Origin of the sequence: Kribbella sp. NPDC051936, assembly GCF_040680955.1 — a bacterium.
GTDB lineage: Bacteria > Actinomycetota > Actinomycetes > Propionibacteriales > Kribbellaceae > Kribbella.
The window spans coordinates 228,402-284,981 of record NZ_JBFAXS010000004.1 but is presented as its reverse complement, the minus strand read 5'-3'; the positions used below and the strand labels follow the sequence as shown (position 1 = coordinate 284,981).

At 70.1% G+C, this 56,580-nt stretch carries 54 protein-coding genes and 1 riboswitch (2 of these 55 running past the window's edge); of the genes, 19 read left to right on the top strand and 35 right to left on the bottom strand.

What is annotated here, in order from left to right; all coding sequences use genetic code 11:
• Positions 1–367 carry the 3' portion of a YciI family protein gene (locus AB0L64_RS15325; protein WP_363710747.1) on the top strand. It extends 23 nt beyond the left edge of the window, so the window shows 367 of its 390 coding nt (coding positions 24–390); its start codon lies off the left edge, out of view; the stop codon is at positions 365–367.
• Positions 364–1,587, top strand: coding sequence for a sigma-70 family RNA polymerase sigma factor (locus AB0L64_RS15320; protein WP_363710746.1), 1,224 nt, complete (start codon positions 364–366; stop codon positions 1,585–1,587). The genes AB0L64_RS15325 and AB0L64_RS15320 overlap by 4 nt, the downstream gene beginning before the upstream one ends.
• Here AB0L64_RS15320 and AB0L64_RS15315 read toward each other — a convergent pair.
• From AB0L64_RS15315 to AB0L64_RS15285, 7 genes are all read right to left on the bottom strand, one after another.
• Complete coding sequence (locus AB0L64_RS15315) at positions 1,551–2,945, bottom strand: FAD-binding oxidoreductase (protein ID WP_363710745.1); 1,395 nt, start codon at positions 2,943–2,945, stop codon at positions 1,551–1,553. The two genes, AB0L64_RS15320 and AB0L64_RS15315, sit on opposite strands and share 37 nt — an antisense overlap.
• A 452-nt stretch (positions 2,946–3,397) precedes the next feature.
• A complete protein-coding gene (locus tag AB0L64_RS15310) occupies positions 3,398–5,161 on the bottom strand; it encodes a proline--tRNA ligase (RefSeq protein ID WP_363710744.1) in 1,764 nt (587 codons plus the stop codon).
• A gap of 88 nt (positions 5,162–5,249) precedes the next feature.
• Complete coding sequence (locus AB0L64_RS15305; protein ID WP_363710743.1) at positions 5,250–5,609, bottom strand: DoxX family protein; 360 nt, start codon at positions 5,607–5,609, stop codon at positions 5,250–5,252.
• A gap of 10 nt (positions 5,610–5,619) precedes the next feature.
• Positions 5,620–6,444, bottom strand: a complete 825-nt coding sequence (locus AB0L64_RS15300; RefSeq protein ID WP_363710742.1) for a GNAT family N-acetyltransferase — start codon at positions 6,442–6,444, stop codon at positions 5,620–5,622.
• 49 nt (positions 6,445–6,493) lie between these two features.
• A complete protein-coding gene (locus AB0L64_RS15295; protein WP_363710741.1) occupies positions 6,494–7,735 on the bottom strand; it encodes an MFS transporter in 1,242 nt (413 codons plus the stop codon).
• 92 nt (positions 7,736–7,827) lie between these two features.
• Positions 7,828–8,463 carry a VOC family protein gene (locus AB0L64_RS15290; protein WP_363710740.1) on the bottom strand — a complete coding sequence of 212 codons (636 nt, stop codon included), beginning with the start codon at positions 8,461–8,463 and terminating at the stop codon, positions 7,828–7,830.
• Positions 8,460–8,624, bottom strand: coding sequence for a CopG family transcriptional regulator (locus AB0L64_RS15285; RefSeq protein WP_359933669.1), 165 nt, complete (start codon positions 8,622–8,624; stop codon positions 8,460–8,462). The genes AB0L64_RS15290 and AB0L64_RS15285 overlap by 4 nt, the downstream gene beginning before the upstream one ends.
• 119 nt (positions 8,625–8,743) lie before the next feature.
• Between AB0L64_RS15285 and AB0L64_RS15280 the strand changes: the two genes are divergently transcribed.
• Positions 8,744–9,103 (top strand): nuclear transport factor 2 family protein, encoded by a 360-nt coding sequence (locus tag AB0L64_RS15280; RefSeq protein WP_363710739.1) that lies wholly within the window; start codon positions 8,744–8,746, stop codon positions 9,101–9,103.
• Positions 9,103–9,507, top strand: a complete 405-nt coding sequence (locus AB0L64_RS15275) for an SRPBCC domain-containing protein (protein ID WP_363710738.1) — start codon at positions 9,103–9,105, stop codon at positions 9,505–9,507. The genes AB0L64_RS15280 and AB0L64_RS15275 overlap by 1 nt, the downstream gene beginning before the upstream one ends.
• On the opposite strand, the gene trxA is transcribed toward AB0L64_RS15275, so the two are convergent.
• From trxA to AB0L64_RS15240, 7 genes are read right to left on the bottom strand one after another with little or no spacing between them, the layout of a single operon-like run.
• Positions 9,490–9,825 (bottom strand): thioredoxin, encoded by a 336-nt coding sequence (gene trxA, locus AB0L64_RS15270; protein ID WP_359933661.1) that lies wholly within the window; start codon positions 9,823–9,825, stop codon positions 9,490–9,492. The genes AB0L64_RS15275 and trxA overlap by 18 nt on opposite strands.
• A complete protein-coding gene (locus AB0L64_RS15265; RefSeq protein ID WP_359933659.1) occupies positions 9,822–10,184 on the bottom strand; it encodes a MerR family transcriptional regulator in 363 nt (120 codons plus the stop codon). Before AB0L64_RS15265 ends, trxA begins: the two co-directional genes overlap by 4 nt.
• 57 nt (positions 10,185–10,241) lie before the next feature.
• Entirely contained in the window at positions 10,242–10,790 is a 549-nt protein-coding gene (locus AB0L64_RS15260; RefSeq protein ID WP_363710737.1) for a nucleosidase, read from the bottom strand.
• Positions 10,791–10,830: 40 nt separating this feature from the next.
• Positions 10,831–11,979: a flavodoxin-dependent (E)-4-hydroxy-3-methylbut-2-enyl-diphosphate synthase gene (gene ispG, locus AB0L64_RS15255; RefSeq protein ID WP_363710736.1), complete on the bottom strand. Its 1,149-nt coding sequence runs from the start codon at positions 11,977–11,979 to the stop codon at positions 10,831–10,833.
• A gap of 6 nt (positions 11,980–11,985) precedes the next feature.
• Entirely contained in the window at positions 11,986–13,293 is a 1,308-nt protein-coding gene (locus AB0L64_RS15250; RefSeq protein WP_363710735.1) for a M50 family metallopeptidase, read from the bottom strand.
• Positions 13,290–14,501, bottom strand: a complete 1,212-nt coding sequence (gene dxr, locus AB0L64_RS15245; protein ID WP_363710734.1) for a 1-deoxy-D-xylulose-5-phosphate reductoisomerase — start codon at positions 14,499–14,501, stop codon at positions 13,290–13,292. The genes AB0L64_RS15250 and dxr overlap by 4 nt, the downstream gene beginning before the upstream one ends.
• Before the next feature lie 17 nt (positions 14,502–14,518).
• Positions 14,519–15,454, bottom strand: a complete 936-nt coding sequence (locus tag AB0L64_RS15240; RefSeq protein ID WP_363710733.1) for an FHA domain-containing protein — start codon at positions 15,452–15,454, stop codon at positions 14,519–14,521.
• Here AB0L64_RS15240 and AB0L64_RS15235 point away from each other — a divergent pair.
• The 5 genes from AB0L64_RS15235 (at position 15,435) to AB0L64_RS15215 (ending at position 19,282) form a co-directional block, all read left to right on the top strand.
• The gene (locus AB0L64_RS15235) at positions 15,435–16,127 is read left to right on the top strand and encodes a type 1 glutamine amidotransferase (protein WP_363710732.1); all 693 of its coding nucleotides are present in this window, start codon (positions 15,435–15,437) and stop codon (positions 16,125–16,127) included. The two genes, AB0L64_RS15240 and AB0L64_RS15235, sit on opposite strands and share 20 nt — an antisense overlap.
• A 21-nt stretch (positions 16,128–16,148) precedes the next feature.
• Positions 16,149–16,724 carry a DUF1707 domain-containing protein gene (locus tag AB0L64_RS15230; RefSeq protein WP_363710731.1) on the top strand — a complete coding sequence of 192 codons (576 nt, stop codon included), beginning with the start codon at positions 16,149–16,151 and terminating at the stop codon, positions 16,722–16,724.
• Between the two features lie 45 nt (positions 16,725–16,769).
• A complete protein-coding gene (locus AB0L64_RS15225; RefSeq protein WP_363710730.1) occupies positions 16,770–17,933 on the top strand; it encodes an acyl-CoA dehydrogenase family protein in 1,164 nt (387 codons plus the stop codon).
• Positions 17,934–18,001: 68 nt separating this feature from the next.
• Positions 18,002–18,292 (top strand): hypothetical protein, encoded by a 291-nt coding sequence (locus AB0L64_RS15220; protein ID WP_359933643.1) that lies wholly within the window; start codon positions 18,002–18,004, stop codon positions 18,290–18,292.
• Positions 18,293–18,319: 27 nt separating this feature from the next.
• On the top strand, positions 18,320–19,282 hold the full coding sequence (locus AB0L64_RS15215; protein ID WP_363710729.1) for a neutral zinc metallopeptidase: 963 nt from the start codon (positions 18,320–18,322) through the stop codon (positions 19,280–19,282).
• Here AB0L64_RS15215 and AB0L64_RS15210 read toward each other — a convergent pair.
• The 7 genes from AB0L64_RS15210 to recA form a co-directional block, all read right to left on the bottom strand.
• Positions 19,279–19,785, bottom strand: coding sequence for a GNAT family N-acetyltransferase (locus AB0L64_RS15210; RefSeq protein ID WP_363710728.1), 507 nt, complete (start codon positions 19,783–19,785; stop codon positions 19,279–19,281). The two genes, AB0L64_RS15215 and AB0L64_RS15210, sit on opposite strands and share 4 nt — an antisense overlap.
• Positions 19,785–21,425 carry a ribonuclease Y gene (gene rny / locus AB0L64_RS15205; protein WP_363710727.1) on the bottom strand — a complete coding sequence of 547 codons (1,641 nt, stop codon included), beginning with the start codon at positions 21,423–21,425 and terminating at the stop codon, positions 19,785–19,787. Before rny ends, AB0L64_RS15210 begins: the two co-directional genes overlap by 1 nt.
• Before the next feature lie 1,168 nt (positions 21,426–22,593).
• Positions 22,594–22,938 carry an antitoxin gene (locus AB0L64_RS15200; protein ID WP_363710726.1) on the bottom strand — a complete coding sequence of 115 codons (345 nt, stop codon included), beginning with the start codon at positions 22,936–22,938 and terminating at the stop codon, positions 22,594–22,596.
• A 194-nt stretch (positions 22,939–23,132) separates the two neighbouring features.
• Entirely contained in the window at positions 23,133–23,525 is a 393-nt protein-coding gene (locus AB0L64_RS15195; RefSeq protein ID WP_363710725.1) for an MmcQ/YjbR family DNA-binding protein, read from the bottom strand.
• Positions 23,526–23,536: 11 nt separating this feature from the next.
• Positions 23,537–23,851, bottom strand: coding sequence for a GNAT family N-acetyltransferase (locus AB0L64_RS15190; protein WP_363710724.1), 315 nt, complete (start codon positions 23,849–23,851; stop codon positions 23,537–23,539).
• A gap of 611 nt (positions 23,852–24,462) precedes the next feature.
• Positions 24,463–24,957 (bottom strand): regulatory protein RecX, encoded by a 495-nt coding sequence (locus tag AB0L64_RS15185; RefSeq protein ID WP_363710723.1) that lies wholly within the window; start codon positions 24,955–24,957, stop codon positions 24,463–24,465.
• A gap of 1,798 nt (positions 24,958–26,755) precedes the next feature.
• Positions 26,756–27,829 (bottom strand): recombinase RecA, encoded by a 1,074-nt coding sequence (gene recA, locus AB0L64_RS15180; RefSeq protein WP_359933627.1) that lies wholly within the window; start codon positions 27,827–27,829, stop codon positions 26,756–26,758.
• Positions 27,830–28,079: 250 nt separating this feature from the next.
• Here recA and AB0L64_RS15175 point away from each other — a divergent pair, with 250 nt between their 5' ends.
• Positions 28,080–28,871, top strand: coding sequence for a hypothetical protein (locus AB0L64_RS15175; RefSeq protein ID WP_363710722.1), 792 nt, complete (start codon positions 28,080–28,082; stop codon positions 28,869–28,871).
• Positions 28,872–28,910: 39 nt separating this feature from the next.
• Positions 28,911–29,471, top strand: a complete 561-nt coding sequence (locus AB0L64_RS15170; RefSeq protein WP_359933623.1) for a GrpB family protein — start codon at positions 28,911–28,913, stop codon at positions 29,469–29,471.
• 28 nt (positions 29,472–29,499) lie between these two features.
• Here the strand turns inward: AB0L64_RS15170 and AB0L64_RS15165 are convergent, their stop codons facing one another.
• Together AB0L64_RS15165 and AB0L64_RS15160 are read right to left on the bottom strand one after the other, a co-directional pair.
• The gene (locus tag AB0L64_RS15165) at positions 29,500–29,694 is read right to left on the bottom strand and encodes a DUF3046 domain-containing protein (protein ID WP_355690102.1); all 195 of its coding nucleotides are present in this window, start codon (positions 29,692–29,694) and stop codon (positions 29,500–29,502) included.
• Positions 29,691–30,863, bottom strand: a complete 1,173-nt coding sequence (locus tag AB0L64_RS15160; protein WP_363710721.1) for a hypothetical protein — start codon at positions 30,861–30,863, stop codon at positions 29,691–29,693. Before AB0L64_RS15160 ends, AB0L64_RS15165 begins: the two co-directional genes overlap by 4 nt.
• 109 nt (positions 30,864–30,972) lie before the next feature.
• On the opposite strand from AB0L64_RS15160, the gene AB0L64_RS15155 reads away from it, so the two are divergent.
• The 3 genes from AB0L64_RS15155 to AB0L64_RS15145 all read left to right on the top strand — a co-directional run bounded on the left by AB0L64_RS15155 (position 30,973) and on the right by AB0L64_RS15145 (position 36,973).
• Entirely contained in the window at positions 30,973–35,610 is a 4,638-nt protein-coding gene (locus AB0L64_RS15155) for an ATP-dependent helicase (RefSeq protein ID WP_363710720.1), read from the top strand.
• An 11-nt stretch (positions 35,611–35,621) separates the two neighbouring features.
• The gene (locus AB0L64_RS15150; RefSeq protein WP_363710719.1) at positions 35,622–36,407 is read left to right on the top strand and encodes a DNA-formamidopyrimidine glycosylase family protein; all 786 of its coding nucleotides are present in this window, start codon (positions 35,622–35,624) and stop codon (positions 36,405–36,407) included.
• Between the two features lie 104 nt (positions 36,408–36,511).
• A complete protein-coding gene (locus AB0L64_RS15145; protein WP_363710718.1) occupies positions 36,512–36,973 on the top strand; it encodes a DUF4262 domain-containing protein in 462 nt (153 codons plus the stop codon).
• A gap of 5 nt (positions 36,974–36,978) precedes the next feature.
• On the opposite strand, the gene AB0L64_RS15140 is transcribed toward AB0L64_RS15145, so the two are convergent.
• From AB0L64_RS15140 to AB0L64_RS15130, 3 genes are all read right to left on the bottom strand, one after another.
• Positions 36,979–37,269, bottom strand: a complete 291-nt coding sequence (locus AB0L64_RS15140) for a helix-turn-helix transcriptional regulator (protein WP_355690095.1) — start codon at positions 37,267–37,269, stop codon at positions 36,979–36,981.
• A gap of 163 nt (positions 37,270–37,432) precedes the next feature.
• On the bottom strand, positions 37,433–37,891 hold the full coding sequence (locus tag AB0L64_RS15135; protein ID WP_363711137.1) for a CinA family protein: 459 nt from the start codon (positions 37,889–37,891) through the stop codon (positions 37,433–37,435).
• Between the two features lie 161 nt (positions 37,892–38,052).
• Positions 38,053–38,913, bottom strand: a complete 861-nt coding sequence (locus AB0L64_RS15130) for a MarR family transcriptional regulator (protein WP_363710717.1) — start codon at positions 38,911–38,913, stop codon at positions 38,053–38,055.
• 184 nt (positions 38,914–39,097) lie between these two features.
• Between AB0L64_RS15130 and AB0L64_RS15125 the strand changes: the two genes are divergently transcribed.
• Positions 39,098–40,213, top strand: coding sequence for a DUF2332 domain-containing protein (locus AB0L64_RS15125; protein ID WP_363710716.1), 1,116 nt, complete (start codon positions 39,098–39,100; stop codon positions 40,211–40,213).
• A gap of 1,287 nt (positions 40,214–41,500) precedes the next feature.
• On the opposite strand, the gene pgsA is transcribed toward AB0L64_RS15125, so the two are convergent.
• From pgsA to AB0L64_RS15090, 7 genes are all read right to left on the bottom strand, one after another.
• Complete coding sequence (gene pgsA / locus AB0L64_RS15120; RefSeq protein WP_359933609.1) at positions 41,501–42,124, bottom strand: CDP-diacylglycerol--glycerol-3-phosphate 3-phosphatidyltransferase; 624 nt, start codon at positions 42,122–42,124, stop codon at positions 41,501–41,503.
• On the bottom strand, positions 42,121–43,995 hold the full coding sequence (locus tag AB0L64_RS15115) for a radical SAM protein (protein WP_363710715.1): 1,875 nt from the start codon (positions 43,993–43,995) through the stop codon (positions 42,121–42,123). Before AB0L64_RS15115 ends, pgsA begins: the two co-directional genes overlap by 4 nt.
• A 48-nt stretch (positions 43,996–44,043) precedes the next feature.
• Positions 44,044–44,811: a helix-turn-helix domain-containing protein gene (locus AB0L64_RS15110; protein ID WP_363710714.1), complete on the bottom strand. Its 768-nt coding sequence runs from the start codon at positions 44,809–44,811 to the stop codon at positions 44,044–44,046.
• Positions 44,812–44,923: 112 nt separating this feature from the next.
• A complete protein-coding gene (locus AB0L64_RS15105) occupies positions 44,924–45,490 on the bottom strand; it encodes a hypothetical protein (RefSeq protein WP_363710713.1) in 567 nt (188 codons plus the stop codon).
• Between the two features lie 4 nt (positions 45,491–45,494).
• Positions 45,495–48,113, bottom strand: a complete 2,619-nt coding sequence (locus AB0L64_RS15100) for a DNA translocase FtsK 4TM domain-containing protein (RefSeq protein ID WP_363710712.1) — start codon at positions 48,111–48,113, stop codon at positions 45,495–45,497.
• 73 nt (positions 48,114–48,186) lie between these two features.
• Positions 48,187–48,504: a DUF4184 family protein gene (locus AB0L64_RS15095; protein ID WP_363711136.1), complete on the bottom strand. Its 318-nt coding sequence runs from the start codon at positions 48,502–48,504 to the stop codon at positions 48,187–48,189.
• 30 nt (positions 48,505–48,534) lie between these two features.
• Positions 48,535–49,050 carry a DinB family protein gene (locus tag AB0L64_RS15090; RefSeq protein ID WP_363710711.1) on the bottom strand — a complete coding sequence of 172 codons (516 nt, stop codon included), beginning with the start codon at positions 49,048–49,050 and terminating at the stop codon, positions 48,535–48,537.
• Between the two features lie 96 nt (positions 49,051–49,146).
• A riboswitch (SAM riboswitch) is annotated at positions 49,147–49,260 on the top strand.
• A gap of 17 nt (positions 49,261–49,277) precedes the next feature.
• Between AB0L64_RS15090 and AB0L64_RS15085 the strand changes: the two genes are divergently transcribed.
• Positions 49,278–50,642 carry an aminotransferase class V-fold PLP-dependent enzyme gene (locus AB0L64_RS15085; protein WP_363710710.1) on the top strand — a complete coding sequence of 455 codons (1,365 nt, stop codon included), beginning with the start codon at positions 49,278–49,280 and terminating at the stop codon, positions 50,640–50,642.
• 15 nt (positions 50,643–50,657) lie between these two features.
• Here AB0L64_RS15085 and AB0L64_RS15080 read toward each other — a convergent pair whose 3' ends face one another.
• Positions 50,658–52,709, bottom strand: a complete 2,052-nt coding sequence (locus AB0L64_RS15080; protein ID WP_363710709.1) for a prolyl oligopeptidase family serine peptidase — start codon at positions 52,707–52,709, stop codon at positions 50,658–50,660.
• 48 nt (positions 52,710–52,757) lie between these two features.
• Between AB0L64_RS15080 and AB0L64_RS15075 the strand changes: the two genes are divergently transcribed.
• Genes AB0L64_RS15075 through AB0L64_RS15065 form a run of 3 tightly spaced genes read left to right on the top strand, consistent with a single transcriptional unit; the run spans position 52,758 to position 56,130 of the window.
• Positions 52,758–54,659: a helix-turn-helix transcriptional regulator gene (locus AB0L64_RS15075; protein WP_363710708.1), complete on the top strand. Its 1,902-nt coding sequence runs from the start codon at positions 52,758–52,760 to the stop codon at positions 54,657–54,659.
• Positions 54,660–54,679: 20 nt separating this feature from the next.
• Positions 54,680–55,492, top strand: a complete 813-nt coding sequence (locus tag AB0L64_RS15070; RefSeq protein ID WP_363710707.1) for a disulfide bond formation protein DsbA — start codon at positions 54,680–54,682, stop codon at positions 55,490–55,492.
• Positions 55,489–56,130 carry a maleylpyruvate isomerase family mycothiol-dependent enzyme gene (locus AB0L64_RS15065; protein WP_363710706.1) on the top strand — a complete coding sequence of 214 codons (642 nt, stop codon included), beginning with the start codon at positions 55,489–55,491 and terminating at the stop codon, positions 56,128–56,130. The genes AB0L64_RS15070 and AB0L64_RS15065 overlap by 4 nt, the downstream gene beginning before the upstream one ends.
• Positions 56,131–56,201: 71 nt before the next feature.
• Here AB0L64_RS15065 and AB0L64_RS15060 read toward each other — a convergent pair whose 3' ends face one another.
• A protein-coding gene (locus AB0L64_RS15060; RefSeq protein WP_363710705.1) for an alkaline phosphatase D family protein crosses the window boundary here: on the bottom strand, positions 56,202–56,580 show its final stretch. The gene runs 1,142 nt beyond the window's last position; 379 of the gene's 1,521 nt are visible here — the last part of the coding sequence; the start codon falls outside the window, past its right edge; its stop codon occupies positions 56,202–56,204.

Here is a 56,580-nt window from a genome sequence, read left to right as displayed (position 1 = left end):
CAACAACCTCGAGGCACTCGAGGGACTGACCGAAGACCAGTTGACCGAGCTGGCCGGTGGACGGGAGCAGGTCGCCACGCTCACGCGCGAGCTGCTGAAGAGCGGCGAGCTGGTGTCCGTGCTCGCGCTCAACGAGCCGGCCGAGACCAAGGACGTCCAGCTGGTCGCCGGTACGCCGGTGATCTCGGACCGCCCGTTGCTGGAGACGAAGGAGTTCCTGGCCGGCGCGTTGGTGGTGAACTGTGCGTCGCAGGAGCGGGCTTTGGAGCTCGCGGCGATGATCCCGCTGGCGCAGTTCCGGCGCGTCGAGCTCCGTGAGATCCGGATGGACCAGGACGACTTCCTCGTGGAGCTCGATCAGCTGTGAGGACGTCGGCGCCCGAGCTGGAGGCGGCGATCCGCGCCGCGGCCCCGCGGGCGCTGGCGACGCTGGTCCGGCGGTACGGCGTGTTCGACCAGTGCGAGGACGCGGTACAGGAGGGGCTGCTCGAAGCGTTCGTGCAATGGCGCGCGAACGGCGTACCGGAGCAGCCCGTCGGCTGGCTGATCAGCGTCGCGACCCGGCGGATGATGGACGGCTGGCGACGGGACAACGCCCGCAGGCAGCGCGAGCTCAACGACTTCCTGCGGGCCGCGGATCCTGACCCGGACGACTACCACGAGGACTCCGACGACACCGTGCGGCTGCTCGTGCTGTGCTGTCACCCGGCGCTGACCCCGGCCTCGCAGATCGCGCTCACGCTGCGCTCGGTCGGCGGTCTCACGACGGCCGAGGTGGCAGCCGCGCTGCTGGTCAGCGAGACGACGGTGGCACAGCGGATCAGCCGGGCCAAGAAGACGATCGCGGGCGCGCGCTTCGAGCTTCCGACCGCCGACGAGTACGACGAGCGGCTCCGCGCCGTACTGCAGGTTCTCTACCTGATCTTCAACGAAGGCCACACCGCCAGTGCCGGCGACTCGTTGCAACGCGTGGATCTCGCCGAGGAAGCCCTCCGGATCACGCGCCTGCTGCAACAGGCCGTCGGTGCTCCGGGCGAGGTGACCGGCCTGCTGGCGCTGATGATCCTCACGCATGCGCGCCGCGACGCGCGGACCGGGCCCGGCGGCGACCTCGTCCCGGCCGACCGCCAGGACCGCTCCCGCTGGTACGCCGACGAGATCGCCGAAGGCACGCGGCTCGTCGAGGAGACGCTCCGCACCGGCGCCGTCGGCCCGTACCAGCTGGAGGCGGCGATCGCGGCCGTGCACAGCGAGGCCGACTCGGTCGAGACGACCGACTGGCAACAGATCGCCGGCCTCTACCGCGTCCTCGAGAAGGTCGACCCGAGCCCGATGGTGCGGCTCGGGTCAGCGGTGGCCGTCGCGATGACCGAAGGCCCGGACGCCGGCATCGCGATCGTCGAAGAGCTGGCCGCCGACCGGTACCTCGGCGACCACCACCGCCGGCTGTCCGTCCTCGCCCATCTGCACGAGCTCGCCGGTCGCCCGGACCTGGCCCGCTCCAACTACCGTGCGGCGCTGGAGCGGACCCGGAACACGGCCGAACAGAACTATCTGCGCGACCGCATCGCCCACCTCATCAGGTGACGGCGGCCGCCGGTCCACTCGGGGCGCGGCGGGACGCTGAGCTCGCTGCGGAACACGTGGCCCGGATCCACCGCCTGCTTGAGCGCGGCGAGCCGGGCGCGGTGGTCCTGCGGGTAGCAGAGGTCGAGGTCGGCGTCCGTCGGGTTCGACAGGAAGTTCACGTAGGCGCCCTGAGGCTCCAGCGTCTTCCACAGCGCGTCGAGCTCCTCGGGCTGCGAGCCCTGCTGCTCGGGCGATCCGACCACGACCGAGTTCACCAGAAACCGCGCGTCGCGGTGCGCGAACGCCGTCGCGTCCGCCGGCATCGCGGCGAAGGCGCCGCCCAGCGCCCGGATCTCTATCGCCATTCCCGGGATCCGCCCGCGGGCCTCGAGCAGCCGCTCCCCCAGCTCGGCCGGCACCGACCCGAAGAAGCCGTTGCGGATCCGGGGCCGCCAGTCCGCGGGCATCTCCATGGCGGTGAACACGTCGGCGTACGGCACCTCGGCCACCTTGTCGGTGAGCAACGAGCCGAGGTTGCGCAGCGGCTCCAGGATCGCGTCGCGCGCGGCGGGCTCACCGGCCACGCACACCATGATCGCGACCGGTACCTGCCGGTCGGCCATCATCGTCGGCGCCAGCTGCAGCGACGCCGTCAGGTCTTCGGGCGCGGTCGTCATGTACTCCGCCCAGCCCTGGAGGACCTGCGCCGCCTGCGTCCACGGGTACAGCAGCGCACCGAAGTGCACCGTGGGCTGCGGTGTGGCGGTGATGTCGTACGACGTGACGACGCCGAGGCTGCCCGCCGCGCCGCGCACTCCCCAGAACAGCTCGGGTTCGCTCGCGGCGTCCACCCGGCGAACCGAACCGTCGGCGGTGACCACCTCGGCGGCGACCACGTTGTCGATTGCCAGCCCGTGCTTGCGGACCATCCACCCGATGCCGCCGCCGGCCATCAGCCCGCCGACCCCGACGCTGGCCGTGTCGCCGGACGAGATCGCCAGCCCGGCCTTGCCGAGCCGCTCGGCCACGCCGCCCCACGTGCCGCCGGTGCCGATCCGTACGACGTCGTCCGGCAGCAGCCGGACCTCGTCCATCGGCCGGACGTCGATCACGACACCGCCGTCGTTGGTGCCGAACCCGGCCGCGTGGTGCCCGCCGCTGCGGACCGCGATCGGCAGGTCGTTCGTCTCGGCGTACTTCAGCGCCGCGACCACGTCACCCGCCCCGGTGCAGCGCACGATCACCCGCGGCCGCCCCTGGGCCATCACCACGCGCCCGGCGTCCGCGTATCCCGCGTCCCCGTCCACGAGCACCTCGCCCAGGACCGCCGCACGCAGCTCGCCGAGCCCGCCCTGGGCCACTACAGATTCCGTCATCGTCAACTCCTGACTCCCGGACGCCCCCTCAGGCGCCACACCCCGGGATCGGAGCCGACCGGCGTTCCTCGACATCCCCGGCCGAGAATCTTCCGTCCGTTTGAGGGGTTAACAACGCAGCTTGCCCCTTTACCCCTCGCATACGGGGGGTAAAGGGGCATCGCTGGTGGTTAACCACTTAAGTGGCCAGGGGTCGCGCCGGGCGGCAGACAGACCGGGTCAGGCACGGACCGGGACCGGTCAGCCGCGGAGCGCGGCGGGTCGGCCGCGGAGCGCGGCAGGCCAGGCGCGCCGCGCAACAGGTCAGGCGCGCCGCGCAACAGGTCAGGCGCGCCGCGCAACAGGTCAGGCGCGCCGCGCAACAGGCCAGCCCGCGGAGCGCGGCAGGCCAGCCCGGGGAGCGCGGCTGGTCAGGCGCGGGGCGGGGCGGGTCAGGCGCGGGGCGGGGCGGGTCAGGCGCGGACTGTGGCGACCAGGTGGTCGACGACGTCCGCGACCGGGATGTCGGCGCGGTCGCCGGAGCGGCGGTCCTTGACCTCGATCGTGCCGTCGGCGAGGCCCTTGCCGACGACCGCGATGGTCGGGACGCCGATCAGCTCGGCGTCCTTGAACTTCACGCCCGGCGAGACCTTCTCACGGTCGTCGTAGATGACGCTCAGCCCGCGCGCCTCCAGCTCGGCGGCGATCTCCGCGGCCTTCGCGAAGACCTCGCTGTCCTTGCCGGTGGCAACCAGGTGGACGTCGGCCGGCGCGATCTCCCGCGGCCAGACCAGACCGAGCTCGTCGTGGTTGCCCTCGGCGATCGCGGCGACCGCGCGGGTGACACCCACGCCGTACGACCCCATGGTGACCGTGACGAGCTTGCCGTTCTGGTCGAGAACCTTGAGGTCGAGGGCGTCGGCGTACTTGCGGCCGAGCTGGAAGATGTGGCCCATCTCGATCCCACGCGCGGTCTCCAGCTCGCCCGAGCCGTCCGGCGCCTGGTCCCCGTCGCGGACCTCGGCGGCCTGGATCGTCCCGTCCGCGGTGAAGTCCCGGCCGTGCACCAGGTTGACGACGTGGAAGCCGGACTTGTCGGCGCCGGTGACCCAGGCCGACCCTTCGGCGATCCGCGGGTCGAGCAGGTAGCGGATGCCGGAGGCGTTCTCCTTGCCGAGCACACCGGGGCCGATGTAGCCCTTCGCGAGCGACGGGTGCTTCTCGAAGTCCGCCTCCTCGAAGGCGACGACCTCGGCCGGCTCCATCTGCGCGCCGAGCCGCTTCTCGTCGATCGCCCGGTCGCCCGGGACGCCGATCGCGAGCGGCTCACGGCTGCCGTCGGGGTGCACCAGCATGACGAGCACGTTCTTCAGCGTGTCCGCGGCGGTCCACTCGCGGCCGTCGGTGCGCGCATGCTTCGCGTTCAGCGCGTCCACGAGCGTGTCGATCGTCGGGGTGTCGGGCGTGTCCACGACCTCGGCGGCCGGCACGCCGGACGCGTCGACCGGGGCCGCCTGCGGCACCACGACCGCCTCGACGTTGGCGGCATACCCGCCCGGGGAGCGGACGAAGGTGTCCTCGCCGTTCTCCGCGATCGCCAGGAACTCCTCGGAGCGCGAGCCGCCCATCGCGCCGGACATCGCCTGCACGATCACGTAGTCGAAGCCGAGCCGGTCGAAGATCTTGATGTAGGCCTCGCGGTGCTTCTCGTACGACGCGGCGAGGCCGTCGTCGTCGACGTCGAACGAGTACGAGTCCTTCATCACGAACTCGCGCCCGCGGAGCACGCCGGCCCGCGGCCGTGCCTCGTCGCGGTACTTGTTCTGGATCTGGTAGATCGACAGCGGAAGGTCCTTGTACGACGAGTAGAGGTCCTTCACGACCAGCGTGAACATCTCCTCGTGCGTCGGGCCGAGCAGCATGTCGGCGCCCTTGCGGTCCTTCAGCCGGAAGATGTTCGGCCCGTACTCCGTCCAGCGGCCGGTGGCCTCGTAGGGCTCGCGGGGCAGCAGCGCCGGGAAGACCAGCTCCTGGGCGCCGATCGCGTCCATCTCCTCGCGGACGATCCGCTCGACGTTGCGCAGCACCCGCAGGCCGAGCGGCAGCCAGGTGTAGATGCCGGGCGCGGCGCGGCGGATGTATCCGGCGCGGACGAGCAGCTTGTGGCTCGGGACCTCCGCGTCCGCCGGGTCCTCGCGAAGGGTGCGGAGGAACAACGACGACATACGCAAAATCACGGGAGTCTCCAAGCGTGCAAAAGTCGAGTACAGGACATCACAGAGAATATCGGTCCGGCGGTGATGCTCTCACCACGTTATCCACAGGTCACTCGCGGGCGGCTTTCAGCGCCCACCGGATCAGCGGCAACTGCAGCGGCAGCCGCGCGTACGCGATCGCCTGAGCGGTCCGGGACCCCTTCGTCCGCAGGTCGGCGGCCATCTGCACGTTCGCCGGGAACACCGCGACCAGCAGCCCGGCGCTCGCCAGCCCGGCCAGTCGCCGGGTCCGCGGGTGCAGCAGCCCGGCCGCGCAGGCCAGCTCCGCCGCCCCGGACGCGTACACGAGCTCCTTCTTCCGCGGCAGCACCTTCGGCACGATCTGCTCGAACGGCCCGGGTTTCACGAAATGCAACGTTCCGAGCACGCCGAACAGCGCGGCCAGACCCTTGGTGCTTCGCGATGGCATGCGTCGGAGCTTAGAACAGGATGGTGGCGAAGGTTTCGATGGTGCGGAACCCGACCCGCTCGTACGCCGCCCGTGCCGGTCGGTTGAACGCGTTGACGTAGAGCGTGACGACCGGCGCGATCTGCCGGGCCAGCTCGACCACCGCGGCCATGCCGGGCGCGGCCAGCCCGCGGCCGCGGTACTCCGGGTCCACCCAGACGCCTTGGATCTGGCACACACCGGTTCCGACCGAGCCGACCTCGGCCTTGAACACGACCCGGCCGTTCTCGATCCGCGCGAACGCCCGCCCGGCCCGGATCAGCTCCGCCACCCGTGAGCGGTAGAACGTCCCGTCCGGCCCGGTCTGCGGCGGTACGCCGACCTCCTCGGTGTACATCGCCACGCACGCCGGATACAGGATCGGCAGCTCGACCGGCTCCACCGCGCGCACCAGCGGGTCCGGCGCGATCGCCGGCGGCCCGTCGATCACCATGAACGGCTGATCGTCGCGCACCTCCCGGGCCGGCCCCCAGTGCGGCTCGAGAATGGCCCACAGCTGCTCGACCGAGCGCGCCTGGCCGAGGATCTGGAAGCAGTTGCGGCCGCGCCGCAGCGCGTACGCCGCGAACGCCCGCAGCGCAGCGTCGCCGGCGCCGACCGGCACCATGTTCCCGCCGGCGTGGCACAGGGCCTCGAGCGCGCCCTTCTCGACGTACCCCCAGACCTCCGCACCGCGCCGCGGGTCGAGCCCGGACGCCTGCACGAGACTGTCGACGAACACGTTCACCACCGGATCACGGGCGATGACCGCGCGCGCCGCCGCGAGGTCACGAGGACCGAGAACCCGTACTCCCACGCGCAGAACCTAGCCGATCAGCCCCGCGTTCGTATGCAACGGGGCCGGGTCAGGCCACCTGCGGTTCGTGCTCGGCGGCGATCCGGCGCAGCGGGGACGTCCAGGCGAAGACCACGCCGACGCAGCCGAACAGCCCCATCAGCACCATCCCGGTCCGCGCCCCGAACTCGGTGCCGAGCAGCCCGCCGACGACCGAGCCGAGCGTCCACCCGACGCCCCACGAGAGCATCCGGCCCGCCGTGTTGACCCGGCCGAGCAGGTTCTCCGGCGTCACCTGCTGGCGGTACGACACCGCGTTCACGATCACCAGCACGTACGCCGAACCCCAGACGAGCAACGCCAGCGCGGCCACGATCCAGTGCGGCGACAACGGCGACAGCACGCCCAGCAGCGCCGACACCGGCAGCGCGTACAGGGTGATCGCCGCGGGCGACATCCGCTTGAGCAACTTCGGGAGGCTGAGCGCGGCGATCAGTCCGCCGATCCCCCACGTACCCCAGACCAGACCGAAGCGGAGTCCCGACGTACCGATGTGCAGGACGCGGTCGCACCAGACCACGATCAGCGCCATGAACCCGCCACCGGCGAAGGACTGGACGCTGCCGACGATCGTCATCGTGCGAACCCCGGCGTGCCGGACCAGGTAGCGCAGACCGTCGCCGATGTCGTTCAGGACCACCCGCGGCCGCAACGGCGGACGCCCGTCGCGGGACTCGGACAGGGCCCGCACGATCCCGCGGACCGCGAACGCGGACGCCGCGAAGCTGAGCGCGTCCAGCGTCAGCAGGCTGGCCGGATCGAGGACGGCGAGCAGCAGACCGGTCAGCGGCGGCACCAGCAGCTCGATGAGGCTCGAGGCGGTCCAGACCGCGGAGTTCGCCTGGGCGACCCGAGCCCGGCCGACGAGCACAGGGAGCGCGCCGAAGTTCGCGCCGTCGAAGAACGTGTGCACGGCCTGGACGGCGAACGCGACGATCAGGACCTGGACGACGGTGAGCATGCCGAGCAGATGCGCCAGTGGCACCGACCCCACCAGGACCGCGTTCACCGTGTCCGCGGTGACCATCACGCGCCGCCGGTTCCAGCGATCGGCCAGCGCGCCCGCGAACAGACCGGTCAGCAGGTACGGCGCCGACTCAAGTGCGGTCACCACCGCGGTCAGAACCGTCGAGCCGCTCAGCCGGTACACGAGCACCGGCAGCGCGATCGCCGTCACCATCGAACCGGTCGTCGACAGCGCTCGCGCCGACCAGTACCGCCGAAAGTCCGGGTCGTCCCGCAGGCGAGTCATGCCGGGCATCCTGCAACGTCAGGTGCGGTCGAGGTCAAGGCTCATCCCCATCAATTCGTGCCCGAGGTCGCGGTCGGCCCGGCGTACCGCGATCATCCGTGAACCACCACGAGTTGACCGTCCGGGTCGACGATCTCCAGCCTGTCCTCGGTACGCGAACCGCCGACCCGCGCGTGTACGTCGTCCAGGTCCTCGGTCGTCACGAGATCGAGCCGTACGTCGAACTCCCCGCCGGCCGGTCCGAACCGGGCGGCCCGCGGCACCCGGAGCGCGTCGAGGAACCGCCGCCACGGCGCCTCGTCCGCGCCGGTCAGGTACGGCGTGACCGACCAGCGCTCGTCGGGCCTCGTGGTATGCAGCTTGTAGCCGTACAGGTCGTCGTTGCGCTCGTCGACCCAGATCACCACGCCTTCCGGACCGCTGACCGACAGCACCCGTCCGTACGCCTCGTCGAACACCGTCGCGTCGACGAACCCGACCTGCTCCAGGCGGTCCTTCAACTCGCCGAGATCGTCGGCCTCGAACGACAGCCTCGTCTGCCCCGGCAGCCCGCCCGTCGAACTCGACGCCGCGTCGTGCAGCGCGACCATCCCGCGACCGGCCAGCATGTCGACCCAGCCGCCGCGTTCGGACTCGATCCGCGACCGCAACCCCAGCGTCTCCAGGAACGTCCGCATCGCCTCCACGTCCGCCGTGAACCGCAACGGCCGGATCACTGTGTTGTTCATCCCCGGGCCTCCCCATGGTTGTCGAGGTACTCCGACAGCGCCTGCTCGACCAGCGCGGACAAACTCGCCCCGTCGTCGATCGCCTTGTGCTTCACCCGCCGCACCAGCGCCGGCGGCAGATACACGTTGAACTGCACCTTCTTGCCCGCGTCGTCCGCCATGGCTATATTGCTAGCATCCTAGACAGCTACCAGTCAATCGAGGTCCGACGATGAAACTTGGTGGAGGTCTACGCAGGCTAGGACCGGACCTGTCCTAAGTGCCCGGCAGCATGGATGCCATGAGAGAGAAGCTGCTGGAGCTCGAAGACCTGATGTGGAAGGCGAACCGGGAAGGTGACGGGGACTTCTACGAGAAGTACCTGCTGGACGACGCGGTCGCGGTGACCAAGTTCGGGATCATCGACAAGGCGACCGCCGTGCCGGGGATCCGGATCAACCACAACCCGTTCGTGAAGACCGACCGAAGCGACGAGCAGGTGATCACGGTCGACGACCACACCGCGATCGTCACCTACCGCGTCGACGTCACGGCCCTGGTCGACGGCAACGAGGTGCACCTGCCGTCGTACGCGAGCACGGTCTGGACCGACGTCCACGGCGACTGGCGCGTCGCCTTCCACCAGCAGACGGCATTCTGATGCCGACCGGCCTGACCAAAGACGCCGGCTGGAACGTCGGCGTCTCCAGAACGCTCCCCTCTCCCCTCGAGGAGGTGTGGGACGCCGTCATATGTCCCGAGGGCGTGGCCGTTTGGCTCGGCGCCGGAGCTTTGCTCGAGGACGGAGCGTCGTACGAGACCGACGACGGGACCGTCGGGGCGGTGCGGAGTCTGCACGCGAACAACCGCGTGCGATTGACGTGGCAGCCGGTGGACTGGTCGCACGACAGCACCGTGCAGGTCGCGGTGTCGACTTCGAGCGGAGGGACCGTGCTGCGGTTTCACCAGGAGCGGCTGGCGTCCGCGGAGGAACGCGAACGCCAGCGGGCTCACTGGGCGCGGGTGCTGGCCGCGGTCGCGGCGAGGCTAGACGGCGGCGAGTAGGGCGTCGTCGAGTTCTTTGAGGAGCTTGTGCTTGGGGCGGGCGCCGACGACCGACCAGATCATCTCGCCGCGGTGGAACAGGATCAGGGTCGGCAGCGCCATCACCCGGTAGCGGGCGGAGATCGCCGGGTTCTCGTCGGAGTTCAGTTTCACCACGGTCAGCTGGTCGTTGCGTTCGGCACCGATCTGCGCGAGGACCGGCGCGATCTGGTGGCACGGCGGGCACCACTGCGCCCAGAAGTCCACCAGCACAGGCTTCTCGGACCGCAGCACCTCCTCGTCGAACGTGGCTTCGTCAACACTGCGCAGGTCGCTCATGGTGTTCTCCAGTTCTCGGCGTCGGTCAGGAGGTCGGTCAGCCGGGCCCGCAGATCGGTCAACTCGGCGATCCGCCGGTCCACCTCCGCGATCCGCGTCCGGTACGCCGTCAGCGACGCCGGGCACACGTCCGCCCGGGCGTTGCCGGCCCGCAGGCACTCGATGAACGGGTACGTCTGCTCCGCGGTCAACCCGAGGCTCAGCAACGCCTTCACCTCGCGCACCACGACCACGTCGTCCGCGTCGTACGACCGGTACCCGTTGGCCTCCCGCCGCGGCTTGAGCAGACCCTGCGCCTCGTAGTACCGAACCGCCTTGACCGTCACTCCGGCCTCGGCAGCCAGATCACTGATCCGCATCCCGCCTCCTTCACCCCGACGCTAAACCTTGCCCCCAGGGTCAAGGTCAAGCCCAGTTTAGGAGGTGTGCGAGCGGACCCACTCCCCCAGCACCTTGGCGCTGGCGTCGACCAAGGCCGGCCAGTCGAGTGCGGTTTCGTCGGCCGAGTCCGAGACGTGTTTCACGACGCGGACCGGTACGCCGTACGCGCGGCAGGCGTACACGACGCCGTACGCCTCCATGTCGACCAGATGCGCCCGCTCGGCCAGCCTCGCCCGGACGGCGGGGTCTGTCACGAACACGTCGCCGGACGCGAGGACCGTGCCGTCGCCGCCCTCGACCGGTAGCTCCTCCTGGGGGTCGAGGCCGATCGCCCGGATCGCTTCTGCGTTGAGGTCATGGTTGACGACCATGCTCGGCAGGTACAACCCGGACAGCCCGGCGCGCAGCGCACCCGTCGTACCGACGTTCAGCACGACCAGTCCGTCGGTGTCCCGCTCCGCCAGGGCTCGTGCGGTGGCGACCGCCGCCGCAGTCTTGCCGACGCCGGTGGTGACGACCGGCAGGTGTTCCGGGACGTACCGAGCTTCTGCGCGGATCGCACTGACGATCAGGTAACTGGTCACCCGCCGAAGCGTAGTCGGCGGATGACCTGCTCTCCGTCGATCAGCTAACGGTGACGGTGGGCTCCGCGCCCTCCGCGGGCTCCATCTGCTCGGCGATGCGCATCGCCTCTTCGATGAGGGTCTCCACGATCGCCGACTCGGGGACGGTCTTGATGACCTCGCCCTTGACGAAGATCTGGCCCTTGCCGTTGCCGGACGCCACACCGAGGTCGGCCTCGCGGGCCTCGCCCGGGCCGTTCACGACGCAGCCCATGACCGCGACCCGGAGCGGGACCTCCATGCCCTCGAGCCCGGCGGTGACCTGCTCGGCGAGCGTGTACACGTCCACCTGGGCGCGGCCGCAGGACGGGCAGGAGACGATCTCGAGCTTGCGCTCGCGCAGGTTCAGCGACTGCAGGATCTGCAGGCCGACCTTGACCTCCTCGACCGGCGGCGCGGACAGCGAGACGCGGATCGTGTCCCCGATGCCCTTCGACAGCAGCGCGCCGAACGCGACCGACGACTTGATCGTGCCCTGGAACGCCGGGCCGGCCTCGGTGACCCCGAGGTGCAGCGGCCAGTCGCCGCGCTCGGCGAGCATCTCGTACGCCTGCACCATCACGACCGGGTCGTTGTGCTTGACCGAGATCTTGAAGTCGTGGAAGTCGTGCTCCTCGAACAGCGACGCCTCCCAGACGGCCGACTCGACGAGCGCCTCGGGCGTCGCCTTGCCGTACTTCTCGAGCAGCCGCTTGTCCAGCGAGCCCGCGTTCACGCCGATCCGCAGCGACGTCCCGTGGTCCTTCGCGGCCTGCGCGATCTCCTTGACCTGGTCGTCGAACCGGCGGATGTTGCCCGGGTTCACCCGGACCGCCGCGCAGCCGGCCTCGATCGCCGCGAACACGTAGCTCGGCTGGAAGTGGATGTCGGCGATCACCGGGATCTGCGAGTGCTTCGCGATCTCGGGCAGGGCGTCGGCGTCCTCCTGCCGCGGGCAGGCGACCCGGACGATGTCGCAGCCGGCGGCGGTCAGCTCGGCGATCTGCTGCAGCGTCTTGTTGACGTCGTTGGTCGGCGTGGTCGTCATCGACTGCACCGAGACCGGCGCGTCGCCGCCGACGAGCACCTTGCCGACCTTGATCTGGCGGGTCTTGCGACGCGGTGCGAGGGTCGGGGGTGGCAAGGCGGGCATGCCGAGGTTGATGCTCATGTGTCCTTATCCGTTGAACAGCTTGATGGGGTTCACGATGTCGGCGATGACGAGCAGCACGCCCATCACCACGATCGCGCTGGCGGCGACGTACGCGATCGGGAGCAGCTTGGCCACGTCGACGTACCCCGGGTCCGGGCGGCCGAACAGCTTGGCGAAGCCGCGCCGGATGCCTTCCCAGATCGCGCCGATCATGTGACCGCCGTCGAGCGGCAGCAGCGGGATGAAGTTGAACAGGGCAAGGAACAGGTTCAGCGAGGCGAGCAGCATGATCAGGCTCGCGAACTTCGCGCCGACGTCGAGGTTGCTGGAGGCGATCTCGCCCGCGACCCGGCTGGCGCCGACGACGCTCATCGGGCTGTCCTGGTCGCGCTGACCGCCGACGATCGACTTGGCGACGCCGACCAGCTTCTCCGGGAACCGGCCGAGGGCCTGCACCGTGGCGACCGTGTAGGTGCCCATCTGGTCGAACGCGTAGCCGACACTCTGCCGCTCGAGCTTGTTCTCCGGCGAGACACCGAGGAAGCCGACGGAGACGTACTTGTCCGACCCCGGCTTGTCCAGCACCTGGTTGACGATCGTGCTGGTCTTCAGGGTCAGCTGCTGGCCGTTGCGCTCGACAACGATCGTGGCGGCCTTGTCGGTGTTCGCCCGGATCAGCGGGGTCAGCTGGTCCCAGCTGTCGATCGCGGTGCCGTTGAACGAGACGATCCGGTCGCCCACCTGGAACCCGGCCTGCTTGGCCGGTGACACCTTGTCCCCGTCCTGACACTTGCGGTCCGCGGAGGCCTGGTCGGCCGGGATCACGCAGTCGGTGACGGTGGAGATGGTGGTCTGCGGCACCCGAGCGCCGTACAGCGTGAAGAGACCGGTGAACAGCACGGCGGCGATCAGCACGTTGACCAGCGGCCCGGACGCCATCACGATCAGCTTCTTCCACCACACCTTCTGGTAGAACAGCCGGCCGTTGTCCTCGGGCGCGATCGTCTCGTACTCCGCGGACCGCGCGTTCTCGACCATCGACTGGATCGGGCCGGTGTTGGCCTTGCGTACCTTGGTCGGGTCCTGGCCCTTGGCGGGCGGCATCATGCCGATGATCCGGACGAATCCACCGGCCGGGATCGCCTTGATGCCGTACTCGGTCTCGCCGCGCTTGGTGGACCACACGGTCCGCCCGAAGCCGACGAAGAACTGCGTGACCTTCATCCCGAACGCCTTCGCCGGGAGCATGTGGCCCAGCTCGTGCAGCGCCACAGAGAGCAGCACCCCGACAACGAACAGCACGATGCCGAGGGTGGTGAGAAGCACACTCATGCCTGCTGGGTCTCCTGTACGCCGGTGATCTCACGAGCCCGGTTCCGGGCCCACGCGTCCGCCGCGAGCACATCGTCGACAGACAGTTCCTCATACGAGGGTACGTCGTGTTCGGTCACCACCCGGGACACTGTGTCGACGATCGCCGGGAAGGGCAGCCGGCCGTCCCGGAACGCCTGCACGCAGACCTCGTTCGCGGCGTTGAACACGGCCGGAGCGGTCCCGCCGCGGGTCCCGGCCTCGCGGGCCAGCGCCACCGACGGGAACTCTGCGTGATCGACCGGCTGGAAGGTCCAGGTGCTCGCCTCGGCCCAGCTCCACGGCGGCGACGCGTCCGGTATCCGGTCGGGCCAGCCGAGGGCGAGCGCGATCGGCACCGTCATCGTCGGTACGCCGACCTGCGCGATCGTGGCGCCGTCGGTGAACTCCACCATCGAGTGGATCGCCTGCTGCCGGTGGATCACCACGTCGATCCGGTCCATCGGGATCCCGAACAGCAGGTGCGCCTCGATCAGCTCCAGCCCCTTGTTGACCAGCGTGGCCGAGTTGATCGTGACGACCGGGCCCATCGCGAAGTTCGGGTGGTCGAGGGCCTCCGCGACCGAGACGTTCGCCAGCTCCGCGCGCGGCCGGCCGAGGAACGGGCCGCCGCTCGCGGTCAGCAGCAGCTTGCGGACCTCGTCCGGCGAGCCGCCGCGCAGGCACTGGGCGATCGCGCTGTGCTCGGAGTCGACCGGGACGATCTGCCCGGGTTTGGTCCGCCGGGTGACGATCGGCCCGCCGATCACCAGCGACTCCTTGTTCGCGAGCGCCAGCGTGTTCCCGGCGTCCAGCGCGGCCAGCGTCGCGTGCAGGCCGACCGATCCGGTGATGCCGTTGAGGACCACGTCACACGGCATCGCCGCGAGCTCACTCGACGCGTCCGGCCCGGTGACGATCTTCGGGATCCGGAACTCGCCCTGCGCGTACCCCTTCCGCTGCGCCTCGGCGTAGAACGCGAGCTGCAGGTCCTGCGCGACCGTGGCCTTCGCCACCGCCACGACCTCGACACCGAACTCGAGCGCCTGCTCCGCGAGCACCGCCACGTTGCCGCCGCCGGCGGACAGCGCGACCACGCGGAAGCGGTCGCGGTTGCGTCCGATCAACTCGAGCGCCTGGGTACCGATCGAGCCGGTCGAGCCGAGGATGACGACGCTACGCGGGTTCACGGCGCCATTGTTCCAGGTCAGGACAGCAGGATGCGGAACGGGAGCGCCCCGAGCCGGATCTCGTCGCCGTGGACGACCGGCGCCGTCTCGATCGGTACGCCGTTCACCTGGGTCCCGTTGGTGGAGCCCAGGTCGCGCAGCTCGTAGCTGGACGCGTCGATCCGCAACAGCTCGGCGTGGTGCCGGCTGATCTCCTGGCGGTCCACGATCAGGTCGCAATCCGGCGCGCGGCCGATCCGGACCAGGTCCAGCAGCGGTACGACGTCACCGTCCTGGCCCACCAGCGCGGGCTGCGGACCGGTCTCCAGCGCCGCTGCGATCTCTGCCACACCGGCGGTCCGGATCGACAGCGACACGATCAGGTCGTCGCCCTTCTCCACCAGCAGGTTGTGCTGAGCGCCGTACCCCTGCAGCAGGTCGCCGTACTCGTCGATGACGACGGCGGAGACGTGGTAATACCCGGGCGGCAGCTGCGCATACGCCGCCGCGCCGAGTGAAGTGGTCAGCACGACCGCGTCGTACTCGCGGTGACTGACATCGGTGATGGTGATGAGGACCGGGTTGTTGGCGGCCAGATGCGCCTCGGCGCCGGTGTCACCCGGGGTGAACTCGACCGTGATCATCGGAGCCGGGCGGATCTCGTCCAGCCCGACCAGGCGACCCACCGCGGGGACGGTGCCCGCCGGGACCGACAGCGGTACGTACTGGCCGTGCGAGCGCACCAGCAGGTCGAGCTGCGGCCGCGCGCATCCGTTGCGGCGCGCGAGCAGGTACGCACTGACCATGCCCTTGCCGAAGATGAACGCCACATCTCCGACCACAGCGCGCACGAATCCACTGACCGGCTCCATCGGCACCCCCAGTGCTTCAGTATCCAGGAATCGCCACTCCGGTACGGCGATGCCCGGTGTGCCGCCGCCGTACCGTTGCCGCGTGACTTCTGTACTCATCATCGAGAACGACCGTGACAGTGGACCGGGCCGACTGCTCGACTGGCTCGACGAGCGCGGGATCACCCCGGCCGTCGTCCGGGCGTGGGACGGGGAACCCGTACCCGCGAGCGTGGACGGGTATGCGGCGCTGATCCTGCTCGGCGGCGGGATGCTGCCGGACGAGGACGAGCGCTCACCTTGGCTGCCGGCGGAGCGTGCGCTGCTACGCGCGGCCCACGGCCGGGTGCCGGTGCTCGGGATCTGTCTGGGGGCGCAGTTGCTGGCCCACACGTTCGGCGGCGAGGTGCAGGGGAAGTACGGGCAGCCGGAGAAGGGTGTGACGTCGCTGACGGTCCTCCCGGCCGCCAAGGACGACGTACTGCTCGCCGGCCTCCCGTCGACGGTGCTGGCGGTCGAGAGCCATCAGGACCAGATCACCCGGCTTCCGGACGACGCGGTGCTGCTGATGTCCAGCGAGCGGTGCCCGAACCAGATGCTGCGCATCGGGCAGAGCTGGGGCGTGCAGTTCCATCCGGAGGTGGAGGCGGACCGCGTACGGGGCTGGAACCCCGAGCGGCTGCGGTCACTCGGCTTCGACCCGGACGCGGTGGTGGCCGACGCGGAGCGCCACGCCGCCGAACTGGACAAGACCTGGTCGGCCGTCGTCGGTCGATTCCTGTCCCTCGTCGGCTGATGCGGCGCTACCTTATGGGACATGAGTCTGGAGCAGCCGCCGCCGAATCACCGGGCATCCGACAACGACCGTGAACGCGCCGCCGCTGTGGTCCAGGAGGCGCACTCCGACGGGCGGCTGGACTTCCAGGAGCTGGACGAGCGACTGACGCAGATCTACTCGGCCAAGACGCAGCTCGAGCTCCGCAACGCGACCGCGGACCTGGTGCCCGTCGCCCACGGCAGCTCCCAGGAACTGACGCTCCGGGCACGGCACAGCGCGCAGAAGCGTGAGGGCGCGTGGGTCGTTCCGGAGCGGCTGACCGCGATCGCGGAACACTCGTCGGTGAAACTCGACTTCACCGAGGCGATCGTGCACTGGTCCGACATCCACGTCGACGCACAGGCAATCCACAGCTCGGTCGTGATGGTCATTCCCGAAGGCTGGAGCGTCGACATCGACCAGGTCGAGGCCAACCACAGCAGCGCGAAGAACAAGGCGGTCGCCCCGCGCGCCGGCGGCGTCCGCCTGCACGTCACCGGCAAGGCCCACCACGCCAGCGTCGTCGTCCGCCACCCACGCAAGCGCCACTGGTGGTGGCCCTGGTACCGCAAGTGAGCCGACGCACAGCCCAGCGGGGGTTCGAGCGGCTAGCGTGAGCACATGCCTGCTTCGTTGGACTTGGTGGATGTCGACTCCCTCCTGACCTCGGAGGAGGTCGACGTCAGGGAGACCGCGCGGCGGTTCGCGGACGAGCGGTTGCGGCCTTCGCTGCCGCAGTGGTTCGAGACCGGGTCGATTCCGGCGCGGGATCTGGCCAAGGAGCTCGGGTCGCTCGGGTTTCTCGGGATGCACCTGACCGGGTACGGGTGCGCCGGTCTCGGACCGGTCGCCTACGGGCTGGCGTGTCTGGAGATCGAGGCCGCCGACTCGGGGATGCGGTCGCTGGTGTCCGTGCAGGGCTCGCTGGCGATGTACGCGATCTGGAAGTACGGCAGCGACGAGCAGAAGAACGAGTGGCTCCCCCGGATGTCCGCGGGTGCGGCGATCGGCTGCTTCGGGCTGACCGAACCCGACTTCGGCTCGAACCCCGCCGGGATGCGCACGAACGCCCGCCGCGACGGGTCCGACTGGATCCTGAACGGCTCGAAGATGTGGATCACCAACGGCTCGGTCGCCGACGTCGCGGTGGTCTGGGCGCGCACCGACGACGGCGTCCGCGGCTTCGTGGTCCCGACGGCGACGCCCGGCTTCTCCGCGCAGGAGATCAAGCAGAAGATGTCGCTGCGCGCGTCGGTCACGTCCGAGCTGGTGCTGGAGGACGTCCGGCTGCCGGAGGCCGCGATGTTGCCGGAGGCACGCGGTCTGTCCGGGCCGCTCGGCTGCCTGAACGAGGCCCGGTTCGGCATCATCTTCGGCGCGATGGGCGCGGCCCGGGACTGCCTGGAGACCGCGGTCGAGTACGCCGGTGAGCGCATCGTGTTCGACAAGCCGCTGACGGCGTACCAGCTGACGCAGGCGAAACTGGCCGACATGGCCGTCGAGCTGAACAAGGGCATCCTGCTCGCCGTCCACCTCGGCCGGCTGAAGGAGAAGGGCGCGCTGCGGCCCGAGCAGGTGTCGGTCGGCAAGCTGAACAACGTCCGCGAAGCGATAGCGATCGCCCGCGAGTGCCGCACGATCCTCGCCGCGAACGGGATCAGCGGCGAGTACCCGATCATGCGGCACGCCAACAACCTGGAGTCCGTCCTCACCTACGAGGGCACCTCCGAGGTCCACCAACTGGTGATCGGCCAGGCGCTGACCGGCCAGTCCGCCTTCCGCTGACGCATACCGCTGGTTCCTTTTGGGCACAGGGAGTGAGATCGGTGACTCCGCGTTCGGAAGGAGCTGTTATGCGGATCGGGGCCGGAATCGCACTCGTCGTGATCGGCGCCGTCATCGCGTTCGCCGTCCGGGACACGTCCGAGACGTTCAACCTGACAGCGCTCGGCATCATCATCATGCTCGGCGGCGCGGCCGGGATCTGGCTGTCGTACCGCCTCGCCAACCGGCGTCCGCGCGGCGAGCCGGCGGTCATGGACCCGGACGTCGAGCGGCAGTACCGCACCGACCCGCCGCGGCCCGTCGCCGACGACCCGATCGACGTGACGCCGACGCATCTGCGGGATCAGAAGCGCCACTGATCCCCGCGCCCGGCTAGGCTGCCGCCCGTGAATTCGCGGGTGGGGATCGTCGCCGCTGTCGTTGTCGCTGTCGTCGTGGGCGCTGTGGTCGTCGTACGGCAGGCGGGCGGGCGTGACGACGTACCGACGGCCGGTGCGACGCTGGCGGCTCGCACGACACCTACGCCATCCGTTGTTTCGTCGCCCACCCCTTCGTCCCCTTCTTCGTCGCCCGTGCCTTCGCCCACAGCGTCCAGCCCGACACGGACGGCCGCCGTGGACTCGACGAAGGCGATGCTGGCGGCGAAGTTGCGGATCGTCGCCCAGAACCCGCTCTACCGCGTGGGCCGGCTCCCCGCCTCACGCTGCAAGGAGCCCGCAATTCGCCCGACGTCGGTCGCCAACGTGCGCAAGTACTACGCCGACTACATCCGATGCCTCGACAAGGCCTGGAAGCCCGTCGTCGAGAAGGCCGGCTTCACCTTCGAGTCGCCCCGGCTGGACATCTTCACCGGCAAGACCCGCACCGCGTGCGACGTGCAGGACTCGGCGGCGTACTGCGGCAACGGCGTGATCTCGATGAACGCGACGTTCGACATCGACAACTACCGCAAGTACAACAAGCTCTGGGCTCGCACGACCATGGCGCATCTCGTCGCGCACGAGTACGGCCACCACATCCAGCACCTGGCCGGCATCAGCGACGCCTCCGCGACCCGTACGGCGTATGCGAACGGCGTCGACGCCCCGCTCCTGGAGAGCCGGCGCATCGAACTCCAGGCGTCCTGTCTGAGCGGCGCCTACCTCGGCGCCGACCGAAGCTTCTTCCCGGTCAGCGGATCGTGGCGGGAACGCTGGCTCTGGACCATCAGCCACCGCGGCGACGAGTGGGGCACGCAGCGCGACCACGGCAGCGCCAAGAACCACAGCCGGTGGACCCGACGCGGCTTCGACGCGGGCTCGCCGGCGGCGTGCAACACGTTCACCGCGTCAGCGGCGAACCTCGCCTAGAACTTCTTCAGCAAGTACTGGCACGGATCGCTGTGCGTCCGGACGACGGTCCCGTCCGCAGCCTGCTCGGTCCAGTGGTCCACGACCCGCGGACCTGACCACGGCTCGTACCCGAGGCGCTCGTACAGCGCGCGAGCCCGGTCGTTGTCGAGACCCACCGCAAGACCGATCGCCGACCGGCTCCACTCCCCCGCGGCGATCTGCTCGGCGGCGCGGATGATCGCCGTACCGATGCCCTGCCGCCGCACAAACGCGTGCAGGGCGTTGATCTCGGCCGGGTCGGCGTCGGCGTGGACCTCGTCGTACTTCGACCGCCGCAGCAGCATCGTCTGCCCGACGATCTCGCCGTCGCGCCACGCGATCAGATAGACACCCTCGCCCGACTGTTGGACTTCCCAACGAGCCCTGATGTGGTGCTGCGCGGCCGGCTCGCCGGCCCGCGCGCCGATCATGCGGTCGACGTCGGCCCGCGTCGCGGGCTCGACCACCACGCCGGGATCCACTACTTCGCGACCTCGGTCGCCCGGGACTCGCGAACCACCGTCACGCGGATCTGCCCCGGGTAGGTGAGCTCCTCCTCGACCTGCTTCGCGATGTCGCGGGCCATCACCTGCGCCGCGATGTCGTCGACCGCGTCCGGCAGCACCATCACCCGGATCTCGCGACCGGCCTGCATCGCGAACACCTTCTCCACGCCGTCGTGGTGCATCGCGATCTCCTCGAGCCGCTCGAGCCGCTGCACGTACGCCTCCAGCGACTCCCGGCGCGCGCCCGGCCGCCCGCCGCTCACCGCGTCCGCCGCCTGCGTCAGCACGGCCTCGACGGTCCGCACCTCGACCTCGTTGTGGTGCGCCTCGATGCAATGCACGACGTCGTCGTTCTCGCCGTACTTGCGGGCCAGCTCCGCGCCGACGATCGCGTGGCTGCCCTCGGACTCGTGCGTGAGCGCCTTGCCGATGTCGTGCAGGAACGCGCCGCGCTTGCAGAGCTTCGGATCCAGCCCGAGCTCGGCCGCCATCATCCCGGCGATGTGCGCCGACTCGACCAGATGCTTCAGCACGTTCTGCCCGTACGACGTCCGGTACCGCAGCAGGCCCATCGTCCGGATCAGCTCCGGGTGCAGGTCGGTGATCCCGACATCGGCCATCGCGTCCTCGGCCGCCCGCTCGCACAGCTCCGCGACCTCGCCCTTGCTGCGCTCGTAGATCTCCTCGATCCGGCTCGGGTGGATCCGGCCGTCCAGCACCAGCGAGTCCAGGGTCAGCCGCGCCGTCTCCCGCCGTACCGGGTCGAAGCAGGACAGCAGCACCGCTTCCGGGGTGTCGTCGATGATCAGGTTCACGCCGGTGGTCTGCTCGAACGACCGGATGTTGCGGCCCTCGCGGCCGATGATCCGGCCCTTCATGTCGTCACTCGGCAGATGGACGACGGATACGACCGACTCGCTGGTCTGCTCCGAGGCCAGCCGCTGCACCGCGCCGGTGATGATCTTGCGCGCCTTCGTCTCACCCTCGTCGAGCGCCTGCCGCTCGATCTCACGGACGATGCCGTGCGCATGCCGCTTCGCCTCGTCCTCGATCGCCGCGACCAGCTCGGCCTTCGCCTGCTCGGTGGTCAGGTTCGCGACGCCTTCCAGGATCCGGCGGCGCTCGTCCTCGAGGTCCTTGATCTCCTGCTTGCGCTGCTCGAGCGCGGCCAGCTGCGTGGTCAGCTCGGTCTGGCGCTCCTCGATACCGCGGTGCTGCTCGTCGAGCCGCTCCTCGCGTTCGGTCAGGCGGTGCTCGCGGCGCTCCATCTCCAGCCGCTGCTCGCGCAGGTCGTCGCGGATCGACTGCGCCTCCACCTCGGCCTCCCGGCGGACGTCGGACGCCCGCTGCTCCGCGTCCCGGCGTACCTCCGACGCCCGGTCCTCCGCGGCACGGCGGATCTCCTCGGCGCGCTGCTCGGCCGCCTCGGCCCGCGTCCGCAGTACGGCGGCGTCCTCCTCGGCCTGGCGGCGGACCAGGTCCGCCTCCTCGCGCTGGGTGATCTCCTGCCGTGCGGTGTCGACGGCCTTCCGGCGAGAGAGGGTCAGGCCGATCCAGGCCAGCAGTCCTGCGATCAGCAATCCGATCAGGGCCAGGCCAACCGACATCGCGGTCATCGGCGTCTCCCCTCTCCTTCGAGTCCCACGCGGGACTGTGGCCATCGGTCGAAGGGATCAGCCACTCGGCCGCCCGGCCGTTCGGTAAGGCGTCACCGGGGTACGGCGGTGCCGGCGCCACCTCGGCTGAGGCGGTACCGGTGCTGCCCTGTCCGGCCGTGCCGACGGTGAAGCCGCTGTTCGTCTACCGCTCAGCGTGGCTGCTGCCCAGCGTGCCCGCGGACCCCCGTCCGCCGACCACGCAGCGACTGCCTGCGCAGCCGTCCAGCGTTCGCCTGCTCACCGTGCGTCGCCGTACGACACCTCGGAGACCACGATGACTCCGCCCGCATCCCGTTCCGGCCTTGCGCGCGGTGCCGTCTATTCCGACGGCGATGCACAGCGCCGTCGTCCTTCCTTCAGCTCGGTCGAGCGTGGTTGCGTTTTCGCGGCCGATCGGCACCTTTCACCAGCCGGCCGTTCTTATACCCGCCACCGATCCGGTGGTTTCATCCCTTCCTGATGCCGAGGCTAGGCGCGCCCCCCACGCCGGTCAAGGCGGACACTCACAAGCCCCCACCCCGATCCCACCCAGACCACTCCCCACCGTGGTCTACCCCCACCACCACTTAACCGGGCAAGCCCCAACCACATCGCTACCGCCCCGCGACCACAGTCCCGCCCGCCGCCGCGGCCGCACTCCCCCCGGCTTCGCGGCCGCACTCCTGACCGCCCCCGCACTCCCACCCGCGTTCGCGACCGCACTCCTACCTGCCTCCGCGACCGCACTCCTGACCGCCCCCGCGGCCGCAGTCCTGACCGACTTCGCGCCGCAAGGCCGCCCAGCGCTCGTGTTCCCAGCGGCCTAAGACTCGCCGCGGCCAACCGGCCGCCTCCGCCTCGGTCCCCGAGGCTCCCGGCTGCCGCTCCTTCACACCCCCAGCTACCGGCTCTGTCGGGACTGCAACGACCGCAGCCACAGGCACTCAGCCCACCTTCGCGGCCGCAGGCCCGCCACCAGCACGGCGGCGAGCCTCACTGCCACCGCCAACACTCGCCTTGGTGGCCGAGCGGCCTCACACCTACCGACCTACGGCCGCGGGCCTACCACCTGCACACCAGGTCCCGCCGCTCGAGTTGCGGCAGGCCGTGTCCCGTGCCGCCGTGAGGCCCGCCGCCTGCGCCTCAGCTAGCTGTTCGTCCTGCCGTCCGACGTCTCCGACTGAGCCGTGCCCGCCGATGATCCGGCCGACGTGCCGGGAGTGGATCCGGGGGCCGTCTCACCGGACTGCGACGCGGGCTGAGAGGTCTCGGCCGGCTCCGCCCCCGCCTGGCCCGGCGCTTCCCCGACGTTCTGCTGGTCGACGAAGCTCCCGACCTTCTCCTGCGCCGAATCGACCTTGTCCGCGTACTTCCCGCCGGTCTGCTTGTCGATCAGATCGCCGGCTTTTTCGACTCCGGCTTTGATCTTGTCCGGGTTCTGCTTGACGACATTCCGGAGCCAGTTCTTCGCCTGTTCCTGGAAATCGTTCATTGCACCCTCCGCGGTGTCTGGGGCGGATCGACGGAAAATCCCAGCCTACGGACCGGCCCAAGTACCAGCCCTACTTCGGATAACACACCGTCACGCCGCACCCGTCAACGCCCCTCGCCGCAGCCCACCCCCGGAACCCCGTCACCCTCCGTGACATTCGGCTCGCTCGACACCCCACGACAGCCGTACACCGTCTACCGTCCGTCGAGATGAGCCTTGGCAACCTCGGCCGGCGCATGCACCAACCACGCGTCGAGCAACGCCTCCTCGAGTACCGCCTCGGACACCCGATCCAGCTGCACCAGCACAGCGGCGTACCCATTGAAATGCGGAATCGTGAAGAACCCGTCCTTCGCCCGCGCCGCGAGCACAGCTTCCTTCTCCGCGAGATCCTCGACCACCAACGCAAGAATCGGCCCGTCCGGCGGCGTCTCTTCCCCGAACCGCTTCACATCCGCCTTGCTGAACGGTCGCTCCCACGCGTACGCCTTCCCGCCGACCTTCCACGTCCGCATCCCATGCCGAGTGGCCTCCTCGGTCTCCGGCAACCCCGAGACCAACCGCTCCACATCACCCAGGCTCGTCATACCGCCCGACGCTACTCCCGCCCGGCACCGCTCCCTGCCCACAACCACGGCCCGACGCACCGGTTGAACCCAGCCCGCACGTAGAACTCGGCAGCCTCCTCATCGACCGCCGACACAAACACAACCTCCGTCCCCGCCGCAGCCAGCCATTCCCGGCATTCACCAAGCAATGCCCCGCCGGTCCCCACCCCACGCCACTCAGGCGCCACAACCAACTCCTCAACCATCCCGTACGGCTCACGCCCGTAATCCACGAACGTCCCCACCACGACCCCCACCACGTCATCCCCCTCAACAGCAACAAACGTCCGCGCATCCTGCCGCACTACAGGCAGACTCACCGATCCCGCCCTCTCCCCATGCAACTCCCCCAACAACCGTCGAATCCCCACCCGATCCCCCACAGCCCCCGCCCGCACAACCACTCCACGCCCCACCGCACCCATCCCCAACCTCCAAACCTCAGGCCCAACCCGACCCAACCCGACCCGACCGACCTGACCCGACCCAACCGAGCCGACCCGACCAGTCCGATCAGCCCGGCCCGCCCATCCAACATCGCCGACGTCCGGACCGCAGTATGGCGACGGGCGCCGCACTCCGCTTCGGCGATCGACCACCTCGCCGGCGCCAAGCCCGGATCGGCCCGGCGGCCTGATCACAGACGGCACCAGCCGCCAGGCCCAGCCCGGCGCCGGGCCCTGCGGCCATCCCGGACGATGTGACTCAGGTACACGCCACCTCGGCCGCGTCATCGACGCCCGGCTGACAAGCGGCGAGGTGAGGCTCCGGCTCACGGCACGACCCCAGGGCGCGTCACCTGGTGGGCCTTCTGCCGGCGATTCGGTGTACGGATGCTCTGCCCACACCACCCCTCGCCTGGCGAGCATCGTCTCGTGACGAGTTCGGGCTGGTGGTGGTCGTGTGGCGCGAAGAATTACTCGGGTTCCAGGCCGGAGGAATCGAGGAGTGGGAACTCGTCGTGGCCGGCGTCGAGTTCCTGTTTGACGATGCTCATCGCGAGACCGCCTGGGTACCCCTTGCGGGCGAGCATGCCGACCAGGCGCCGCATCGCCACCTGTCGATCCAGCGAACGCATCGACCGCATCTTCCGCCGTACCAGCTCGCGAGCCGTCTGCTCTTCCTGCTGAGGATCGAGCTCCTCGAGCGCATCCCGCGCCAGCTGGTCGTCCACTCCGCGTCGCCGCAGCTCCTGCGCCAGTGCACGCTTCCCCAGTCCGCGACCGCGATGCCGCGACTCCACCCACGCGTTCGCGAACGCGGCGTCGTCGATCAACCCGACCTCGACGAACCGATCCAGCACCTCGTCGGCCACCTCGTCCGGAATCTCCCGCTCAGCAAGCACGTCCGCCAACTCAGCCCGCGTACGCGGCTGTCCCGTCAGCTTGTCCAGCAGAATCGTCCGCGCCACCGAGTACGGATCGCCCGCCTCCCCGTCGAGCTGCGGGTCCCCCGTCCCCTCCGGCTCATCCCCCTGGGGCCGTTTCCCGCGCCGCCCAAACCCACCACCAACCCGGCGCCGCGCCAATCCCCGCCGCTCCCCGGCCGCCGCCCCACCAGGCCTCGCACTCGGCGCTTCACGAGGCGCCAAAGCTGACGCCCCGCCAGGCGCTGCGTCGGCTATCTCACGAGGCGCTGCACTGTGCGTTTCACGAGACGCCGCTGACGGCGCCTGGCGACGCGACTCCGTCGACGTCCCCATGGATCCTTCGGCATCCGAGCCGCCAGACGCCACACCGGCCGCGCTGCGGCGAGACCCACGAGGCGCCACAGTCGACTCCTCACGAGGCGCTGCGTCGCGGGTCTCACGGGACACCGCGGTGTGCTTCTCACGGGACGCCATTGTCGACCTCTGGCGACGCGACCCTGTCGGCGTTTCCGTGGATGTGTTGGTGCCCGCGTCGCCGGATGCCGCATCGGCGGCGCTGGGGCGAGACTGTTGTGCCCGGTCTGCTGAGGCAAGCGATGCGGCACCGGCAGAGGAACCCGACGACTCGCTGACAGATGCATCAGCCACATCCGCCCACGGATCATCCGCCGGCCCCGAGCCTCGCCCAGCAGCTTCAGCGGCCGTGCCCGCCCTCGGCCGCCGATTGGCTGGAGGTGCCCCTGCAGGATCCGCCCACAGTCCGTCGCCAGATCCGTCGCCAGATCGGTCGGCAGAGTGTCGGGTGACATCTTCGGCGAGTGCGCCGACTGGCCGCCGCGCGTTGTCGGAAGCATCTGCTAGATCTGCCCACGGGTCTTCGGCTGAGTTGCGCCGGCCACCTTCAGTGGGCGCGCTGTTCGGCTGTGACGAGCGGTCGGCTGCGAGTGGCGGCTTTGAGCGCCGCTCAGCGGTGGGGGCGTCCGTCGTCCTTGGGGGCCGCTCGAGCTTGGGTGCTGCGGCCGGCTCTGGTTGTCCATTGGCGGAGGCGGGCGCAGCGTTGTCGGTTGGGTCTGCCCATGGGTCGAAGGCGGCCGGTTTCCCGACGGCGTGGCGCGAGGCGGGAGTAGATGAGTCGCGCCGGATCGCAGGTGCTACTGAGCTGTTGGGCCAGGCCGGGGAGTCACGGCGTGGGGCGGGGGTGTCGTCGGCGAAGGCTTGGGCTTCGGCCTGGCGGGCGGCTGCCTGGGCCTCGAAGGTCTGGGCTGGACGTTCGTCCTCGTCGCCCCACGGGTCGATCGGATTCGCGTCGGCATGCCGTCGCGACGTACCGCGTCGGGCGGCCGATGGAGCCTGCGGCTCGGAATCAGGCCGCGCGGTCGCCTGGCGAGGACCTCGTCTGCTTGAGCCGCTCGACGGCTCGTCCCAGGGGTCGACCGTGCCGACGGTTCGCCTGATGGAGCTGGTGCGTCGGCCGGTGCGCCGCTCTGTCTCCCCGCTGTCGAGGAAGTCGTCGGAGTCGTCCCACGCGTTGGCAGGCTTCGCGCCACGACCTCGCGTACGACGTGTTCCTCGCCCCGAGCCTGCGGACGAAGAGTCGCCTTCGTCAGCTGCAACATCGCCGCCACGCTCCGCGGACACCCGGCGAGCCGACGTACGCCGGTACGACGGGCGCTCGGTGGAGACAGCTGTCTCCGTGGAGTTCGCAGCCCCGGTCACGCCCTCGGCCAGAAGCTTGCGGGCCAGGGCGAGGCGTTCATCGTGGGGTAGAGACAGCGCCGCGGGGGCAGCGTCGTCGGCAGCCGGTGGCTGCCGGGGGACGCTGCCGCCCGCGGAGGGTCGATCAGAAGTCGACATCAACCTCGGCCTTGGCGGCCTCGTCGGCCGGGGCGTCGAGCGTCGGGCCGATGCCCATCTTCTCCTTGATCTTCTTCTCCAGCTCGTTGGCCAGATCGGGGTTGTCACGCAGGAAGTTCCGCGCGTTCTCCCGGCCCTGGCCGAGCTGATCGCTCTCATACGTGAACCAGGCGCCGGCCTTGCGGACGAAGCCCTGCTCCACACCGAGGTCGAGCAGGCTGCCCTCGCGGCTGATGCCCTGGCCGTAGATGATGTCGAACTCGGCCTGCTTGAACGGCGGAGCCACCTTGTTCTTCACGACCTTGACGCGGGTCCGGTTACCGACCACGTCCGTGCCGTCCTTGAGCGACTCGATCCGGCGCACGTCCAGCCGCACCGACGCGTAGAACTTCAGCGCGCGACCACCGGTCGTGGTCTCCGGCGAACCGAACATGACGCCGATCTTCTCGCGCAGCTGGTTGATGAAGATCGCCGTCGTCCCGGTGCCGTTGACCGCACCGGTCATCTTCCGCAGCGCCTGGCTCATCAGCCGGGCCTGCAGACCGACGTGGCTGTCGCCCATCTCACCCTCGATCTCGGCGCGGGGCACCAGCGCGGCCACCGAGTCGATCACGACGATGTCGATCGCGCCGGAGCGGACCAGCATGTCGGCGATCTCCAGCGCCTGCTCACCGGAGTCGGGCTGCGAGACCAGCAGCGCGTCGGTGTCGACGCCGAGCTTCCGCGCATACTCCGGGTCGAGGGCGTGCTCGGCGTCGATGAAGGCCGCGATCCCACCGGCCCGCTGGGCGTTCGCGACCGCGTGCAGGGCGACCGTGGTCTTACCGGAGGATTCCGGACCATAGATCTCTACCACCCGGCCGCGCGGCAGACCGCCGATCCCGAGCGCGATGTCGAGCGCGATCGAGCCGGTCGGGATGATCTCGATCGGTGCCTTGCCCTGCTCACCCAGGCGCATCACCGCACCCTTGCCGCACTGCCGCTCGATCTGCGTCAGCGCGGTCGCAAGCGCCTTCTCGCGATCGGCCGCCGCGCGTTCCGCACTCGCTGCACCCGCCATGTGACTGCCACCTGACCCATCTGATAATCGGGGCCGCCGGCCGGCCGCCCGAAGGAACTTCGTTGTCGCCAGAGAAGGTATTCGCCGCCACGGACAGTTTTCGCAGCCACTTCGATTCTGTGGACAACTCGGCCGTCCCGGCCACCTTCCGAGCACCAAAGTATCCCGAACACGTGTTCGAATCACAACTGACACGCCGAAGCTTGTCCGGGCAACCATCCTGACCCGGCCGATCCCTACTCTTGCGGGCGTGACAGACCGCCCCGACGTACCCGATTCCGCCGTGGTCCTCGCGATCAGCCGGGTGGAGTTCGGGATCGACATCGTGCTCGACGCGCTCCGCTCGCAGGACCCGTTCGGCATCCGCAGCTTCCTGACCGACTACTCCGACCAGGAGAAGCCCAACCTGGCCGAGAAGGGCCTGATCCTCGCGATCGACCGGCTGCTGCAGATGAAGGTGCCCGGCCACGACGAGTGGCCGACGCTCCCGCTGGCCGAGCGCTGCGACTGGTGGGTCGAGCGGCTGGGCGGATTCGCCGCGGTCGTCGCCGGGCTCCCCCGGCTCAGCGGCGCGGCGGCGGACCGGTTGCCGATGAAGGACACCCTCGGCGCGGCGGTGCAGGCGATGGTGATCGGCGCGGTCTGCCGCGAGTACGGCGTGGAGGCGCACGCCGACCGGACGTCGATCATCATCCGAGTCCTCACCGACCGCCCGATCACGCCGGACGAGGTCCTCAAGTACGACGACCCGGAGGTCGCCGGCAAGGACGTCACGGAGCAACTGGGCCTCGACGAGGTGTCGAAGGACATGGGGCTGCGCAAGGGCGTGCGGCTGGTCTGGCGGCTCAGCAAGCTGTTCGGCGGACTCAGCGAGGTGTTCGAGGAGCGTCCGCGCGGCAGCCTGGGCGCCCGGTTCGTCGGGAAGCTTCCCGGCGTCGGCGTGGTCGGCGGCTTCTTCGACGAGCGCAAGGGCATCAAGAAGGCGGCGTACGAGGCCGCGGACCTGCTCATCACCAGCACGTTCCGGGTCAAACCTCTCTGAAGCTGTCCCAGGCCCGGGCGGGCTTGGGATGATCTGCGCATGAACGAGATCGTCATCGTGCAGCCGGACGAGACGTGGCCCGCGCAGTACGAGAAGACCGCGCACGCGATCCGTGGACAGCTCGGCGAACTGGTCCAGCGGATCGATCACATCGGCTCGACCTCGGTCCCCGGGTTGCCGGCCAAGGACATCCTCGACATCCAGGTGACGGTCGCCACCGAACCCGAACTGGACGACGTCGCCGAGCGAATGGTCGCGGCGGACTGGGAACTCCGCCCGCCGCGACGCGACCATCCGGTGCCGGGGCTGCCCGCGGACGACATCCACTGGGTGAAGCGGATGCTGGTCGAGCCCATGTACCGGCGTCGGGTGAACCTGCACATCCGGGTCGCCGGCCGGGCCAACCAGCGGTACGCGCTGCTGTTCCGCGACTATCTGCGCAATCACCCGGAGACGGCACGCGCGTACGCCGTCTTCAAGCAGCACGCCGCAGCGCTCCGGCTCGAGATCGGCGACTACGCCGACCTGAAGGACCCGGTCTGCGATCTCATCTATCTACCGGCCGAGGAATGGGCCGCCCGCACCGGATGGACCAGCTAGCGGGCGGCTCGAGTCGTTGCTCTGAGCATCAGCGCTCGCTGGGCGGAAGGTTGAGGTGCGCCCACACGGCTCGCCACACCACCTTGGCGGCCTCACCGTCGGCCAGGGCCTCGACGACCGTGCGGCCGTCGAGCTCCTGAACCACCTGGGTCTCTGCCCAGGTCCGTGCATACGCGGGCCCGAGATGGTGATCCATCCGCGCCCAGAATTCCGTCAGTCTCATGCCTGCCCGTCGTTGTCCTTCGGGGGCTGACTCCACCCGCCCTGTTGCGGCGGCTGCTGGCCGTAGGGCGAACCCTGCTGCGGCTGACCAGGCTGCTGACCCTGTCCAGGCTGCTGACCCCAACCACCGGGAGCCTGCTGCTGCGGCGGCTGCGAGCCCCACTGTCCCTGCCCCTGCTGAGGCTGCCCAGGGTACTGCTGCGGACCAGGCTGCCCCGGCTGCTGCCCGCCGTACGGCGGCTGGCCCTGACCGGGCTGCCCCTGACCGGGCTGCCCCTGCTGCGGCTGGCCCGGGTACTGCCCCGGCTGCCCGCCGTACTGACCTGGCTGGCCCGGCTGCCCGCCGTACTGACCTGGCTGGCCCGGCTGCCCGCCGTACTGACCGGGCTGACCCGGGTACTGCTGTCCGGGCTGGCCGTACTGCTGCTGGCCGTATCCGGGCTGCCCCGGGTATTGCCCCTGGCCGCCGTACGGACCGGGCTGGCCCGGGTACTGCCCCGGAAACTGCTGGCCGTAGCCCTGCGGACCCTTCGCCTTCCGGCTGCGCAGCACGACGAAGACAACCGCGGCGATCGCCAGCACCACGAGCAAGATGATCAGGATCAGCGCCCACATCGGGAACCCGCCGCCGGCCTCGGAGGTCAGGGAGATCTTCCCCAACTTGTCGATGCTGTCGTAGGTCGCCGTCCGGCCGCTGACATTCGCACCGCTGTCGTGCTCGAGGATCTTGCCCGGCATGGTGATCTTGAAGTTCACGTCCGGCTGGCTGCCACCGGACGGCAGGTTGCTGCCCAGGTCACTGGCCTTGACCGTCACCGTGACCTTGTCGCCGTTCTTGGTGAAACTGACGCCGTCACCGCTCGAGCTGCCCATCTTGTCGAACGGCACGTTCTTGAACGAGCAGTCCGACCCGACGTACTTGTCATCCTCGTACGACTTGCACTCGACGCCTTCGGTGGCGCCCGACTTGATGCTGCTCTCGATCTGCTGCCGGACCTTGTCGAGGGACTGGCCGCTGGACTGCAGCAGCTGCTTGTCCACCCCGATCTTCATGGTCCCCGAGACCGTCTCGTTCGACCCGACCTTCAGGTCGGCGTCGAGCTTGACGCACCCGGTCAGCCCGACCAGGCAGGCCACGACGACGAGGGCTGCACGTACGCGGTTCATCATGCCGTCGATCATTCCAGACGAAGGGGACAAGCTGTGCATCGGACGGAAAGCGTGTGCTCACGGTGGGCGACCGGATGGTTCGTGAAAACTGTCGGCGGGACCCGGCAAGATGGTCGGCGTGAAGAAGACCAGCGCGTTGAGCCGGTTCTCGCCCGCGACCCGGGCGTGGTTCGGCGACGTCTTCGAGGCGGCCACCCCGGCCCAGCTCGAGGCGTGGGACGCCATCACCGCGGGCCGGGACGCGCTGGTGGTCGCCCCGACGGGCTCCGGGAAGACGCTGGCGGCCTTCCTCTGGGCGCTCGACCGGCTGGCGACGACGCCGCCACCGTCCGACCCGAAGCTGCGCTGCCGGGTTCTCTACGTGTCACCGCTGAAGGCCCTCGCCGTCGACGTCGAGCGGAACCTCCGCGCCCCGCTGATCGGCATCCGCGAGACCGCCCGCCGGCTCGGTGAGGCGCCGATCGACGTCGAGGTTGCGGTGCGATCGGGCGACACCCCGGCCGCCGAGCGGCGGCGGTTCGCGTCGCGGCCCTCCGACGTACTCATCACGACGCCGGAGTCGTTGTTCCTGCTGCTGACGTCGCAAGGCCGGGAGTCCCTGCGTGGCGTCGAGACGGTCATCGTCGACGAGGTGCACGCTGTCGCCGGGACCAAGCGGGGTGCACATCTGGCGCTGACCCTCGAGCGGCTCGATGCGCTGCTGCCGAAGCCGGCGCAGCGCATCGGTCTGTCCGCGACCGTGCGACCGGTGGAAGAGGTTGCGCGGTTCCTCGGCGGCGAGCGGCCGGTCACGGTCGTGCAGCCCAAGTTCACGAAGCAGTGGGACCTCAGTGTCGTCGTTCCCGTCGAAGACATGGCCGAGCTGGCCGCGACCGAGGTGGAGACCTCAGGGTCCGCGGCCGGGCCGCAACAGCACGCATCGATCTGGCCGCATGTCGAGGAGCAGGTCTTCGACCTGATCAGCCAGCACAGCTCGACGATCGTCTTCGCGAACTCGCGCCGCCTCGCCGAGCGCCTGACAGCCCGGCTGAACGAGATCGCCGCCGAGCGCGCCGAGCTGGAGCTGCCCGAGCTCGGGTCACCTGCTCAGCTGATGGCGCAGTCCGGCGGATCACTTGCCGCGCCGCCGTTGATCGCGCGGGCCCACCACGGCTCGGTCAGCAAGGAGCAGCGTGCACTCATCGAAGCCGACCTGAAGTCCGGGCGGCTACCCTGCGTCGTGGCGACGAGCAGCCTCGAGCTCGGCATCGACATGGGCGCCGTGGATCTGGTCATCCAGGTCGAGGCGCCGCCGTCCGTCGCCAGCGGGTTGCAGCGGGTCGGACGGGCCGGTCACCAGGTCGGCGCCGTCTCCCGCGGTGTGCTGTTCCCCAAGTTCCGCGGCGATCTGATCGACACCGCCGTCGTCGTCCAGCGCATGCAGGACGGGCTGATCGAGAGTCTGCACATCCCCGCGAATCCGCTCGACGTGCTCGCACAGCAGATCGTGTCGATCGTCGCGCTCGAGCCCATCGACGTCGACGACCTTTTTGCTCTGGTGCGACGCTGCGCCCCGTTCGCGACGCTGCCGAGATCGGCGTTCGACGGCGTGCTCGACATGCTGTCCGGTCGCTACCCGTCCGACGAGTTCGCGGAGTTGCGACCGCGGATCGTGTTCGACCGGGTGAGCGGTGAGATCTCCGGCCGGCCGGGCGCGCAGCGGCTCGCAGTGACCAGCGGCGGGACGATTCCGGACCGCGGGCTGTTCGGGGTGTTCCTGGTCGGCGAGTCGACGAACCATCGAGTCGGCGAGCTCGACGAGGAGATGGTGTACGAGTCCCGCGTCGGCGACGTGTTCACGCTCGGCGCGTCGAGCTGGCGGATCGAGGACATCACGCACGACCGGGTGCTCGTCTCCCCCGCCCCCGGTCAGCCGGGCAGGTTGCCGTTCTGGAAGGGCGACGCGGTCGGCCGACCGGCGGAGCTCGGCGCGGCGACCGGGGCGTTCGTTCGCAAGATGGCGTCGTTGCCCGCAGCCAAGGCGGTCGAGCGCGCGCGGACCGCCGGGCTGGACGACTTCGCCGCGAACAACCTGGTCTCGTATCTGGCCGAGCAACGCGACGCGACCAGCCGCGTGCCTGACGACGTGACGATCGTCGTCGAGCGGTTCCGCGACGAGCTCGGCGACTGGCGGGTCTGCGTGCATTCGCCGTACGGCGGTCAGGTGCACGGTCCGTGGGCGCTGGCGATCGCCGCGCGGCTCCGGGATCGGTACGGGATGGACGCGCAGTCGGTGTCCGGCGACGACGGGATCGTCCTGCGCCTGCCGGAGACGGACGAAGCGCCACCGGGTGCGGATCTGGTCCTGTTCGATCCGGCCGACATCGAGGATCTGGTGACCAACGAGGTCGGCGGATCCGCCTTGTTCGCGGCGCGGTTCCGGGAGTGCGCGGCGCGGGCCTTGTTGCTGCCACGCCGCAACCCGGGGCGTCGATCACCCCTGTGGCAGCAGCGGCAGCGCGCCTCGCAGCTGTTGAGTGTGGCCAGCAAGTTCGGCTCGTTCCCAATCGTGCTCGAGACGCTGCGCGAGGTCCTGCAGGATGTGTACGACCTGCCGGCGTTGAAGGATCTGCTGACCGGGATCGAAGAGCGCCGGATCTCGGTCGTTGAGGTCGAGACGCCGGAGGCATCACCCTTCGCGAAGTCGTTGCTGTTCGGCTACGTGGGCGCCTTCATGTACGAGGGCGACAGCCCGCTCGCGGAGAAGCGCGCCGCCGCGCTCGCGCTCGACCAGAGCCTGCTGGCGGAGCTGCTCGGGCGGACCGAGCTGCGAGAGCTGCTCGACGCGGAGGTCGTGCTGCGGACCGAGGCCGAGCTGCAACGCCTGGCCGAGGATCGTCGAGCCCGCGATGCCGAGGGCTTGTTCGACGTACTGCGGATCGTCGGCCCGCTGTCATTGCCGGAGGCAACCCAGCGGTGCGTCGACGGTTCGGACGCGGAGTCCTGGCTGACGTCGCTGGCCGTGGCGCGTCGCGTCGTACGGGTGCGGATCGCGGGCGAGCACAGATGGGCTGTCGTCGAGGACGTCGCCCGGTTGCGCGATGCCCTCGGCGTGCCACTGCCGCCCGGGGTCGCGGAGGCACACGCCGAGCCGGTCGCCGATCCGCTCGGCGACCTCGTGTCGCGGTATGCGCGGACGCACGGACCGTTCCGCGCTATCGATCTCGCGACGCATCTGGGGATCGGAGTCGCCGTCGTCACGGACACGCTGCGTCGGCTTAGTGCGGCCGGTCGAGTCGTCGAGGGTGAGTTCCTGCCGGGCGGGATCGCGCTCGAGTGGTGCGACGGCGAGGTGCTGCGCCTGTTGCGCCGACGCTCACTTGCCGCGTTGCGCAAGGAGGTCGAGCCGGTCGATCCGTCTGCGCTGGCGCGATTCCTGCCGGCCTGGCAAGGGATCACGAGCAGTCGCGGCCGCGGGTACGACGTGCTGCTCGGCGCCGTCGAGCAACTCGCGGGATGCGCGGTTCCGGCTTCGGCGCTCGAGTCGATCGTGTTGCCGTCGCGCGTCCCCGGGTATCAGCCGTCGATGCTGGACGAGCTGACGGCGACCGGTGAAGTGGTATGGGCCGGCTCAGGTTCGCTGCCGGGGACGGACGGATGGGTGTCGCTTCATCTCGCGGACAACTGCGATCTGACATTGCCCGACCCGGATCCGGCCTTCGAGCTCGGCGAGACCCATCAGGCCGTCCTCGACGCGTTGTCCGGCGGCGGCGCGTTCTTCTTCCGCCAACTGAGCGACGTCGTCGGATCCCGCTCGGGTGTGGTGGAGGACGAGACGCTGGTGACCGTTCTCTGGGACCTGGTGTGGGCGGGGTATCTGACGAACGACACCCTCACGCCGGTCCGGTCGCTCGTCGGCGGCGGCCGAGGCAGTCATCGGACACGTCGTTCCACTCCACGCGCGCGTCCTGGGCGACCGCTACGACCTGGACGTCCCGCGATGCCGTCACGGAGTGGTCCGCCCACCGCGGGCGGCCGATGGTCGTTGCTCCCAGAGCGGAGCTCCGACGCGACTCGGCGCGCGCACGCCGCGGCGGAGACACTGCTCGATCGCTACGGCATCGTGACGCGAGGCTCGGTGATCACCGAGCGGACGCCGGGCGGGTTCGCGGCCGTCTACAAGGTGCTGAGTGCGTTCGAGGAGTCCGGTCGATGCCGGCGCGGGTACTTCGTCGCTGGGCTGGGTGCCGCACAGTTCGCCTTGCCCGGCGCCGTCGACCGGCTACGGGCGCTCGCTGAGCTGCCGACGCCTGCCAAACCTGACGGACCGTTCGGTCCACCGGGGCGCTTCGGCCCTGGCGGTTCCCGGGCAGGCGGCCGCAAGGACGAGGAACTGACCGCGCGCGCCGTCGTACTGGCCGCATCCGATCCAGCGAATCCCTACGGCGCGGCGCTGCCGTGGCCTGAGCGAGAGAGTGCCGGCGGACATCGTCCGGGCCGGAAGGCGGGCGCATTGGTCGTGATGGTCGACGGGCAGCTGATCGTGTATGTCGAGCGTGGCGGCCGGACCGTGCTGAGTTTCACCGAGGATCCGGACCTGCTCCAGCCGGCCGTGGACGCGTTGGCGTTGGCAATTCGGGACGGGCAGCTCGGCAAGCTCAGTGTGGAGACAGCCGACGGCGAGCAGGTCCGGCATACGGCGTTCGGCGACGCGTTGGCCAAGGCAGGGTTCCACGCAACGCCGCGCGGTCTGCGGCTGCGGGCCTGAAGTGGCGAGTCATGCCTGAAGGAGACACCGTCTGGCGGGCCTGCAAGCGGCTGAACCAGGCGCTTGCCGGCCAGGTGCTCGTTCGGACCGATTTCCGCGTGCCGTCGCTGGCGACGACCGATCTGAGCGGGCGGACCGTGGCGGAGGTGGTTGCGCGCGGCAAGCACATCCTGATGCGGCTCTCCGGTGGAGTCACGGTGCACAGCCACTTCCGGATGGACGGTAGCTGGCATCTCTATCGACCGGGTGAGCGATGGCGTGGCGGGCCGGGCCACGAGATACGGGCGGTTCTCGAAACGGAAGCCTGGACTGCGGTTGGATACCGCCTTCCGGTGCTCGACCTCGTCGCCACCGACAAGGAAGACAGCGTCGTCGGGCATCTCGGCCCCGATCTCCTGTCGCCGTCGTTCGACCGAGCGACCGCGATCGCGAACGTCGAGTCCGATGCTGGGCGCACGATCAGCGAGGCCTTGCTGGACCAACGCAACCTCGCCGGGATCGGCAACTTCTACCGCACCGAAATCTGCTTCCTGCTCGGCCTGCACCCGCGGCGTCCGGTGGGAGAGGTCGATGTCCCCGCCGCGGTCGACCTGAGCCGGAAGCTGATGAAAGCCAACGTACGCAACGTCGCGCAGGTCAGCACCGGCATCGACCGGCCGGGACAACGCTCATGGGTGTTCGAGCGCGCCGGGAAGCCCTGCCGCCGGTGCGGTACGACGATCCTCACCGAGATGCTCGGCGAGCCGACCCGGGAACGAGTCACCTACTGGTGCCCGGCCTGCCAGCCCGAGACGTGACCTCTCCGTCCTGGGAATGTCCTGTGGACAACTCCTCCGACGGGACCGAACACGGGTACCTTCTCTGACGCATCGAACAGATGTTCGAGCGAGAGGAGAAAGCGATGTGCGACCAGTGTGGCGGGCTGACCGACGAGCGGTATTCGCGGCAGATCGAGCGAAACATCCAGACGTACGGGTGGACGATGCAGTTCGTCGAGGGCGACGGCGACCGCAACCCGGCCTTCGGGTACACACTCGGCCTCAGCCTGTACCGGCATCCGGAGATCATCGTTTTCGAGCCTGAGCCGTGTCACGCCTACCTCGGGCTCAAGCCGCTCGCCTGGGCCGTGACGGACGGCGCGACGTTCGACGAAGGCGACGACCTGTCGGAGCTGTTCCCGCCCCCACACACAGCCGAGCTGCTCCGGTTCCCCGACTCAGCGTTGCACCTGTTCACCGCCAACGCGATGTTCCGGCAGCCTGGCCAGCCGTCGTTGCCGGCCCTGCAGCTCGTGTGGCCGGGCCGCACAGGTCTGATCCAGCCGCCCAGCAGTAGTCCCGGTCCCGACGGAGACGGGCGATGACCGGGTCAGGCGGCGGAGGCGACGACCTCGGTCTCGATGGCCGGGTGCGCCAGCACCAGAGCCTCTTCCCGCGCCAGATCCTCGCTCACCTCGGCGAAGACGGTCGACAGCGGCACATCCAGCGCCATACAGATGGCCGCCAGCAGCTCACTCGAAGCTTCCTTCTGACCGCGCTCGACCTCGGACAGGTAGCCGAGGCTGACCCGTGCGTCGGCGGAGACCTCGCGCAGAGTGCGCCCCTGGCGCAGCCGCTTACGCCGCAGCACGTCGCCCAGCAGGCCACGAACCAGCACCATGAGGTTTCTCCCTTCCGCCTGTCCGGCCGTACCTACTCGCACGGTAGCTCGGCCGTAGGAACCAACGGTACCTGTTGCTGGGTCACTACTTCTCGCAATGTCCACCTTCGGTGCGCCGTGCCAGTCTGCCTTACCTGTCCCCATGCTGGTCCCAACACCCCGTTCAGTCGAGATCTTCCGTCACAACTTCTGCCCCGAGTTTCAGGACGGCCTGCACACTCCCCCTGCGGACAGCTGTCCTATCGCCGCTCAACTGCAGCTTCCGCACCTGCACGGAGCTCGGCCCAGCCGCTGCGACGTACACCGTGCCGGCTTCGATACCCGCCTGCGGGTCCGGACCGGCCACACCTGTCGTCGCGAGCCCGTAATCCGCCCCCAGACGCTCCCGCACACCCGTGGCCAACGCGGCGGCCGTGTCCGGGTGCACCGGCCCCACAGCAGCCAGCAGATCCTCCGGCACACCCGCGAGCTTGGCCTTCAGATCACTCGCGTAGACCACCACGCCACCTCGATACACAGCCGACACCCCCGGCACATCCGTCAGAACCGCCCCGACCATCCCCCCTGTCAACGACTCAGCCGTGGCCAGCGTCACGCGATGTTCCAGCAAGAGCTCCACCAATCGGCCAACCGCCGCCTCAACTGCCTCTCCGGCCACGCCCACCTCCGACTCTCGATCCACACCGGCACTCCAGTGCCATCAGCCAACACCACACCCACTACCCCACATCGCACACCATGCCCCTCGTGGTGTGTCGACGGTGACGACGGGGGCGCGCTCGGCTAGTAGCCGGCCGTGGCGATGCGTTCGACCAGGGGTTCGAGGTCGGCGGTGAGTTGGTCGATCTCGTGCGGCTGCAGGCAGTCGTACGCGGGGGCGGCGAGCGCGTCCGTGAGGGCCTCGATGCGGTTCCTCGTCTCGCGGCCGGCAGGCGTGAACTTGCCTTCTGCGTCCACGAGGCCGCGTTTGCGCAGGCCGTCCACCACCGCGTCGAGCTGAGCCGGCGTCAGCGGGTCGAGCCGTCCGTAGTCGGCCGGGGCCATGCCCCAGTCGAGCGCCTGCAGTACGTGGGCTTCCTGGCCGTCGATGCCTTCGGACACCAGGGCCACGACGTGGCCGTTGCCGCGGTGCTCGCGGAGGAGCGTGGCCGCGTGCCAGAGGCGGGTGAGTGGCTCGTCCGGCACCGGGAGCGACCGCAGCGCGGCGTACAGGATCCGTCCTTCCATAGGGGCGTCCATTGCTGCGCGGATGGCGAGGTCCGCGGCGCGGGCGACCGCCGGCGTGTCGGCGAGGTCACCCAGGACGCGCCGCAGTGCCGCGACACATCCTTGGCGGTGAGCCTCGAGTGCTGCCTCGGGCGTTGCGACGTCCCAGCAGGCCGGGATGCAGGCGGCGACCTCGCCCGGGGCGAAGTTGTAGAAGAGCGCGTCCACGACTTCGGCGGGTACCCGGCCCAGCGGGGCGGATCGTGCGGCGAAGTATCCGGGCCAGTAGCCCTCATATCCGAGGGCCTGGAGCGCTTCGTTCGGCTCGTCGGACATGTAGGCGACCAGGTGCAGCGGTTCCAGCAGCTCGTTCCCGAGCCGACGCCCGACGGCGGCCGGCGTGGCGAGGGCTGGTGAGGCGGTGCGGGTGTCCAACATGCTGATCTCCGGAGGTTGAAGCGACCGGCCCGTTGCTGGTCTCTCACAGTGGCTACGAAGACGCTCGTCCTGATCCGACACGCTTGACGAAGTCTCACCGCGCCCTGTCCGCGCAGTTACGAGATTGGTCGTCCTTGGAGGCGGGCGGCGCGGGCGTGACCAGACAGGGCCTAGACTCGCTCGGATGCCGAAGTCGACTGCTGGAAGCGCGAAGGGTGGCGGTCGCGGGCGTACGCTCGCGCAGACATATCGACGGTTCGGTGAGGTCGAAGCGCCGAAGATCTCACCGGTGTACGCGCAGATCGCGATCGCGCTGAGTGAGTCGGACGAAGCGCTGCGGGTCATCGGAAGCGCCTCTCCACGCGGCCGGCGTCCGGCGGGGATCCTCGCCGCACTTCACTACTTAGCCCTGGCCGGCCAGGCCCCCGAGCTGTCCGCCGCCTTCGCCAGCACCACAGTTCACCCCAGCCCGCCGGATGCGGAGGTTGGTGGGGTGGCTGTGGGGGTCATGGGGCGGTTGGGAGAGGCTCTCGTGGAGGTTGCCTCGGGGTGGAAGGTGTTGGGGGACGAGGGTGGACGGCATGCCTTGCTGTACCCGGCGGTTGCTGAGGTGGCGCGGCGGGTGGGGGTGGAGTCGGTCGGGTTGGTTGATGTGGGGCGGTCGGCTGGGCTGAATTTGACTGTTGATCGGGTGGGGATCGCGTACGGGAACGGGCAGTCGTTGGGTGATCCGGGGTCGGCGGTTCAGGTGTCGGCTTCGGTTGTGGGTGAGGGGCGGGTGCCGTCTCTGGGTATGCCGGAGGTTGGGGCTCGCGTGGTGGTTGATGCAGGTCCGGTTGATGTGACGGATGCGGATGTAGCGCGGTGGCTACGGGCGTGTGTGCCGCCGGATCAGGTGGAGCGAGGGTCGAGGCTCGAGGCGGAGTTGGCTTTGGCGACGGCGGCTCCCCCGCTGCTTGTCGAGGGTGACGTTGTCGACGTTCTTCCGGAGGCGATCGGGTCGGTGCCGGACGGCGTACTGCCGGTGGTGATCACGACCTGGGCGTTGTCCGGTCTGGATCTCGAAGGGCGGTTGAGGTTCCTGCAGCGGCTGGACGAGGCGGCGACCCGGCGGCCGGTCGCGTGGGTGTCGGTCGAGGGGGTCGGGGTCGCGCCGGGGATCCCGACGTTCGGCGACCGGCGGGCTTCCGGCCACAGCATTCTCGGCCTGGCAGTGCTCGACCACAGCTCCCTCCACGCCACCGCAGTCGGCCGCTGCTGGCTCCGCGGCGAAATGCTCACCTGGCTGGCCCAGTCGTAAGCCCACTAACCGTCGTCAGCCCGCTGGCCGAGTCGTAAGCCGGCTGGCCGAGTCGTGAGCCGGCTGGCCGAGTCGTGAGCCGGCTGGCCGAGTTCTTGAGCCTGCTGGGTGAGTCATGCGCCCAGCCCTCCCGCGCCCGCCTCCTAGGTCGCGACGACGCCTTGCTCTGCTCCCCCCTGTGCTGGCCGGTCCGCGGGTTGGACTGGCCCCTAGGCCCGACCTGTCCTGGGCCTGACCAGCCTTAGGTCCGATAGATCCGTAGGCCCAGGATCCTGGCGGTCACGCCGTACCAGTTCCACCCCTGCCCGGGGGCCTGCACCTGTCGCCCCCGGCGCGCCGTACCCGAACGATCCCCGGCAGCACGCCGTACCCCACACACCGGAACCCTTGGACCGCGCACCTGTCGCCCGCGGCACGCGGGCAGCGCCCGACCGTACGCCCTACCCGTCCGCACCAGGTTCCCCGGCAGCACGCCACGCCGTACCCACACGCACCGGCCCCCCGGACCGCGCACCTGTCGAGCGGGGCACGGCGTCCGCGAACAGTCCCCACCAGCACGCCGTGCCCGCACACACCGGAACCTCCCGACCGCGCTCCTGTCGCCGGTGGCACGCCCGCGCGGCTGGGGCCCGACCGTACGCCGTACCCGTCCGCACCAGGTTCCACGGCAGCACACGCCTTGCTCGCTGCCGGCATGTGCGAACAGTCCCCGGCAGCACGACGTACCCACACACCGGAACCCCAGGACCGCACACCTGTCGCACCCGGCACGCCGTGCGCAGGCAGAGCCCGGCCGTACGCCGTACCTGTCCGCACCAGATTGCCCGGCGGCACACGCCATGCTCGCTGCCGCCGTGTGCGAACAGTCCCCGGCAGCACGCCGTGCCCGTCCGCACGAGGTTCCCCGGGCGGCACACGCCATCCTTGCTGCCGCCGTGTGCGACCAGTCCCCGGCAGCACGCCGCACCCCACGCGCCGGAACGCCCAGACCACGCACCTGTCGCTCGGGGCACGCCCACCCGGCTAGGGCCCGGCGGTACGCCGTACCCGTCCGCACCGGGTCTCCGGCGCTATACCGTTGCTCGCTGCCGCCGTGTGCGAACAGTTCCCGGCAGCACCCCCGCCCGGACGCACGGGAATCCCCGGACCGCGCACCTGTCGCCCGCGGCACGCCGTGCGCGAACAGTCGTCGGCGGTACGCCCTACCGGTCCGCACCGGGTTCCCGGGGGCGGGCTGCGCGCCCTGCGCGGGCAGTTGTCGGCGGCGTGGTGAGTCGTGTTCGGCGGTTATGGGAGGGGGCGTTTGGCGGCGGCTCTGAGGCGGAGGGCTCGGAGGAGGTAGTCGAGGCCTGTGATGAGGGTGACCAGGACTGCGGCGGCCATGATGATGACGGCGGGCCAGTGGATCAGGGCGACGTCTTGCCATGGGAGGAGGTAGAGGCCCAGGGCGATGGCTTGGAGGACGGTTTTGAGTTTGCCGCCGCGGCTGGCGGGCATGACGCCGTGCCGGATGACCCAGAAGCGGAGGAGGGTGACGCCCCATTCGCGGACCAGGACGACGACGGTGACCCACCACGGGAGCTCGCCCAGGTACGAGAGGCCGATGAACGCGGCGCCGGTGAGGGCCTTGTCCGCGATCGGGTCGGCGATCTTGCCGAAGTTGGTGACCAGGTTCCAGCGCCGGGCGATGTCGCCGTCGAAGCGGTCGGTGACGATCGCGACGACGAACGCGGCGGTGGCGAGCAGCCGGTCGCCGGTGCCCTCGCCGCCGTCGCGGAGCAGAAGCCAGACGAACAGCGGTACCAGGACCAGCCGCAGGACCGTGAGCGCGTTCGGCAGGTTCCAGGCGCTGGGCGCGTGGAGAGGACCGCCGGCGGCGCCCGGTGCCGGGTTCGTCGGGGGGTTGCTCACGCGGTCAGGTTAGCTGCCGGACGGCCGCTTGGGGTGCTCACGAGTGCCGCGAACTCGGCGATCAGGTCAACACCGTCGCTCGCGACGACCTTCGCGGACACCAGGTCGCCTACCCGTACGCCGTCCGGAAGGCCGGTCAGCGTCGTGATTCCGTCCACCTCCGGCCCCTGGTGCGCGGCCCGTCCCTCGGCCGACTGCCCGGAGGCCGACTCGGCGGCGTCCGACCCCGAGACGTCCGACCCGGCAGTGCCCGACCGGGTAGCGTCCGAACCCGAGATGTCCGAGCCCGTGGCGTCGGAGGTGTCGGAGGCGTCGTCGAGGGATTCGACCAGGACCTCGACCAGTTCGCCGATGCGGGACTCGGCGCGCGAGGAGGTCAGGTCCTCGGCCAGGCGGGTGACGCGGTCCAGGCGGGCGGCGATGGTGTCCTCGTCGAGCTTGCCGTCGTACGTCTCGGCCTCGGTGCCGTCCTCGTCGGAGTAGCCGAAGACGCCGATCGCGTCCAGGCCGGCGCGGGAGAGGAAGTCGCAGAGGATGTCGACGTCCTCCTCGGTCTCGCCCGGGAAGCCGACGATGACGTTGCTGCGGATACCGGCCGTGGGAGCGGCCGCGCGGACCTGGGCGATGAGCTCGAGGAAGCGCTCGGAGTCGCCGAAGCGGCGCATGCGGCGCAGCAGCGGGCCGGAGGCGTGCTGGAAGGACAGGTCGAAGTACGGCACGACGCCGGGGGTGCCGGTCATCGCGGTGATGAGGGTGGGGCGCATCTCGGCGGGTTGGAGGTACGAGACGCGCACTCGGGTGATCCCAGCGACCCGGGCGATCTCGCCGATCAGAGTTTCCAGGAGGCGGAGGTCGCCGAGGTCCTTGCCGTAGGAGGTGGAGTTCTCGGAGACGAGGAAGAGTTCGCGTACGCCGTTCTCGGCGAGCCACTCGGCCTCGCGGAGCACCTCGCCCGGGCGGCGGGACACGAAGGCGCCGCGGAACATCGGGATCGCGCAGAACGCGCAGCGGCGGTCGCAGCCGGAGGCGAGCTTCAGCGGGGCCATCGGGCCGCCGTCGAGGCGTCGGCGCATGACGCGGGGGCCGCTGGCGGGGGCGGTGGCGAGGTCGGGGGCGTCGATCTTCAGCTCGTCCGAGGCACCGGTGACGAAGCGTCCCTTGAGCTCGCCAGGAGCGCTCGGGCCGGCGCCGGCCGGCCGGAGCTGCTCGGGGATGTGCGAGCCCGCAACAGCAGCCCGCCCGGAGGCGGCGGCCCCAGCAGCGGCCGAGCCGGTGCCGGGGATCCCGGACGTGGCAGTCCCGGACGCAGCAGCCCCAGACGCGGCAGTCCCGGCGGCACCGGTCCCGGCGGCACCGGTCCCGGCGGCAGCAGTCCCGGTCGTGGAGTCTGGGGTGGTGTCGCCGTGGCCGGGGATGGCTACGCCAGGGGTGGTGTGGCGGTCGGCGGGGGCGAGTGGCAGGAGTTTGCGGCGGTCGCGGGGTACGTGGGGCTGGTGCTTGGCGCCGGAGAGGATGCTGCGGAGGCGGTCCGAGATGTCGGCGTAATCGTCGAAGCTGAGGATCGCGTCCGTCTCCGGGAGGGCCTCGGCGAGTTGTTCGCCGTACCGCTCGGCGAGGCAGCCGACCGCGACGACGGCCTGCGTGCGCCCGGACTCCTTGTAGTCGGCGGCCGCGAGCAGCGTGTCGACGGAGTCCTTCTTGGCGGCCTCGACGAAGCCGCAGGTGTTCACCACCACCGTGTCCGCCTCGGCGGCGTCGTCGACGAGGCGGAATCCGCCGGCTTCGAGCCGGCCGGCCAGTTCCTCGGAGTCGACATCGTTGCGGGCACAGCCCAGCGTGACCAGGGCGACGGTGGTGGGTGGCGTAGTCATCCCCACGAGTATGACGCGCTGTGCACGTCCCTACCTAACTCAGCAGCTTCAGGACCCGGTGCCGGAGGTCTTGCTGAGGGTGCCGTCCGGGTGGGCGGTGAAGCGGTAGAGCTTGGTCGGGATCTGCTTGCCGTTCAGCACGACGACGAGGTTGGCGGGGTTGCCCACTGTCACCCGGATGTCGCCGGAGCTGGTGACGGACTGCGCGATGCCGGGGCCGAGGCGCCCCTGGAACAGGCGGCGGTTCTTCTTGTCGCGGACCGTCAGGTACGTGCCGTTGCCCTTCGCCGTCAGCGTCAGCGAGGTCTTCAGCGCCGGCGGCTTCGCCGAGGTCGGCGTCTTGGTGGGCTGAACGCTCGGCTGCGGCGTCGGCTTCGGGGTCGGCGTCGTGACCGTCGCGGTGGCGGTCGCGGTCTTCGACGCGTTGGCCTCGATGTCGCTGGGCAGGGTGAACAGGCGCACCATCCCCCAGCCCATCAGGACGACCAGGATCGCGCCGACCAGCAGTGCCCAGCGCGGCCGCGCCGGACGCAGCGTCGGGGCCTTGACCGCGGCGCGCTCCTCGCGGCGGGACTTCTCCTCCTCGACGGCGTGTTCGGCGTCGAAGGCGGCGAGCAACGGGGCGGGGTCGGCCTTGACCACGCGGGCGATCGACCGGATGTGCCCGCGGGCGTAGAAGTTTCCGCCGCAGCGGGAGAAGTCGTCGGCCTCCATGGCGATCAGCAGCCCGGATCTGATCCGGGTCGCAGCGCTCAGCTGCTCGATCGTCATGTCGGCCCGCTCACGGGCCGCCGTGAGATCGCTGCCGATGCTCACCTCGCCACCACCCTCTCGTTCGTCGCCCTGTCCCCCGGACGGGCTGTGCTCGCCGACGGCAGCGCCGCGGACATCATCTCAACGGCCCTCGCCCGACGGAGTCACGGACGAGTCAGAGTTGTTCCCTGACCGGACATCTCGCATCGGCCAGCATGTGCAGCGCCTGCACCACTTCCCCGTTGGACGGCCGGGCCGTCAACCCGAACGGTATCGCGAGCGAGGACCCTGTCAGGCGCCGGTTGGCATCAGTCGTCTTGCGGGTCGAACTCGGCATCGCACCGAGGATCGGCCCGGGATCCTGCAGATGTACGGCGATCCGCCCGTCGTCGAGCGGATGCCGCCGCTGCAGCACCGTCACCTCTTCGATGTCCTCCCAGCGGGTACCCACCCACTCGCTGCCGATCCGCAGCCGGATGCCGACGTCGTCGGCGACCAGCATCTCCCCCACCGTCAGCGCGCGGGCGCACACCAGCGCCAGCACCGCGAACGCCGCGGCCGCGAGCCAGCGCAGGACGCCGGTCGGGCTGGTGGATCCCGACGCCGCGAAGCCGATCGCCACCAGCGCCGCGCCGACGGCGAGTCCGCCGTGCACCTTCTGGGAGGCCCGGACGGTGAACGGCGTGGGCTCGGGATCGGCGTCGAATCGTTCCTGCCTGGGCAGTGCGCTCGCGGCGGTCACGGTTTCACTCTCCTCGGAGGGTGGTGATGAAGTCCTCTAGGTCGTCGGGCTTGACCAGGACGTCCCTGGCCTTGGAACCCTCACTGGGACCGACGACGCCGCGGCTCTCCAGGATGTCCATCAGCCGGCCGGCCTTGGCAAAACCGACGCGGAGCTTACGCTGCAGCATCGACGTCGAGCCGAACTGGGTGGAAACAATCAGCTCGGCGGCCTGCACCACGAGGTCGAGGTCGTCGCCGATCTCGTCGTCGAGGTCCTTGCTCGGGCCGGGCGCCGCGGTGACGTCCTCCCGGTAGGTCGGCTGCAACTGCTCCTTGCAGTGCTCGACCACGGAGCGGATCTCGGCCTCGTCGACCCACGACCCCTGGATACGCATCGGCTTGCTCGCGCCCATCGGCAGGAACAGGCCGTCACCCTGACCGACCAGCTTCTCCGCACCCGGCTGGTCGAGGATGACGCGGCTGTCGGCGAGAGACGACGTCGCGAACGCCAACCGGGACGGCACGTTGGCCTTGATCAGACCGGTGACGACGTCGACGGACGGCCGCTGCGTCGCGAGCACCAGGTGGATACCGGCGGCGCGGGCCAGCTGGGTGATGCGGACGATCGAGTCCTCGACGTCGCGCGGCGCGACCATCATCAGGTCGGCGAGCTCGTCGACGATCACCAGCAGGTACGGGTACGGCGTGAGCACCCGCTCGCTGCCCGGCGGCGGCTTCACCTTCCCGCCGCGGACCGCCTTGTTGAAGTCGTCGACGTGCCGGAAGCCGAAGGCCGCCAGGTCGTCGTAGCGCATGTCCATCTCGCGGACGACCCACTGCAGCGCCTCCGCCGCCTTCTTGGCGTTGGTGATGATCGGCGTGATCAGGTGCGGGATGCCCTCGTAGTTGTTCAGCTCGACCCGCTTGGGGTCGACCAGGATCATCCGCACCTCGTCGGGGGTGGCGCGCATCAGGATCGACGTGATCAGCGAGTTGACGAACGACGACTTGCCCGAACCGGTGGCGCCGGCCACCAGCAGGTGCGGCATCTTCGCCATGTTCGCGACGACGAACCCGCCTTCGACGTCCTTGCCGAGTCCGGCCACCATCGGGTGGTGATCGTTTCGAGCGGTCGCCGAGCGGATCACGTCGCCGAGGCTGACGGTCTCCTTGTCGGTGTTCGGGATCTCGATACCGATCGCGGACTTGCCCGGGATCGGCGACAGGATCCGGACATCGGCCGACGCGACGGCGTACGCGATGTTCTTGGACAGCGCGGTGACCTTCTCGACCTTGACCGCGGAGCCGAGCTCGACCTCGTAGCGGGTGACTGTCGGGCCACGGGTGTAGCCGGTGACCTGTGCGTCGATGCCGAACTGCTCGAACACCTCGGTCAGCCGGTCGACGACCTGGTCGGAGGCCTTGGTGCGGGCCTTGTGCACCGAGCCGGGCTTGAGTATCTGCCCGTCCGGCAGCGTGTAGGTGATGTCGCCGGAGAGGCTGAGCTGCTCGACCCGCTGTGGCAGCGGCGTGTGCGGCGGCGGCTCCGGCGCCGGCACGGGCGGCTTGCTCACGGGGCCAGGCGCCTCGAAGGCGGGCTCGACAGCGGCGGCAGCGCTCTCGTCGCTGTCGACGTCGTACGCGTCGTCCTCCGGCGGCTTCGCCTTCTTGCGGCCGCGCTTCGGGGCTTCCGCGAGCACCGGAGAGTCGTACGGCTTGACCGTCGGCTCGCCGTCCTCGTCGAGCTCGGCCTTCGCGCGCCGCTGCTTGCGGGTCAGCCGGACGGTGTCGTCGGTCGGCGCGGCGGCCACGGACGGCGCGTCCTCGGGCAGCTCGGTGCGTCCCATCAGTACGTCGAACGCCGCACGGAACCGCAGCGGGATCGCATACACCGGCGTGCCGGTGACTACCAGCGCGCCGAAGATCGACAGCAGCACGAGCAGCGGCGCGGCGACGTACTGCGTCAGCAGGTCCGACAGGAACGACGAGATGAAGTACCCGATCGCGCCGCCGGCGTCACGCAGCGGGCCGTCGGCCGGGTTGCTCGGCCGCGGCAGGCCGTTGGCGATGTGGATCAGGCCGAGGACGCCGAGGCACACCGCGGTCCACCCGATGACCTGTCGTCCGGCGGGGCCGTTGCGGTCGGGGTGACGCAGGGTGCGGATCGCGATGACGACCAGCATCAGCGGCAGCGCCCAGCCGAGCATGCCGATGCTGCCGCCGACGACGGTCCGGACGCCGTTGCCGACCGCGCCCGGGAGGTCCCACCAGATCGCGGCGGCCACGACGACCGCCAGACCGATCAGGAACAGGCCGGCGCCGTCCCGGCGATGCTCCGGCTCCAGGTCGCGGGCGCTGTGGCCGATCCCCCGCACCATGCTGCCGAGCAGGTGCGCGATGCCGATCCAGATCTTCACCACCCCGCGGCCGAGCGCGAGCATGGCGGCCGCGAACGGGCCCGGTCCGCTGTTTTTGGGCGTGCTGGTCCGCGCGGCGGTGGTTCCACCGCCGCGCTTCGTGCTCTGCCCACGCTTCTGGGCGCCTGACGGACGGGGGCGTCCACCGGCCGCCGAACGGGCCGTGCTCGGCCGTTTGGCTGCCGACTTCTGCGCCCGCGCCGGGGAAGACGTGCGGGTCGCCATATCGTTCAGGCTACCCCGATCACCCCTCGAGTCCCACGTGTCACACGCCGGTCACGCTGCCCCATCCGTAGCGTCACGACACGTGCGTACGCCGCCGCAGCTGCCCCAGGTGCCACAACACGACGTACCAGGCGATCGCGGCCAGGCCGCCGGACACGAGCCCGGACAGCACCAGCCGTACGGCGGTCTCCCCGGCGAACTCGCCGTCCACCCGGCCGAGCTCGACGATCGCGCCGGTGACGCCGAAGACCACCAAAGCGGCCAGCACGAGGTATCGCACCCAATCAGGCGCCCCCGGCTCGACAGCAGGCGGTGACGTACGGCGGTACCAGCGGTAGAGCCAGACGGCGAGGACGAGACAGCCACCGACGGTGCTGACGTACTGGAGGATGCGGTTAGCCTGGGGACGTGGCAGGTCGTGTTACGCGCCCGTGGTCCCGTCGAGTTGCTCCCGCAAGAGGTCTGCGTGGCCGCAGTGCCGGCTGTACTCGCCGATGAGGTGGATGTAGATCATCCGCAGCGTCGAGTCGATGCCCTTGAACGTGAACCGCTCGTCCAGCGAGTGGCCGGCCGCCGCATCGTCGGAGAGCTTCCATTCGGCGATCAGGCCTTCGTACGCCGCCTGCGCGTCGGCCGCGTCGATCCGCTCGAAGTCGGCGTCCTTGCCGAGCTCCAGCGGGAACACCGGCTCGGCGGGGACCTCGGCGAAGTGGATGCGGAACCAGATCCGCTCGACCTTGGTGAGGTGCCGGATCAGGCCGAGCAGCGACAGGGTGGAGGGCGGCGACGGCCGTTCGGCCAGTTGCTCGGCGGTCAGCCCCGCGCACTTGAACAGCAGCGTGCTGCGGTAGAACTGCAGATAGCCTTGCAGCAGTTCGCGTTCCGGTGCGGTCAGCGAGCCGTCCGGCCGCTCGACCACGGGCGCTCTCCAGGTCATCGACTTCCTTACGTCGTCCCACGATGTGTTCACTCATCTCATCACATGAGATAGTCACTGGCGGCAGCCGTATCCCGTTCGTTACCGTTCTCGGCAGGTCATGAGTGCCAGCGACAAGCCCCGGCTAGCTGGCCGGCAACCCTCCTCCGCGGTGGGGTGCCCCGGGTGAAGACCAGGCCGTGCGGATACCCCGTTCGGCAAGTGCGGACTTCCCTGGGAGCAGCGTCATGTCGATCCTGTCCATCCTCGAGCCGGCCAGTACGACGACTTCGCGGCCGACCGTCACGCGTCAGGTCACCGGAAACATCCCCGCCACCGTCGGATCGGACCTGCTGGTCCCGCTCGCCGACGGCCGGGTCACCGACTACGCGAACTTCGACCACGGCGCGAGCGCCCCGTGTCTGGAGTCCGTCCGGGCCAGTGTCGAGGCGGCCCTGCCGTCGTACGCGTCGGTGCACCGCGGCAACGGCTACGCCTCGCGGATCACCACCCAGTGGTACGAGCGGGCCCGCGCCGAGGTGCACGGCTTCGTCGGCGCCCGCGCGGACGACCAGGTGATCTTCACCCGGCAGACGACCGATGCCTTGAACCTGCTCGCCCACGCGGTGCCGGCCGACGCGACCGTCATCGTCTTCGAATCCGAGCACCACGCCGCGCTGCTGCCCTGGCCGGGCGAGCGGACCGTCCGCCTCGGGGCTCCGTCCAGCCAGACCGAGGCCGTGACCCGGGTCGCCGACGCGCTCCGTCAGGCGCCCGAAGGTCCTCGCCTCGTCGTGATCACCGGCGCGTCCAACGTCACCGGCGAGATCTTCCCGATCGCCGACATCGCCAAGGTGGCCAAGGCCCACGGCGCGCGGGTCTGCCTCGACGCCGCACAACTCGCTCCGCACCGCGCGGTCGACATCGCCGCTCTGGACGTCGACTGGGTCGCCCTGTCCGGTCACAAGCTCTACGCGCCGTACGGCGCCGGCGCGCTGGTCGGCCGCTCCGACTGGCTCGACGCCGCCGACCCGTACCTGTACGGCGGCGGCGCGACCCACGCCGTCACGGGCGACACCGTGGTGTGGACGACCGGACCGGCCCGCCACGAGGGCGGCTCCCCCAACGTCATCGGCGCCATCGCCCTGGCCAGCGCGTGCGCCGCGATCAGCAAGCACCGCGACGCCATCGAGCAGCACGAGCGCAGCCTGCTGGTCCGGCTGCGCACCGGACTCGCCCAGATCGACGGCGTCACGACGTACTCGATCTTCGGCGAGGAGGCCGACCGCGTCGGCACGGTCTGTTTCACGCTCGCCGGCCGGACCTCGACGCTGGTGTCCGCGGCGCTGAGCGCCGAGTACGGCATCGGCGTCCGGGACGGCAAGTTCTGCGCCCACCCGCTGGTCGGCCACCTGCTCGCCGACTCCCCCGAACACGGTACGGCGGTCCGCGCCAGCCTCGGCCTCGGGACGACCCGGGAGCACGTGGACCGGCTCGTCAACGCCGTCCGCACGCTGGCCACGACCGGTCCGCGCACGGAGTACACGGAGAGCGCCCACGGCTGTCAGCCGGCGGACGACCCGCGGGACCTTCAGGCCCCGCGGATCTGGTAGCGACAAGCAGCCCTCCTACTGCTCGGGAGGTACGAGACCTACATGGTGAGCAGCGAACGCCAGTAGGTCCGCCCACTCCGCCGCGACCATCGCGGCGGGCTTGCCGAAGCCATGGCCGGTGTTGACCTCGACCCGGGTCAAGACTGGTCGCGGACCGGACTGGGCATGCTGCAGCGCCGCGATGAACTTGTGGCTGTGCAACGGAACCACCCTGTCGTCGTGGTCCCCCGTGACCACCAGCGTGGCCGGGTACGACGTCCCGTCGCTGACGCGATGCAGCGGCGAGTACGCCAGCAGGTCCTCGAACTGCTCCGGATCGTCCGGCGAGCCGTAGTCGGACGCCCAGGCCGCACCAACGGTGAACTTGTGGAAGCGCAGCATGTCCAGGACACCCACACCGGGCAGTGCGACCGCGAACAGGTCAGGTCGCTGCGTCATGACGGCACCGACGAGCAGTCCGCCGTTGCTGCGACCGTGAACGGCCAGCTGCGCCGGAGTGGTCACGCCGGTGTCCCGCAGGTCCTCGGCAACCGCGATGAAGTCGTCGAAGACGTTCTGCTTGTTCTTCAGCCGCCCTGCGTCGTGCCACTCGGTTCCGTACTCGCCGCCGCCACGCAGGTTGGTGATGACCAGCACGCCACCGGCAGCAAGCCATGCCGGCCAGCCGGGCCGGTAGTCGGCCTGGATCGGGATACGGAACCCGCCGTACCCCCACATGAGCGTCGGGCGCGGCTCGGAGAAGTCCAGGTCCGACCTGGTGATCAAGAAGTAGGGCACCGGTCCGGTCCGGCGGGTCACGGTGACCTGCGGCGGCGTAAAGCCCCCGGAGCCACGGACCAGCTCCGGCAGCACGCGTACGTCGCCTGACCCGGTCGAGACGACGTACGACAGCGTGGGGTCGGTCGTCGTCGACAGGCCGATGAACAGCTCGTCGTACTCCGGTCCGGCGTTGAGGCCGACCACACCGCCACCGGGCACGTCGACGACGCGCTCACCGGAGCCGTCCAGCGCGTAGAGCGTCAGCACAGGCTGCGCGTCGACAAGTGTCAACGTGGCCAGGCCGCCCGCCGTACCGCGGACTGCCTGCAGCGTCGACTCTGCCTCCGGGATCAGGTCGGTAAATGAACCGTCCAGCGTCGACAGCACCACCCGGCCGCGGGACGCGTCCCGGTCGGTGCGCAGGACCAGCTGGTCGCCGGACATCCGCACGAAGGCGATCTCGTCCGCGAACTCGTCGACCACCTTCACCGGCTCGCCCAGGCCCTCCGAGGTGATCGGGTAGACCCACAGTCGGGTCGCGGGATCGGTCCCCTCGGTGATGTGGACGACGAGATACCTGTCGTCGTCGGACACCTCCGGGCTGATGAAGATCCGGTCGTTCGCCGGGAAGCTCAGCACCAGCTCGTCCTCGGACTGCGGCGTGCCGACCTGGTGCAGCATCAGCCGTCCGCCGGACAGCGAGGTCGTCTCCGTGCCTTCGCTGCGCCCGCTCGCCGGGTAGTGCAGGTACAGGTACGCCGAGCTGTCCGGAAGCCACGTCGCCTCGCAGAACTTGGCCTCCGACACCTGGTCGTCGACCGGCGTACCACTGGCGATGTCGAGCAGCCGGAACGTCGTCCAGTCGCTGCCGCTCTCGTTAACGCCGTACGCGAAGTACTTGCCGTCGGGACTCACGGTGAACGAGCCCAGCGAGTCCGTGCCGTCCTCGGACAGCGTGTTCGGGTCGATCAGCACCCGGCCCGCGGACAGCAGCTCGTCGAGCGAGTCGGCGACGAAGATCACGTCCTGGGCCTGGGTGCCGTCGTTGCGGCCGACGAAGTACCAGCCCGACTTCTTCACGGGCACACCGGCCCGCGGCCGCGCAAGGATGGCAGCCATCGTGGCCTGGAACCAGCCACGCTCGGGGTAGTCGGCCAGCTCGGCCTGGGTGAATGCGTTCTGCCGGTCGACCCAGTCCTGGGTATCGCTCGAGTCAGGGTCTTCCAGCCAGCGGTAAGGGTCGGCGATCTGGTGCCCGTGCAACGTCTCGACCACATCGTCGCGGCGGCTCTCGGGATAGACGGTCATGGACACAACCTACTGGCGGACTCACCGGCCTGCCGTCACACTGCGAGCGTGACCACCACGCGACCGGTCGACGACAACGCGGACCAGGTGCGGGTCGCCGCCGCCGTGGCCGGCCCGCGGATCCGGCTGGACGTCCTGCAACGGGTCGCCGGTCTCACGGCCGACGAGTTCGCGGCCGCGGTCGACGTACTGATCCGTGGCGGCGCGATCGTCGTGGCGCCGGACACGGGCGAGTCGTGGTTCGCCGACGAGTCGGTACGCCGGGACACCGAAGCGCGGCTGGTCCTGAGCCGGCGCGCCGACCTGCACCGCCGTACGGCCGAGGCGCTCGAAGCGGACGCAGGCGCCGACGCGGCCGAGATCGTACGACACTGGGCCGGGGCCGTAGCGGCAACGCCTGATCCGCTCGATCGGGCAGCGCTCCAGCTCCGCCTCGCGACGGCATCCGTCCGCGCCGGTGACCTGGCGACGGCCCACGCTGCCACGCGCAGCGCCGTCGCGGTCGCGAGGAGCGCGAAAGCAGCCGACCTGCTCGCCCAGGCAGCCGTCACGCTCGAGCCGATCGGCCAGTCGGACTGGGACGGCGACATCGACCAGTGGTGCACCGAGGCCCTCGCCGCAGCACACAGCTCGCCGAGCACGAGAGTCCGTTTGCTGGCCCGGCAGACGCAGGTGGCTGTCTACCTCGCGCGTTCGAGTGAGGCGCTCCGAGCCAGCAGTGACGCGCTGGCCCAGGCCGAGGCGCTGCAAGATCCGTCCCTTCTCGTGGAAGCGCTGACCGCGCGCCAACTGGCGACGAGCGGACCTGACGACGTGACCGAACTGGCCGCCGCCGCGGACCGGATGGTCGAGCTCGGTACGTCGACCGGTCGCGCCGAAGTGGAGCTGCGCGGGCGACTCTGGCGCGTCGACACGCTCTGGTACGCCGGGGACCTGGCCGCGATCGGCGGCGAGACCGGGCGGATCGCAAGCTGTGCGGGGCGTGCGGGCGGCCCGCAGGGTCAATGGCACGTCCTGATCACCCGGGCGGCACTGGCCGCCGCCCGCGCCGAGTTCGACGACGCCGAGACGCTGCTCGACGAAGCGCTCACCGTCTTCCGCGGCATCGGTCATCCGGCGGCGCACGGTGCCGAGGTCGCGTTCCGGCTGGTGCTCGGCCATCATCGCGGCCACTCCCCCGAACTGCTGGGCAGCGCCGTCTGGCAGTTCGGAACCGACGCCCGCTGGGATCTCGCCGCCCGGCTGAACCGCGCGTTCGTGCTCGTCGACGCCGGCCGGACGGACGAGGCAGCGGCTCTGTACCACCGCTGTGGCCGGCCCGAGTCGTGGCCGGACTGGCGCGCAGGCGAGCTGCTGCTGAACACCATCGGCGCGCGGGTCGCGGCCGCGATCGGCGCGGCCGACGACGTACGACGCTTCCGGGACCGCCTGGAGGCCCGCCGCGGCTGGTACGTCGTGGGCGGCGCGGGCGCGACCAACTTCCTCGGACCGGTCGAGCTCGTCCTCGGGGTCTGCGCCGCAGCCCTCGACGAACCGGACGCGGCGGTCGCGGACCTCCGAACGGCCGAAGCGCGCTGCCGCAGCATCGGGGCGCCGGGCTTCGCGGTCGAGTCGGCCTGCCTGCTGGCCGAGACCCATCAGCGGTTCGGCGACGAATCCCGGGCGCGGGCTGTGGCCCGGGGCGCGCTCGATCTGGCGCAGGCGCTCGGCATGACGCCCTGGACGGAGCGCCTCCGGAGCCTGGTGGTCGCGCCGGACCCGTTGAGCCCCCGCGAGCGCGAGGTGGCACGGCTCGTCGCGAACGGCCTCAGCAACCGCGAGATCGCCGCCAGGCTCGTCATCTCCGAACGCACCGCGCAGAACCACGTGCAGCACATCCTCGACAAGCTCGGCTTCGCGAACCGCGCGCAGGTCGCGGCCTGGGCGAGCACCGGTCTGAGTACCGACTGAGCAATTCGGACGATGTGACGATGACCCAGGTGGCGGACGCTCGGACCATGCACAACGATCAGACCGGCGCCGACCGCGACCTGTGGGACCAGGTCACGACCCGCTACTACGCCGACCGCACCGGCGGCCCACCCGCCGCCGGGTTCCTCGAGCGCACCGAATCAGCTCGTGCCGCCCAAATCGCCGGCACCACGCCGCGGGTCGACCTGTACGTCGATCCTGTCTGCCCGTACACGTGGGTCGTGGCGTGCTGGCTCCGCGAAGTCGCCCAGCGCCGTACCCTCGATCTCCGGTACCACGTGATGAGCCTGCTGATGCTCAACGAGCACCGCGCCGTCGACGAGACCTACCGCGCGAAACTCGGCGAGCTGACCGGTCCGTCGAGGGTCGCGACCGCGGTGGTCGCACACCACGGACCAGAAGCGTTCCGGGCCTGGCACAGCGCGTTCGGCGAGCGGATCTTCGACCACTGGCGTTATCCGTCGACCGCCGAGTACCGCGCTGCCTCGACCGAGGCGCTCGTCGCCGCCGGGCTGCCGGTCACGCTCGCCGACGCGGCCGATTCCGCGACGTACGACGCAGCGCTGCGCCGCAGCCACGACGAAGGCACCGTGCCGGTCGGCATCGACGGCGGCACACCGGTCCTGCACCTCGACGGGGCCGCGTTCTTCGGGCCTGTTCTCAACGCGGTCCCTCGCGGCGACGACGCCGTACGCCTGTTCGACGGCATTCGCCTGCTCACCGGCTGCCGCGACTTCTTCGAACTCAAGCGCACCCGCACCAGCCCGCCGGACGTGCGCTACCGGCCCACCGACGGAAAGGCGCGGTCATGAACGACGACGAACTCTGGGCCGCGATCGACACGCAAAGAGCTCGTACGGCCGACCTGCTCGCGACACTGACCGCCGACGACTGGGCGCACCGCTCGCTGTGTGAGGGCTGGACCGTGCGCGACGTCGCCGGCCACTTGACCCTGCAGCAGATGACGCTCGGCGCCGCCCTCCGCCTCGCACTCAAGCATCCAGGCATTCACAGCATGAACTGGATCATCCAGGCCTCCGGGCGCGACCAGGCAGCGCTGCCGACCGAGCGGATCATCGGCGAGATCCGCGGCATGATCGGCTCCCGCAGACACAACTTCGGCGTCACTGCGCGGGAGACGCTCATCGACATCGTCGTTCACGGGCAGGACATCGCGATTCCGATCGGCCGGTCGCTCACGGTCCCGCCGCACGTCGCTGCGACGGCGGCCACGCGCGTCTGGGAATGCCGCGGCAGCCGGATGTCGAGGGTCTTCAAGCCGCTGCCGTACGACGGGCTCCGTCTGGTTGCCGACGACATCGACTGGAGCGTCGGCGACGGACCGGAGCTGCGCGGCCCGATGCTGTCGTTGCTCCTGCTGCTCACCGGGCGCCGCGTCGTCCTGCCGCAGCTCGACGGTCCGGGCGCGGAGGTCCTGCACGGCGTGTGACGTCGTACCCGCCGGCCCCGGTGGGCGGCATCCCGCACAAGCGCCGGAGCCGGTGGGTACGACTGGCCTTCTCAGGCCGGGGTGATGTCCTTGGTCCAGAGAACCTTGCCGAACAGGTTGCGCAGCGAGACCGTGAACACGCCGGTCCGCGGGTCGATCGACGTGTGACCGAAGAACTGGTTGCCGCCGGCCGGCGACTGGTTCGCGAAGTCGGCCGCCTTCGAGAACACCACCTCCGGCCCGAAGGTGCTGTCCAGGGCGTTCGGACCGAACGTGCCGGCGTTGATCGCGCCGGCCACGATCTCCCAGAACGGGTCGAAGTCGGTGAACGCCGCCCGCGACGGGTCGTAGTGGTGCGCCGCGCAGTAGTGCACGTCGGCCGTCAGCCAGATCGCGTTGCGGACCTTGCGCTTCTTGAACTGGCTCAGCACCCAAGCGATCTCGTGCTCG

Bases quoted from the DNA above. Each gene is read 5' to 3' on its own strand.
- AB0L64_RS15315 (WP_363710745.1), bottom strand. From the start codon at position 2,945: ATGACGGAATCTGTAGTGGCCCAGGGCGGGCTCGGCGAGCTGCGTGCG.
- AB0L64_RS15305 (WP_363710743.1), bottom strand. From the start codon at position 5,609: ATGCCATCGCGAAGCACCAAGGGTCTGGCCGCGCTGTTCGGCGTGCTC.
- AB0L64_RS15295 (WP_363710741.1), bottom strand. From the start codon at position 7,735: ATGACTCGCCTGCGGGACGACCCGGACTTTCGGCGGTACTGGTCGGCG.
- AB0L64_RS15290 (WP_363710740.1), bottom strand. From the start codon at position 8,463: ATGAACAACACAGTGATCCGGCCGTTGCGGTTCACGGCGGACGTGGAG.
- AB0L64_RS15285 (WP_359933669.1), bottom strand. From the start codon at position 8,624: ATGGCGGACGACGCGGGCAAGAAGGTGCAGTTCAACGTGTATCTGCCG.
- AB0L64_RS15280 (WP_363710739.1), top strand. From the start codon at position 8,744: ATGAGAGAGAAGCTGCTGGAGCTCGAAGACCTGATGTGGAAGGCGAAC.
- AB0L64_RS15275 (WP_363710738.1), top strand. From the start codon at position 9,103: ATGCCGACCGGCCTGACCAAAGACGCCGGCTGGAACGTCGGCGTCTCC.
- trxA (WP_359933661.1), bottom strand. From the start codon at position 9,825: ATGAGCGACCTGCGCAGTGTTGACGAAGCCACGTTCGACGAGGAGGTG.
- AB0L64_RS15265 (WP_359933659.1), bottom strand. From the start codon at position 10,184: ATGCGGATCAGTGATCTGGCTGCCGAGGCCGGAGTGACGGTCAAGGCG.
- ispG (WP_363710736.1), bottom strand. From the start codon at position 11,979: ATGAGCATCAACCTCGGCATGCCCGCCTTGCCACCCCCGACCCTCGCA.
- AB0L64_RS15250 (WP_363710735.1), bottom strand. From the start codon at position 13,293: ATGAGTGTGCTTCTCACCACCCTCGGCATCGTGCTGTTCGTTGTCGGG.
- AB0L64_RS15240 (WP_363710733.1), bottom strand. From the start codon at position 15,454: ATGATGAGTACAGAAGTCACGCGGCAACGGTACGGCGGCGGCACACCG.
- AB0L64_RS15230 (WP_363710731.1), top strand. From the start codon at position 16,149: ATGAGTCTGGAGCAGCCGCCGCCGAATCACCGGGCATCCGACAACGAC.
- AB0L64_RS15225 (WP_363710730.1), top strand. From the start codon at position 16,770: ATGCCTGCTTCGTTGGACTTGGTGGATGTCGACTCCCTCCTGACCTCG.
- AB0L64_RS15220 (WP_359933643.1), top strand. From the start codon at position 18,002: ATGCGGATCGGGGCCGGAATCGCACTCGTCGTGATCGGCGCCGTCATC.
- rny (WP_363710727.1), bottom strand. From the start codon at position 21,425: ATGACCGCGATGTCGGTTGGCCTGGCCCTGATCGGATTGCTGATCGCA.
- AB0L64_RS15200 (WP_363710726.1), bottom strand. From the start codon at position 22,938: ATGAACGATTTCCAGGAACAGGCGAAGAACTGGCTCCGGAATGTCGTC.
- AB0L64_RS15195 (WP_363710725.1), bottom strand. From the start codon at position 23,525: ATGACGAGCCTGGGTGATGTGGAGCGGTTGGTCTCGGGGTTGCCGGAG.
- recA (WP_359933627.1), bottom strand. From the start codon at position 27,829: ATGGCGGGTGCAGCGAGTGCGGAACGCGCGGCGGCCGATCGCGAGAAG.
- AB0L64_RS15170 (WP_359933623.1), top strand. From the start codon at position 28,911: ATGAACGAGATCGTCATCGTGCAGCCGGACGAGACGTGGCCCGCGCAG.
- AB0L64_RS15165 (WP_355690102.1), bottom strand. From the start codon at position 29,694: ATGAGACTGACGGAATTCTGGGCGCGGATGGATCACCATCTCGGGCCC.
- AB0L64_RS15160 (WP_363710721.1), bottom strand. From the start codon at position 30,863: ATGATGAACCGCGTACGTGCAGCCCTCGTCGTCGTGGCCTGCCTGGTC.
- AB0L64_RS15155 (WP_363710720.1), top strand. From the start codon at position 30,973: ATGGTCGGCGTGAAGAAGACCAGCGCGTTGAGCCGGTTCTCGCCCGCG.
- AB0L64_RS15150 (WP_363710719.1), top strand. From the start codon at position 35,622: ATGCCTGAAGGAGACACCGTCTGGCGGGCCTGCAAGCGGCTGAACCAG.
- AB0L64_RS15145 (WP_363710718.1), top strand. From the start codon at position 36,512: ATGTGCGACCAGTGTGGCGGGCTGACCGACGAGCGGTATTCGCGGCAG.
- AB0L64_RS15140 (WP_355690095.1), bottom strand. From the start codon at position 37,269: ATGGTGCTGGTTCGTGGCCTGCTGGGCGACGTGCTGCGGCGTAAGCGG.
- AB0L64_RS15130 (WP_363710717.1), bottom strand. From the start codon at position 38,913: ATGTTGGACACCCGCACCGCCTCACCAGCCCTCGCCACGCCGGCCGCC.
- AB0L64_RS15125 (WP_363710716.1), top strand. From the start codon at position 39,098: ATGCCGAAGTCGACTGCTGGAAGCGCGAAGGGTGGCGGTCGCGGGCGT.
- AB0L64_RS15115 (WP_363710715.1), bottom strand. From the start codon at position 43,995: ATGACTACGCCACCCACCACCGTCGCCCTGGTCACGCTGGGCTGTGCC.
- AB0L64_RS15100 (WP_363710712.1), bottom strand. From the start codon at position 48,113: ATGGCGACCCGCACGTCTTCCCCGGCGCGGGCGCAGAAGTCGGCAGCC.
- AB0L64_RS15090 (WP_363710711.1), bottom strand. From the start codon at position 49,050: ATGACCTGGAGAGCGCCCGTGGTCGAGCGGCCGGACGGCTCGCTGACC.
- AB0L64_RS15085 (WP_363710710.1), top strand. From the start codon at position 49,278: ATGTCGATCCTGTCCATCCTCGAGCCGGCCAGTACGACGACTTCGCGG.
- AB0L64_RS15080 (WP_363710709.1), bottom strand. From the start codon at position 52,709: ATGACCGTCTATCCCGAGAGCCGCCGCGACGATGTGGTCGAGACGTTG.
- AB0L64_RS15070 (WP_363710707.1), top strand. From the start codon at position 54,680: ATGACCCAGGTGGCGGACGCTCGGACCATGCACAACGATCAGACCGGC.
- AB0L64_RS15065 (WP_363710706.1), top strand. From the start codon at position 55,489: ATGAACGACGACGAACTCTGGGCCGCGATCGACACGCAAAGAGCTCGT.